The sequence below is a fragment of the Thermophilibacter sp. genome (assembly GCF_966187215.1).
In genome coordinates this window covers 1-45,879 of record NZ_CBIFYV010000006.1, presented here as the reverse complement: position 1 = coordinate 45,879, position 45,879 = coordinate 1, and the positions used below count along the sequence as shown (strand labels likewise).

General features: G+C 71.1%; 34 protein-coding genes. 16 read left to right on the top strand and 18 right to left on the bottom strand.

From position 1 onward, the window contains the following. Positions 1-2,420: transglutaminase family protein (locus ACWTSU_RS00845; RefSeq protein ID WP_455138011.1), on the top strand; the 2,420-nt coding region annotated here is incomplete at its 5' end. A 127-nt stretch (positions 2,421-2,547) separates the two neighbouring features. Here ACWTSU_RS00845 and htpG read toward each other — a convergent pair. Together htpG and ACWTSU_RS00835 are read right to left on the bottom strand one after the other, a co-directional pair. Continuing rightward, positions 2,548-4,584 carry a molecular chaperone HtpG gene (htpG, locus tag ACWTSU_RS00840; protein WP_455138010.1) on the bottom strand — a complete coding sequence of 679 codons (2,037 nt, stop codon included), beginning with the start codon at positions 4,582-4,584 and terminating at the stop codon, positions 2,548-2,550. Between the two features lie 285 nt (positions 4,585-4,869). Continuing rightward, entirely contained in the window at positions 4,870-5,730 is an 861-nt protein-coding gene (locus ACWTSU_RS00835) for a spermidine synthase (protein WP_455138009.1), read from the bottom strand. 127 nt (positions 5,731-5,857) lie between these two features. Here ACWTSU_RS00835 and yaaA point away from each other — a divergent pair, with 127 nt between their 5' ends. The 4 genes from yaaA to nox all read left to right on the top strand — a co-directional run bounded on the left by yaaA (position 5,858) and on the right by nox (position 11,098). After that, positions 5,858-6,610 carry a peroxide stress protein YaaA gene (gene yaaA, locus ACWTSU_RS00830; RefSeq protein ID WP_455138008.1) on the top strand — a complete coding sequence of 251 codons (753 nt, stop codon included), beginning with the start codon at positions 5,858-5,860 and terminating at the stop codon, positions 6,608-6,610. Between the two features lie 51 nt (positions 6,611-6,661). Next, a complete protein-coding gene (locus ACWTSU_RS00825; protein WP_455138007.1) occupies positions 6,662-8,245 on the top strand; it encodes a TerB N-terminal domain-containing protein in 1,584 nt (527 codons plus the stop codon). 78 nt (positions 8,246-8,323) lie between these two features. Further along, the gene (locus tag ACWTSU_RS00820) at positions 8,324-9,625 is read left to right on the top strand and encodes an ATP-binding protein (RefSeq protein WP_455138006.1); all 1,302 of its coding nucleotides are present in this window, start codon (positions 8,324-8,326) and stop codon (positions 9,623-9,625) included. Between the two features lie 138 nt (positions 9,626-9,763). Next, positions 9,764-11,098 (top strand): H2O-forming NADH oxidase, encoded by a 1,335-nt coding sequence (gene nox, locus ACWTSU_RS00815; protein ID WP_455138005.1) that lies wholly within the window; start codon positions 9,764-9,766, stop codon positions 11,096-11,098. An 88-nt stretch (positions 11,099-11,186) separates the two neighbouring features. Here nox and ACWTSU_RS00810 read toward each other — a convergent pair whose 3' ends face one another. Together ACWTSU_RS00810 and ACWTSU_RS00805 are read right to left on the bottom strand one after the other, a co-directional pair. Continuing rightward, the gene (locus tag ACWTSU_RS00810) at positions 11,187-12,245 is read right to left on the bottom strand and encodes a ribonucleotide-diphosphate reductase subunit beta (RefSeq protein WP_455138004.1); all 1,059 of its coding nucleotides are present in this window, start codon (positions 12,243-12,245) and stop codon (positions 11,187-11,189) included. Positions 12,246-12,282: 37 nt separating this feature from the next. Beyond that, on the bottom strand, positions 12,283-14,817 hold the full coding sequence (locus tag ACWTSU_RS00805; RefSeq protein ID WP_455138003.1) for a ribonucleoside-diphosphate reductase subunit alpha: 2,535 nt from the start codon (positions 14,815-14,817) through the stop codon (positions 12,283-12,285). A gap of 237 nt (positions 14,818-15,054) precedes the next feature. On the opposite strand from ACWTSU_RS00805, the gene ACWTSU_RS00800 reads away from it, so the two are divergent. Continuing rightward, the gene (locus ACWTSU_RS00800) at positions 15,055-17,427 is read left to right on the top strand and encodes a DEAD/DEAH box helicase (RefSeq protein ID WP_455138002.1); all 2,373 of its coding nucleotides are present in this window, start codon (positions 15,055-15,057) and stop codon (positions 17,425-17,427) included. A 143-nt stretch (positions 17,428-17,570) separates the two neighbouring features. On the opposite strand, the gene ACWTSU_RS00795 is transcribed toward ACWTSU_RS00800, so the two are convergent. The 4 genes from ACWTSU_RS00795 to ACWTSU_RS00780 all read right to left on the bottom strand — a co-directional run bounded on the left by ACWTSU_RS00795 (position 17,571) and on the right by ACWTSU_RS00780 (position 23,219). Next, the gene (locus ACWTSU_RS00795; RefSeq protein ID WP_455138012.1) at positions 17,571-18,263 is read right to left on the bottom strand and encodes an ATP-binding protein; all 693 of its coding nucleotides are present in this window, start codon (positions 18,261-18,263) and stop codon (positions 17,571-17,573) included. Positions 18,264-18,388: 125 nt separating this feature from the next. Next, positions 18,389-20,128 carry a [FeFe] hydrogenase, group A gene (locus ACWTSU_RS00790; RefSeq protein ID WP_455138001.1) on the bottom strand — a complete coding sequence of 580 codons (1,740 nt, stop codon included), beginning with the start codon at positions 20,126-20,128 and terminating at the stop codon, positions 18,389-18,391. Next, positions 20,122-21,948, bottom strand: coding sequence for an NAD(P)-binding protein (locus ACWTSU_RS00785; RefSeq protein ID WP_455138000.1), 1,827 nt, complete (start codon positions 21,946-21,948; stop codon positions 20,122-20,124). The genes ACWTSU_RS00790 and ACWTSU_RS00785 overlap by 7 nt, the downstream gene beginning before the upstream one ends. Before the next feature lie 323 nt (positions 21,949-22,271). Continuing rightward, complete coding sequence (locus ACWTSU_RS00780) at positions 22,272-23,219, bottom strand: hypothetical protein (RefSeq protein ID WP_455137999.1); 948 nt, start codon at positions 23,217-23,219, stop codon at positions 22,272-22,274. A 471-nt stretch (positions 23,220-23,690) separates the two neighbouring features. Between ACWTSU_RS00780 and ACWTSU_RS00775 the strand changes: the two genes are divergently transcribed. Then, positions 23,691-24,260 (top strand): hypothetical protein, encoded by a 570-nt coding sequence (locus ACWTSU_RS00775; protein WP_455137998.1) that lies wholly within the window; start codon positions 23,691-23,693, stop codon positions 24,258-24,260. Between the two features lie 80 nt (positions 24,261-24,340). Here ACWTSU_RS00775 and ACWTSU_RS00770 read toward each other — a convergent pair whose 3' ends face one another. The 5 genes from ACWTSU_RS00770 to ACWTSU_RS00750 form a co-directional block, all read right to left on the bottom strand. Continuing rightward, positions 24,341-26,818: a homocysteine S-methyltransferase family protein gene (locus ACWTSU_RS00770; RefSeq protein WP_455137997.1), complete on the bottom strand. Its 2,478-nt coding sequence runs from the start codon at positions 26,816-26,818 to the stop codon at positions 24,341-24,343. A gap of 64 nt (positions 26,819-26,882) precedes the next feature. Next, positions 26,883-27,599 carry a vitamin B12 dependent-methionine synthase activation domain-containing protein gene (locus ACWTSU_RS00765; protein WP_455137996.1) on the bottom strand — a complete coding sequence of 239 codons (717 nt, stop codon included), beginning with the start codon at positions 27,597-27,599 and terminating at the stop codon, positions 26,883-26,885. A 3-nt stretch (positions 27,600-27,602) separates the two neighbouring features. Beyond that, positions 27,603-28,472, bottom strand: coding sequence for a methylenetetrahydrofolate reductase (locus ACWTSU_RS00760; protein WP_455137995.1), 870 nt, complete (start codon positions 28,470-28,472; stop codon positions 27,603-27,605). Positions 28,473-28,520: 48 nt separating this feature from the next. After that, on the bottom strand, positions 28,521-29,354 hold the full coding sequence (locus ACWTSU_RS00755) for an HAD family hydrolase (protein ID WP_455137994.1): 834 nt from the start codon (positions 29,352-29,354) through the stop codon (positions 28,521-28,523). 241 nt (positions 29,355-29,595) lie between these two features. Then, a complete protein-coding gene (locus ACWTSU_RS00750) occupies positions 29,596-30,087 on the bottom strand; it encodes a prepilin peptidase (protein WP_455137993.1) in 492 nt (163 codons plus the stop codon). Between the two features lie 132 nt (positions 30,088-30,219). Here ACWTSU_RS00750 and ACWTSU_RS00745 point away from each other — a divergent pair, with 132 nt between their 5' ends. From ACWTSU_RS00745 to pth2, 3 genes are read left to right on the top strand one after another with little or no spacing between them, the layout of a single operon-like run. Then, entirely contained in the window at positions 30,220-31,344 is a 1,125-nt protein-coding gene (locus ACWTSU_RS00745) for an acyltransferase family protein (RefSeq protein ID WP_455137992.1), read from the top strand. A 56-nt stretch (positions 31,345-31,400) separates the two neighbouring features. Next, positions 31,401-32,579 (top strand): cation diffusion facilitator family transporter, encoded by a 1,179-nt coding sequence (locus ACWTSU_RS00740; protein WP_455137991.1) that lies wholly within the window; start codon positions 31,401-31,403, stop codon positions 32,577-32,579. Between the two features lie 36 nt (positions 32,580-32,615). Further along, positions 32,616-33,050, top strand: coding sequence for an aminoacyl-tRNA hydrolase (gene pth2 / locus ACWTSU_RS00735; RefSeq protein WP_455137990.1), 435 nt, complete (start codon positions 32,616-32,618; stop codon positions 33,048-33,050). Between the two features lie 81 nt (positions 33,051-33,131). On the opposite strand, the gene ACWTSU_RS00730 is transcribed toward pth2, so the two are convergent. Then, on the bottom strand, positions 33,132-34,349 hold the full coding sequence (locus ACWTSU_RS00730) for an IS30 family transposase (RefSeq protein WP_455137989.1): 1,218 nt from the start codon (positions 34,347-34,349) through the stop codon (positions 33,132-33,134). Between the two features lie 221 nt (positions 34,350-34,570). Here ACWTSU_RS00730 and cysK point away from each other — a divergent pair, with 221 nt between their 5' ends. Both cysK and epsC read left to right on the top strand, forming a co-directional pair. Beyond that, on the top strand, positions 34,571-35,494 hold the full coding sequence (cysK, locus tag ACWTSU_RS00725; protein ID WP_455137988.1) for a cysteine synthase A: 924 nt from the start codon (positions 34,571-34,573) through the stop codon (positions 35,492-35,494). Then, positions 35,491-36,117: a serine O-acetyltransferase EpsC gene (gene epsC / locus ACWTSU_RS00720; RefSeq protein WP_455137987.1), complete on the top strand. Its 627-nt coding sequence runs from the start codon at positions 35,491-35,493 to the stop codon at positions 36,115-36,117. The genes cysK and epsC overlap by 4 nt, the downstream gene beginning before the upstream one ends. Before the next feature lie 204 nt (positions 36,118-36,321). Here epsC and ACWTSU_RS00715 read toward each other — a convergent pair whose 3' ends face one another. Genes ACWTSU_RS00715 through ACWTSU_RS00705 form a run of 3 tightly spaced genes read right to left on the bottom strand, consistent with a single transcriptional unit; the run spans position 36,322 to position 39,370 of the window. Next, positions 36,322-36,798, bottom strand: coding sequence for an N-acetyltransferase family protein (locus tag ACWTSU_RS00715; RefSeq protein ID WP_455137986.1), 477 nt, complete (start codon positions 36,796-36,798; stop codon positions 36,322-36,324). Next, positions 36,731-38,020 carry an ATP-grasp domain-containing protein gene (locus ACWTSU_RS00710; RefSeq protein WP_455137985.1) on the bottom strand — a complete coding sequence of 430 codons (1,290 nt, stop codon included), beginning with the start codon at positions 38,018-38,020 and terminating at the stop codon, positions 36,731-36,733. The genes ACWTSU_RS00715 and ACWTSU_RS00710 overlap by 68 nt, the downstream gene beginning before the upstream one ends. Positions 38,021-38,029: 9 nt before the next feature. Continuing rightward, positions 38,030-39,370 (bottom strand): alpha/beta hydrolase-fold protein, encoded by a 1,341-nt coding sequence (locus tag ACWTSU_RS00705; protein ID WP_455137984.1) that lies wholly within the window; start codon positions 39,368-39,370, stop codon positions 38,030-38,032. Positions 39,371-39,571: 201 nt separating this feature from the next. On the opposite strand from ACWTSU_RS00705, the gene ACWTSU_RS00700 reads away from it, so the two are divergent. From ACWTSU_RS00700 to ACWTSU_RS00685, 4 genes are read left to right on the top strand one after another with little or no spacing between them, the layout of a single operon-like run. Beyond that, complete coding sequence (locus ACWTSU_RS00700) at positions 39,572-41,053, top strand: DUF1846 domain-containing protein (protein WP_455137983.1); 1,482 nt, start codon at positions 39,572-39,574, stop codon at positions 41,051-41,053. Positions 41,054-41,096: 43 nt separating this feature from the next. Continuing rightward, positions 41,097-41,924: an HAD hydrolase family protein gene (locus tag ACWTSU_RS00695; protein ID WP_455137982.1), complete on the top strand. Its 828-nt coding sequence runs from the start codon at positions 41,097-41,099 to the stop codon at positions 41,922-41,924. A gap of 35 nt (positions 41,925-41,959) precedes the next feature. After that, complete coding sequence (locus ACWTSU_RS00690) at positions 41,960-42,784, top strand: Cof-type HAD-IIB family hydrolase (protein ID WP_455137981.1); 825 nt, start codon at positions 41,960-41,962, stop codon at positions 42,782-42,784. After that, on the top strand, positions 42,781-43,785 hold the full coding sequence (locus ACWTSU_RS00685) for an asparaginase (RefSeq protein WP_455137980.1): 1,005 nt from the start codon (positions 42,781-42,783) through the stop codon (positions 43,783-43,785). The genes ACWTSU_RS00690 and ACWTSU_RS00685 overlap by 4 nt, the downstream gene beginning before the upstream one ends. A gap of 144 nt (positions 43,786-43,929) precedes the next feature. Here the strand turns inward: ACWTSU_RS00685 and ACWTSU_RS00680 are convergent, their stop codons facing one another. Then, entirely contained in the window at positions 43,930-45,681 is a 1,752-nt protein-coding gene (locus tag ACWTSU_RS00680; RefSeq protein WP_455137979.1) for a Tat pathway signal sequence, read from the bottom strand. Positions 45,682-45,879: the final 198 nt, after the last annotated feature.

Here is a 45,879-nt window from a genome sequence, read left to right as displayed (position 1 = left end):
TGGCCGGCCGCGCCGGCGCGGCCACGGCGGAGGAGCGTGCGCGTACGGCGCGGCGCCTGGCGGGGACGGGCACGGGACGGCGGCGCGTGGCGCTCGTCACCTGCGACGAGCGCGGATCGCTCGCGGAGGAGCTGCACCGCGGGCCGCTCGGGCGCAATCTCATGGTCGTGGGTACCGGCACCGCGGCCGGGGCCGGCCCCGCGCGCGAGGGGCGCGCGGACGACGCCGGCGCGCCGGGCGGCGAGAGGGGCCGGGAGGGCGGCGCTCGCCACGCGCGGGAGGCCGCGGGCGGGCTCGCGCGCGAGCTCGTGGCCCTTCTCGCCTGCTGCGCGCTCGCCCTGCTCGTTATGGTCCCGCTGGGGAGCATGATCCACGAGGGCGTGTGGGAGGCGCCGGTGACGGCGCTGCTGGGCGCGGGCACGGGCCTCGGCGCGCTCGCGGGCTCGCTGCTGAGGCGACGCGGGACGCGGGGCTGGGTGCGGGCGCTCGTGGCGGCGGTCCTGGCCGCCGCGCTCGTGGCCACGGGCGCCGCGCACGCGCTCTGGCTCTTTGACGAGCGCGTGGACCCGGCGTCGCCCGCCCGGGAGACCGTCGTCTGGCGCGACGGCACAGGGGCCGGCGAACTCCTCGACGCCGAGGGCTCCCCCGACGCCGCAACGGCCCTGCGCACCATCATCCAGGTGGGGTCGGCCCAGCTCGCCGGCACCGACGCAAGCGGATCCGAGCAGGCGTGGGACCTTCTCGTCATCCTCGCGGGCGCGGCGCTGGCGGCGCTTGCCTGCGCGCTCGCCTCGTCGCGGGCGGCGCGGGCGGCCGTCGCGCTCGTCCCGCTGGCGCTCAGCGCGGCCGACCAGGTCGTCATGGGACCCGCGGCCCAGCTCGACTGGGTGGGCGTCGCCGTGGCGCTGGGGCTCGCGCTCATCTGGCTCTCGGTCTGCGAGCGGCCGCGTCCGGCACGGGCGCTGGTCGTGGCCGCCCTCTCCTGCGCGCTCGGGTGGGCGGGCGGCACGCTCGCGCCCGCGGAGGGCTCCGCCGTCTGGTCCGCGCGCGGCACGCGCGTCGAGACCCTCGTGGACCTCTCGCGCGACCTGCGGCGGCGCTCGTCGGCCGTGGTCCTCACGTACCAGACCACCTCGACCGCCCCCGTCTACCTGCGCATCGGCGTGCTCGACCGCTTCGATGGGTCCACGTGGGGCTTCTCGGGGGACGCGACCGAGGGTGACTCGCCGCTCGTGCGCGCCGGGATCCCCGGGAACGCGGACGGCTGGGGCACGCTCACGACGCCGCTCGTTGCCACGACCGTATGGCCCCTTGAGGACGCCGGCCCAGACGCGCCCGTCCCGCCCGGGACCGCCATGCTCGAGGCGACCGACGACGGCGGCTGGCGCGCCACGGGCCGCTACGTCAGGCCCATCCAGGCCGCGGGGCAGACCGACTCGCTCGTCAACCTTGCCTACGAGCTGGACGGCTACGGCGGCGCCCAAAGTGTCCCGGACGACGCGACGCTCGCCGTGCCCGACGAGGTGCCCGCCGAGGTGGAGGAGGTGGTCGCCCGGGCGCGCGACGAGGGGGCCGACGCGAGCCGTGCCAACTCTGCCGGGCAAATCAAGGCCGGCCAGCTCCCGGCCGTGCGCTGGCTCGTCTCGTACTTCACCGACGGGAGCTTCACCTACTCGCTCGACGCACCGGGCGGCGACGGACAGGACAACCTCGCCGCCATCGGGGAGTTCCTCCGGACGAAAAGCGGCTACTGCACGCACTACGCCACGGCGTTCGCGCTGCTCGCGCGCGAGCTGGGGGTACCGTCGCGCGTGGTTCTGGGCTACGCGCCGGGAGGCGGGGCGGACGAGAGCGGCACCTACACGGTGACGATGCGGCAGCTCCACGCCTGGGCGGAGGTCTGGGTGGACGGCATCGGATGGGTGGGCGTGGACGTGACGCCAGCCGCGACGGACGCGGGCGAGACGAACGACGGGGACGCGACGGCCCCGGAGACCGGGGACGAGGTGACGCCCACCGACGAGGCACCGACGGCCGAGGAGCCCGCGATTCCCGACGCCGACCCGGACGCGGGCGAGACGGACGAAGATGCCGCGGGCGCGGCGGACGGCACCGACCCGACCGATGGGGAGCCTGGCGCCGGCACGGCGCCCTGGGCCGCCGCCGCAGCCGGCGTCGCGGCGGTGCTCGCGGCCGCCACGGGGCTTCTCGCCCACCGGCGACGCCCGGCCGCGAGCTGGCAGGAGCTCTGGGAGCGCGTCTGCCGCGCGGCGCGGCGCGCGCACCTGCGCTGGGGCCCCGAGCTCACCGAGGGCGAGGTGGCCGAGCTCATCTGCGCGCGACTGGGCGGCGACGAGCGGCTCGCCGGCATCGTCCGCGCCATCGCCCGCAACGCCTGCCTCGAGCGCTACGGCCGCTGACCGTCAGACGGCGCATGCGAGCGGGCCCCGCCAAGGCTCGCCGCGAGTTCTTCTCCGCACCAAAGGTGCGGAGAAGCTGTCTGAGCGCCGAGCTTTGACGGGGCCCTCCCCCATATGTGCGTTCTGGCTACATCAGCTCGCAGACCTGGGACGCGAAGGCCACGGGGTCCTCGGGCATGATGCCCTCGACGAGCAGGGCCTGGTTGTAGAGAAGCCCCGCGTAGAGGCCCACCTTGTCCTTCTCGCCGGCCTCCTGTGCGGCCTGCAGCTTCTTGAAGACCGGGTGCTGGGCGTTGACCTCGAGCACGCGCGTGGCCTTGGGGGCCTGGTCGGCACCCTCGGGGCCGGCGGCGAGCACCTGCTCCATCTCGAGCGAGACCGGGCCCTCGGAGGTGATGACGGCCGGCGCGCCATCGGCGGCCAGGCGCGTGGACACCGCGACCTTCTCGACCTTGTCGCCCAGAGCCTCCTTCATGGCGTCGAACAGGCCCTCGTTGGCCTTGGTGGCCTCCTCGGCGGCCTTCTTCTCGTCGTCGGTGGCCAGGTCGAGGTCGCCGGCGGTCACGCTCTTGAGCTCGAGCGCGCGGTCCTCGGTCTCGGGCTCGGCGCCGTCGGCCTGGGCCTTCTCGGCCGCCTCGCGCTCGGCGTCGGTGGCGTAGGCCTTGGGCAGGCCCTTGGCCGTGAACTCGCGCATGGCCTGGAAGCAGAACTCGTCCACGTCCTGCGTGCAGAGCAGCACGTCGTAGCCCTTGGCGAGAACCGCCTCGACGACCGGCATCTTGGCCAGGCGGTCGCGGTCGGGACCGGCGGCGTAGTAGATCGCCTTCTGGCCCTCGGGCATGGCCGCGGCGTACTCCTGCAGCGTGACCATCTTCTTGTCACGGGCGCTCCAGAAGAGGAGCAACCCCGCGAGCTCGTCGGCCTTCATGCCGTAGCTCTGGTAGATGCCGTACTTGAGGCCGCGGCCGAAGTTCTCGAAGAACGTCTCGTACTTCTCGCGGTCCTGGTCGCGCATGGCCTCGAGCTCGGAGGTGATCTTCTTCTCGATGCGACGTGCCATGGCCTGGAGCTGACGGGTCTGCTGCAGGGTCTCGCGCGAGATGTTGAGGCTCACGTCGGAGGAGTCGACCACGCCGCGGACGAAGTTGTAGTAGTCGGGCAGCAGGTCGGCGCACTTCTCCATGATCAGCACGTTGGAGCTGTAGAGCTCGAGGCCCTTCTCGTAGTCCTTGCTGTAGAGGTCGAAGGGGGCCTTGCCGGGGATGAACAGCAGCGCGTCGTACTCGAGCGTGCCCTCGGCGTGCAGGCTGAAGGTGCGGGCGGGGTCGGCCCAGTCGTGGAAGGTGGACTTGTAGAACTCGTTGTACTCGTCGTCGGTGACCTCGGAGGCGCGCTTCTTCCAGATCGGGGTCATCGAGTTGATGGTCTCGAGCTCGGTGTAGTCCTCCCACTCCGGCTTGTAGTCGTCACCGGCGTCGGCAGGCTTCTCCTTCTCGCGGCTCTTGGTCACGAGCATCTTGACCGGGTAGCGCACGTAGTTGCTGTAGCGCTTGATGAGCTCCTGGAGCTTGTACTCCGAGAGGAACTCGGAGTAGGAGACGCCGTCGTCGCCCTCGGTGTCGTCCTTGAGGGTGAGGACGATGTCGGTGCCGCACGCGTCGCGGTAGGCGGGGTCGTCCGCGGGGACGGGCTCGATCGTGTAGCCCTCGACGCCGTCGGAGGTCCAGCGGTTGCACTCGTCGGAGTCCCAGGCGCGCGTGATCACGCTGACCTCCTTGGCCACCATGAACGCGGAGTAGAAGCCCACGCCGAAGCGGCCGATGATGTCAACGGCGTCGCCCTGGGCGTCGGCGTTGGCGGCCTTGAACTCCTCCGAGCCGGAGTGGGCGATGGTGCCGAGGTTCTTCTCGAGCTCGTCGACCGTCATGCCGATGCCGTTGTCCGAGACCGTGATCGTGCGCGCGCCCTTGTCAAAGGCCACGTTGATGGCGAGGTTGTCCTGGTCGACCTTGACGGAGCTGTCCGTGAGGCTCTTGAGGTAGAGCTTGTCGATGGCGTCCGAGGCGTTGGAGATCAGCTCGCGCAGGAAGATCTCGCGGTTGGTGTAGATGGAGTTGATCATCAGGTCGAGCAGCTTCTTGCTCTCTGTCTTGAACTTGCGCATGCGACGCTCCCTTTCGTGCGATCCGTCAAACGTTCGCTAGTCTACCCGTTTTGAGATTATCTAAGTCAGTGGCGCTTAGATGTGCCGAACGAGTGTCGCGGATGGCGAAAGGCGGTCTCGCAACGCGCCCGTGGCCTTCGGGAAATCAGTGGTTTTTTGGGACGCCTGAAAGTAGCGGCGCTCGTCGTATTCGCAAAGCAGCAGGTCAGGAAATGGCACTTCCCAGGTGATACTTGGGGCTCACGCCAAAATCCACCGATTTCTCCCAGGCGAGGGGCACGGCCCCTACGCAGAGCCCTCGTCGAGCAGGACGTCGCCCAGAAAGTCGGTGTCGTAGCCGATGGCGCCGGGGAGCTCGAGCGGGGCGTCGGAGGCCACGACGAGGTAGTTGTCCTCGGCGGCGTGGACATCGTCGGAGCAGGGGACCACGGCCGCGTGCGAAAAGACCACGAGGGCCGTGGCCACCACGGAGCGCAGGAAGCTCACGTCCGCGCCGCCCGCGCACGAGACCACGTTCATGAGGCAGGCGCCGCCCGGCGCGAGCGCGCGGCGCACGAGGCGCAGCGCCTCCACCGTGGCGAGCCGGCGCACGGGCTCGGCGCCCACGAAGGCGTCGAGGACCACCGCGTCGTAGGCGCCCGACTCGGCGTCGCGCTCGAGGAAGGCGCGCCCGTCGGCCGTGATGACGCGCAGGTCGCCGCCATCGGCGCGGGCGCGGGCAACGGCCTCGTCGAGGAAGAACCAGCGGCGTGCGGCGTCGACGACGGGGGCCTCCAGCTCCACCACGTCGGTGCGCACGCCCGGGTGCTCGGCGGCCACGAGCTTGGGGAACGCGAAGCCGCCCCCGCCCACGACGAGCAGCCGGCGCGCGTCGGGACGCACAGAGAAGAGCAGGTCGAAGGCACGGTAGTAGGCAAAGACGGGCTCCATGCGCCGCTCGCCGAGGTAGGTGGCCGACTGGTAGACGCCGCCGGTGCGCAGCACGCGCACCCGCTCGCCCGCGGCGTCGCGCGTGTCGTAGACGAGCGCGGGGCCACCGGCACAGCGCACGAGGTGCGGCCGCGCGCGCCAGAGCGCTCCCAGCCCCGCGACGGCCGGCACCGCCAGCGCGGCCAGCGCCACGCGGATTCCTCGCCTGGCGACCATGCGCCCTCACCTCCCCGCGACCATCATAGCCGGGGGCCCGCAGGCGCGTGCTACGATTGCGCGGGCAGAAACGGGAGGGTCACATGCCGCGCCCGGGGGACCGCCGCCACGATGTGAGGAGCCGACCATGCGTCTCACCCTGATGATCTCGCCGGCCAAGAAGATGCGCGAGCTGGACGCGGAGCCCCGGCCCCGCCGGCTGCCGGAGCTCGTGGGGCGCGCCGAGCGGCTCGCGGAGGCCCTGCGCTCCCTCACCCGCGACGAGGCGCAGGCGCTCTGGCGCTGCAGCGACCGGCTCACGGACCTCAACTACGAGCGCCTGGGAGCCCTCGACCCGCGCCGCGCGCACACCGCCGCGGTCTGCGCCTACGACGGCATCCAGTACACGCACCTCGCCGCGTCGGTCATGACCGAGCGGCAGCTCTCCTGGCTCGACGACCACCTGCGCATCCTCTCGGGCCTCTACGGCGTGCTGCGCCCGCTCGACGCCGTGGTCCCCTACCGGCTGGAGATGCAGGCGCGTCTTTCCGTAGACGGCGCGCGCGACCTCTACGGGTTCTGGGGCGCCGAGCCCTACGAGCGCATCGCCGCGACCTGCGACCTCATCGTCAACGTGGCGTCGGTCGAGTACGCCCGCGCCGTGACGCCGCACGTGCGCGCGGACGGCCCGCAGGTCCTCACCTGCCTGTTCGGGACCATCCGCGACGGCCGCCTGCGCCAGGCCTCCACCGAGGCCAAGGCCGCGCGCGGCACCTTCGTGCGCTGGTGCGCCGAGCGCGAGGTGAGCGACGCGGCGGAGCTGCGCGCGTTCGCGGAGCGCGGCTACGCCCTCGACGAGGGGCGCTCCGACGACGCCACGCTCGTCTTCGTGCGGCCGTAGCGCGAGCGGCCCCCGGGCGGCTACGATAGGGTGGCGTCACGAGGGGGTGGCATGGCGGACGTCGACGCGATAATCCGGCAGATCCTGGAGGCGAGCCGCGCCAAGGGCGGGCGGGCGCTCCCCACCGAGCGCGTCTACGGCGACGAGCCCATCCTCATGCGCGGCTCGCAGATGGCGAGCTACCTGCCCGAGCCCATTCGACGGATGCGCGCGCTCGGCCGCAGCCCCCAGGCGCGCGCGTGGTCGGACGCGCATCTGTTCGTGGAGCAGGCCCGCCTCATGGCCGACTACACCGACGACTGCCCCTACCAGGGCAGCTTCATGAGCTACTTCCCCACCTACGACGCGATGAGCGACCGCCAGCTGCGCGGCTACTTCACCTGGCGCACCCGCGTGCGGCAGGGGCAGATTGAGCCCACGTCCGCCTCGTTTGCCTACGTCTACCTCTACGAGCTCATCAACGGCATCGGCGTCGAGCCCGGCGAGAAGGGATTCCGCGCCATCGAGTCGTTCTGGCAAAGCTACCGCGTCCACGAGCCCGCCATCGACCGCTACGTGCGCCCCTGGCTCGTGGACTACGTGGTCTACCACGACCTCGACCCCGCGCTCGCGACGCCCTACCTCGACCTCGCGCACGACCGCGCCGTGGGCGTGCTCGCCCGCGCCGAGGCCGAGGCGCTCGCGGCCGCGCCCGCCCGCGGCCGCAAGGCCCCGCCGCGCCCCTACGCCCGCCTCGCCGGGCGTGACGACGAGCTTCTCGCCGCCCTCGACGAGCTCTCCACCTACCGCATCCGCGGGGCCCGGCTCTACCGCGACGAGCCCGAGGCCGTGCGCTCGGTGACCGGCGCCGTCTTCGACCGCCTGGCGCGCCACAGCCGCTCGAGCCGCAAGCAGGGGTTCGTGGCCGGGCTCTTTGGCACGCGCCACGCCATGCCGCACCTGATGTTCGCCTCGGCGGTCTTCTACCCCGCCGAGCGTCACCCGGACTGCGTGGTCGAGCTCGCCGAGACGCGCCGCTACGTGTGCCGCGGCGGCATCTGGACCTGCGAGGCGCTGCACGACGGCGGCGGGCGCAGCTCGCGGCTCGGCCAGATCCTGCGCGCCGTGGACCGCCGCCTTCGCGCGGCGCTCGACTATCCCCACCCGCTCAAGGACCACGCCGACCCCAAGTATCTCGTGCAGATCATCGACCGCGAGGTGAGCGCCTATCTCGCGTGGCGCGCGGCGCACGCCCCCGTGCGCGTGGACATCGACCTCTCCAAGCTCGCGGGCATCCGCAGCGCCGCCGCCGCGACGCGCGAGGCCCTGCTCGTGGACGAGGAGCGCGCGGACGAGCCGGCGGCCGAGAGGGTCGCGGAGGTCGAGAAGGACGCCGAGGCCACGCCGGCGGCGGCGCCAAAGCCGGCCCCGACCGCCGCGACCGTCCCGGCGGTCGACCTCACGACGGAGGAGCGCGCGCTGCTCGAGGCCCTTCTCGCCGGGCGCGCGGCAGGCGACGCGGGCCCGGACCTCCTGGTGGACGCGATCAACGAGAAGTTCCTCGACCTCGTGGGCGACACGGTCCTGGAGTTCGACGAGACCGGCGCGCCCGCCCTCGTGGAGGACTACGTCGACGACGTGCGCTCGCAGCTCTGATTGGCCGATTTCGAACACGTGTTTGTACTCGTCCGGACCCTGTGCTACCATTCAAGGCCCGGACGGAGAGGAGCGCACATGGCCGAGGGCACGAGGGTCCCCAAGCGCATCGCGGCGGTCATCATCAACTCGCTCAAGGGCGGCGTGGTGCCGCGCATCGGCCTGCCCTACATCACCGTGGGCCGCGAGCGCGAGATTCAGGCCCTCCTGCACGACCTCGACCTCGTGGCGGACGGCGGCGCGAGCTTCCGCTTCCTCGTGGGGCGCTACGGCGCCGGCAAGAGCTTCCTGCTCCAGACCATCCGCACGCACGCCATGGGCAACGACTTCGTGGTGGCCGACGCCGACCTCTCGCCCGAGCGGCGCCTCCAGGGCGGCCAGGGGCAGGGACTGGCCACCTACCGCGAGCTCATCCGCAACCTCTCCACCAAGACGCGGCCGGAGGGCGGGGCGCTGCAGCTCGTGCTCGACCGCTGGGTCGCCGCCCTGCGCGAGCAGGCGGACCCCCGCTCCGCGCTGAGCGAGCAGCTCGCCCCCATCCGCGAGCTCGTCTGCGGGTTCGACTTCACCCGCGTCATCACGCTCTACTACGAGGCCACCCTCGAGGGGGACGACGAGCGGCGCGCCGGCGTGGTCAGGTGGCTGCGCGGCGAGTTCCGCACCAAGACCGAGGCCCGCGCCGAGCTGGGCGTCAACGCCTGCGTCACGGACGACACCTGGTACGAGTACCTCAAGCTCTTCGCGCAGTTCCTCGTGGGCGCCGGCTACAGGGGCCTCGTCGTGCTCATAGACGAGCTCGTGAACCTCTACAAGATCCCCAACGCCGTCTCGCGCCAGTACAACTACGAGAAGATCCTCACCATGTACAACGACACCCTCCAGGGCAAGGCGCGCCACCTCGGCATCATCATGGGCGGCACGCCGCAGTCCGTCGAGGACCGCCGCCGCGGCGTCTTCTCCTACGAGGCGCTGCGCAGCCGCCTCACGCAGGGGCGCTTCGCCAGCGCGGGGCTGTCGGACATGCTGGCGCCGGTCATCCACCTGGAGCCGCTCACCTACGAGGAGCTGCTCGTGCTCATCGAGAAGCTCGCGGACATCCACGCGGGCTACTTCGGCTACGAGCGCACGCTCACCGAGGAGCAGCTCGTGAGCTTCCTCAAGGTGGAGTTCGGCCGCGTGGGCGCCGAGACGCACCTCACGCCGCGCGAGGTGATCCGCGACTTCATCGAGCTGCTCGACATCGCGTGCCAGAACCCCGGCACCAACGTGGACGAGCTGCTGCGCTCGGACGCCTTCTCCGGCGCCGTGGCGGCGCCCGCCGAGACCCGCGCCGCCGAGGGCGGCGACGTGGACCCCGCCTTCGCCGAGTTCACGATCTAGGACCCTCGCGCGGCCGCCGCATGGGGGCTCCCGCGCGCCGCTCGCGGACGCGTGCCCCGTAAATTGCCATCGCGCATGTATCATATTGGCGGCGCGGGCCGTCCGCGCCGAGACAGGCCCCGGCCCCGAAGGAGCGACATGAACGTAGTGATCGTAGGCACCAACCACGCCGGCATCGCCGCGGCGAACACCCTGCTCGACACCTATCCGGACGTGCGCGTCACCATGATCGACCGCAACACCAACCTGAGCTACCTCGGCTGCGGCACCGCGCTGTGGGTCGGGCGCCAGATCGACTCCTACGAGAAGCTCTTCTACACGAACGCCGCCGCGTTCGAGGAGAAGGGCGCCGAGGTCCACATGGAGACCGAGGTCACGGACATCGACTTCGACGCCCGCATCGTGAGCTGCCGCGCCAAGGACGGCGGCACGTTCGAGCGCCCCTACGACAAGCTCATCCTCGCCACCGGCTCGCTGCCGATCTCGCCCAAGCTGTCCGGCGCCGACCTCGAGGGCATCAGCTTCCTCAAGCTCTTCCAGGAGGGCCAGGACGTCGACCGCCAGATCTCCGACGACCGCGTGGACACCGTCGCCGTCATCGGGGCGGGCTACATCGGCGTGGAGATCGCCGAGGCCGCGTGCCGGCGCGGCAAGCGCGTGCGCCTCTTCGACGTGGCCCCCACCTCGCTCGCGAGCTACTACGACCCCGAGTTCGCCCAGCTCATGGACGAGCGCCTGGACAAGGGCGGCATCGAGTGCCACTTCGGCGAGGCCGTCGAGGCCTACGTCGGCGACGAGGCCGGCCACGTCCGCGCCGTGCGCACCGCGCAGGACACCTACCCCGCCGACCTCGTGGTCAACGCGATCGGCTTCGTCCCCAACACGGCGCTCGGCCGCGACCACCTCGAGCTTGGTGCGAAGGGCGCCTACCGCGTGGACGCCCATCAGCGCACGAGCGACCCGGACGTCTACGCCGTGGGCGACTGCGCCACGATCTACTCCAACGCCCTGCGCCAGGAGACCTACATCGCCCTGGCCACCAACGCCGTGCGCACGGGCATCGTGGCGGCGCACAACGTCGCGGGCACCCCGCTCGAGATGATCGGCGTCCAGGGCTCCAACGCCATCTCGGTCTTTGGCCTCAACCTCTGCTCCACCGGCCTCTCGGTCGCCGCGGCCGAGCGCGCCGGCATGGACGTGCTGCACACCGACTTCTCCGACCTCCAGCGCCCCGCCTTCATGCGCGAGAACGCCGAGGTCAAGATCCGCATCGTCTACGAGCGGGACTCGCGGCGCGTGGTGGGCGCGCAGATGGCCTCCGAGTACGACGTCTCGATGGGCATCCACATGTTCTCGCTCGCCATCGAGGAGGGCGTGACGATCGACAAGCTCAAGCTGCTCGACATCTTCTTCCTCCCCCACTTCAACCAGCCGTACAACTACATCACGATGGCCGCCCTCAACGCCGAGTAGCTCCCGGCGAGAAGGACGCAAGACGGCGCCGCCGCCCCGACCCGGGACGGCGGCGCCGCTCTTCTCGCCAGGCTCTTCTCGCCGGGCGCTAGAGGTCGTCCACGAGCGCCGTGGACTTGGCGTAGGCCGTCGAGCGCGCCTCGAAGAAGTCGGTCTTGACCATGTTGGCGTTGCTGTACTGCGATACCCACGCCATGTCGGCGGGCTCGCCGGTCACGTCGGGGTAGAGCGTGCCGTAGCCGAGCGAGGACCAGCGCAGGTTGCCGAGGTAGCGGATGTAGTCGCTCACCATCTGACGGTTGAGTCCCTCGACCTCGTCGCCGATCACGTAGTGGCCCCAGGCGATCTCCTGGCGCACGCCCTCCTCGAGCATCGCGCGCAGCTCGGCGACCATCGCGTCGTCAAAGAGCTGCGGCTCCTCGCGCTGCAGCTCGAGGATGATGCTGCGGAACAGCCACAGGTGCGTGTTCTCGTCGCGGTTGATGTAGCGGATCTCCTGCGCCGAGCCCGGCATCCGGCCCATGCGGGCGAGGTTGTAGAAGAACATGAAGCCCGAGTAGAAGTACACGCCCTCGAGGATGAAGTTGGCCATGAGGACCTTGACGAGGCCGCGCGCGTCGCGGCGCTCCTGGAACTCGTTGTAGCGCTCGCCTATGAAGGTGTTGCGCGCGAGCAGGTGCTCGTCGGTGCGCCACTGGTAGAGCACGTCGTTGCGCTCGGCGGGGTCGCAGATCGTGTCGATCATGTAGGAGTAGCTCTGGCTGTGCACGCACTCCTGGAAGGTCTGGATGTGCAGGCACAGGTTCACCTCGTTGGCGGTGATGTACTCGCTGACGTTGGGGAGGTTGGCCGTCTGCAGCGAGTCCAGGAAGACGAGGAACGAGAGGATCTTGTCGTAGGCGCGGCGCTCGGCGGGCGGCAGGTTGGGGTAGTCCTTCACGTCCTGGGAGAGGTTGATCTCCTCCGGGATCCAGAAGTTGTTCATCGCCTGCCGGTACCAGCTCGACACCCACGGGTAGCGCAGGTTGTTGAAGTCGTTGAGGTTGGTGGTGTTGCCGCCGATCATGCGCCGGTCGCGCACGTCGGTGTCGCCGTCTGGGTTGAAGAGCGGCTTGCTCCGCAGGCGCTCGGTTGGCTGGACGGTCACGGGGTCTCCCTTCTTCTCGCTTTGTGCCGGCATCGGCCTAGCTGGCGCAGCTCTCGCACTCCTCCACCTCGAGCGAGCGGCTGCGCACGTAGTAGAGCGTCTTGACGCCGGAGCGCCACGCCTCGAGGTACAGGCCCAGGACCTGGCGCATCGTGTAGTCGTTGGTGATGTAGAGGTTGACCGACTGGGCCTGGTCGATGTGGCGCTGGCGCACGCCGGCGGCGCGCACGCTCCAGGTCTGGTCGATCGCGTGCGCCGGCTTGTAGTACCAGAGGGTCTCGGGCGAGAGCTCGGGCGCCACGCGCGGCAGCATCGAGCCCTTCTTCTCCTCGAGGAAGAAGCGCCGCATCACCGGGTCCACGCCGGCCGTGGTGCCCGCGATGATCGAGGTCGAGCTCGTGGGCGCCACCGCGAGCAGGTAGGCGTTGCGCATCCCCCGCTCGCGCACGCGCGCCGCGAGCTCCCGCCACGCCGGGGCGTCGTAGCCGCGCTTCTCGAAGTAGGCACCGGTCTGCCAGTCCGAGCCCTCGAAGAGCGCGTAGCTTCCGCGCTCGGCCGCCAGGTCGCACGACGCCTCGATCGCGAGGCGGTTCACGCGCTCGAACACCTCGTCGGCGAAGCGCAGGTGCTCCTCGCTCTCCCAGGTGATGCCGCGCCGGGCGAGCATGTGGTGGTAGCCCGAGACGCCCAGCCCGATCGCGCGGTAGCGGTTGCAGGTGAGCTCCGCGTAGGGCAGCGCGTAGAAGTTGAGGTCGATCACGTTGTCGAGGGCGCGCACGACGGTGCGCACGAGCGGGCGCAGCGCCTCCTCGTCCTCGACCGGCAGCCGCCCGAGCGACAGGCTCGCGAGGTTGCAGACCACGAAGTCCCCCGGGCGCGTGGTGGTGACGACCACGGTGTCGCCGTCGCGGGTCTCCACCTCGCGGGAGACCTCCTCGATCTCGCTGGTGTTCTGCGCGATCTCGGTGCAGAGGTTCGAGCAGTAGATCACGCCCGTGTGCGGGTTGGGGTTGGCGCGGTTCACGGCGTCGCGCATGAAGGCGAAGGGCGTGCCCGTCTCCACCGCGCTCTTGAGCACGAGGCGCACCACGTCCTTGACCGAGACCACGCGCTTCTCGATGCGCGGGTCGGCCACGCAGTCGAGGTAGCGGCGCTCCCACTCCTCGCCGAAGTAGTCCTCCAGCGCGTAGCCCTTCACGGTGAGGATGTCGTGCGGGCACATGAGGTGCCAGTTCTGGTCGAGGTCCTGCTCGGCCATCCGCCAGAAGAGGTCGGGGTAGCACACGGCCGGGAACACGTCGTGGGCCTTCATGCGGTCGTCGCCGTTGTTGGTGCGCAGCTGCAGGAACTCGGGCAGGTCGCGGTGCCAGGCGTCGAGGTAGACGGCCACGGCGCCCTGGCGCATGCCGAGCTGGTCGACGGCTACCGCGGTGTCGTTGATGACGCGGATCCAGCGGATCACGCCGCCCGCCACGCCCGAGAAGCCCCGGATCGAGCCTCCGGTGGCGCGCACCTTGCCGAGGTACATGCCCATGCCGCCGCCGAACTTGGAGACCTGCGCGAAGTTGTCCACGCTGCGGTAGATGCCCGTGAGCGAGTCGGGCACGGTGTCGATGAAGCAGCTCGAGAGCTGGTGGTGGGGCTTGCGCGCGTTGGAGAGGGTGGGCGTGGCCATCGTGACCTCGAGGCGCGAGAGCATGTCGTAGAAGCGGCGCACCCAGCCGAGACGGTCCGCGCGCTCGCGCAGCGCGAGGTGCAGCGCGATGCCGAGGAACATCTCCTGCGGGCTCTCGAGCGGAACGTGGTCGTGCGTGCACACCACGTAGCGCTTGACGAGAAGGTCGAGCCCCGCGTAGGTGAGCAGGTCGTCGCGGCGGTCGTCGATGAAGGTCGCCGCCTCGTCGATCTCGGCACGGGTGTAGCCCTCGAGGATGTAGCTGCCGTAGAGGCCCTCGTCGGTGAGGTGGCGCAGCTTGTCGTAGAGGGTGGCGAGGCCGCGCTCGCGCTCGGCGCGCGCGAGGGAGCGGTGGAACGAGAAGGCCAGCAGGCGCCCTGCCACGAGCTCCCAGCGCGGGGCCTCCTGGCTCGTGAGCTCGACGGCCGCCGTCGTCAGCAGGTCGAGGCGCTCGTCGGCCGCGGCGCCCCGCTTGAGGAAGGAGCGCCAGCGCGCCGCGAGCAGCGAGAGGGCGTACTCCGGCTCGGGGAAGTCCCGCTCGATGCGCGCCAGGCACGCACCGAGGCCCTCGACCCCCACGCCCTCGGCGAGGGCCTCCCGGGTCGCACGCAGCTCGGAGCGGCGGTGGCGATAGAGGATGTAGGCCTTGGCGGCGTCGAAGCAGCCCCGCTCCATGAGGGAGCGCTCCACGAGGTCCTGGATGCCCTCGACGGTCGTGACGTCCCGCGCCGCCATCGCGGCCTCCACGTCGGCGAGAAGGGCATCGAGAAGGGCGGCGTCGACCGGAGACCCCACCTCCTCGAGGGCGGCGCGCATGGCGGCCTTGATCTTGGCTCCGTCGTAGGGCTCGGTGCGGCCGTCGCGCTTGGTGATGGTTGCGGGCGTGGGTGTGCTCATGGTCGGTCCTCGTGCTCGTTGGCTGGCTGACGGTGCTCGGAGATGTCCACATGATGTGGATGCGTTTGGATTTGAACACAACATGCTGTGTCGTGGGACATATGCTATCAGACGCATGACATATTGGGAAGGGTCCACGTGCGGCTGAGGCCCGCGCCGCCGGCGGGCGGAGATTGTCGGCGGGCCACGTCCGTGGTTGCGCTATGATGGAACAGATGTTCCTTTCCGAGGAGGGCCATGTCCGTCTTTGACCGATACGCGCCGTTCGTGCAGGACTTCATCTACTCCCACGAGTGGGAGAGCCTGCGCGGCATCCAGGTCGCTGCCGGCGAGGCCCTCTTCGACACGGACGCCCACGTGCTGCTCTGCTCGTCCACGGCCTCCGGCAAGACCGAGGCGGCCTTCTTCCCCATCCTCACCGAGTTCTGGGAGAGCGCGCCCGCCTCGGTGGGCGCGCTCTACATCGGCCCCACCAAGGCGCTCATCAACGACCAGTTCTACCGCCTGACCGACCTCTGCGAGGAGGCGGGCGTGAGCGTGTGGCACTGGCACGGGGACGTCTCGGCCTCGCACAAGGCGCGCCTCATGCGCCGCCCCTCGGGCATCCTGCAGATCACGCCCGAGTCGCTCGAGGCGCTGCTCATGCGGCGCCACGCAGCCGTGGCCAAGCTCTTCTGCGACCTGCGCTACGTGGTCATCGACGAGATCCACTCGCTGCTGCGCCAGGACCGCGGCGGGCAGTGCCTCTGCCTCGTGGAGCGTCTGTCGCGCATCGCCGGCGTGGAGCCGCGGCGCGTGGGGCTCTCCGCGACCATCGGCGATCCCGAGGCCGTCGGCTCGTTTCTCGCCACCGGCACCAGCCGCGACTGCGTGATCCCGCGCGTCGAGGAGCCGCCCCGCACCTGGCGCATCTCGATGGAGCACTTCTACCAGAGCGGCCCCCAGGCCGACGAGGGTGCCGTGCCGTCCGCCGGCGGAGCGATCGAGGCCGACGTGATCTCGGTCGAGGCGGGGGCGCCGGAGCTACCTCCGTGCTCAAACAGCTTCGGCGCACAGAGCGCGCCTGCAGAACTGCGCGCGGAGGTAGCTCCGGCGCCCCTCGAGCCGGGCACTGATCTTGCCCCCGCCAACGCCGACCCCGGACTGGGATACATCTTTGAACATACAAAGGGCCACAAGTGCCTGATCTTCTCGAACTCGCGCGAGGAGGCCGAGGAGGTCTGCACCACGCTGCGCGCCTACTGCGAGTTCAACGGGGAGCCGGACCGCTTCCTCATCCACCACGGCAACCTCTCGGCCGCCATCCGCGAGGCCGCCGAGGAGCAGATGCGCGACGAGTCCTCCGACCTCTCGATCGTGGCGACCTCGACGCTCGAGCTGGGCATCGACGTCGGGCGCCTGGAGCGCGCCTTCCAGATAGACGCACCGTTCACCGTCTCGAGCTTCCTGCAGCGCATGGGGCGCACGGGCCGGCGCGAGCGCCCGCCCGAGATGTGGTTCGTCATGCGCGAGGAGCAGCCGGAGCCGCGCACCCTGCTGCCCGAGACCATACCCTGGAAGCTGCTGCAGGGCATCGCGCTCGTGCAGCTCTACCGCGAGGAGCGCTGGGTCGAGCCGCCCAACCTGGACCGTCTGCCCTACAGCCTGCTCTGCCACCAGACGCTCGCCACGCTCGCCTCCGAGGGCGAGCTCACGCCCGCGCAGCTCGCGAGCCGCGTGCTCACGCTCACCTACTTCCACCGCGTGAGCGCCGACGACTTCCGCGTCCTGCTGCGCCACCTCCTCGAGCGCGACTTCCTGGAGCGGACCGAGACGGGCGGGCTCATCGTGGGGCTCGCCGGCGAGCGCGTGACGAGCTCCTACAAGTTCTTCGCCGTCTTCCAGGAGAACGTCGAGTACACCGTGCGCGCCGGCTCCGAGGAGATCGGCACGCTCTGCGCGCCGCCCCCACCCGGCGAGAAGGTCGCCATCGCCGGGCACGTCTGGGTGGTGGACGAGGTGGACCACGAGCGCCACCTGCTCTACGTCACGCAGGTCAAGGGCAAGGTGCCCGCCTACTTCGGCGAGGTGGCCGGGGACATCAACACCCACGTGCTGGAGCGCATGCGGCGCGTCCTGGCCGAGCACGAGCCCTACCCCTACCTCATGGCCCACGCCCGCGCGCGCCTGCGCGACGCCCGCCACGTGGCGGCGGCCTCGCACCTCACGGACTCCCCGCTCGTCTGCCTGGGCGAGAACGACAAGGAGCAGACCATGTGGTGCCTGCTCCCCTGGCTCGGCAGCTACGCGTTTCTCGCCCTGGAGCGCCTGCTCAAGATCAAGTGCGCCGCCGATCTGGGCATCAAGGGGCTCGACTCCTCGCGTCCGTACTTCATGACCTTCGTCATGCGGGCCGACGAGCGCGCGTTCTTCTCGGTGGTGGCGGACGCCGCGGAGGCGCTCACGGACCCGATGGAGCTGCTCTACCCCGCCGAGGTCCCCTACTTCGAGAAGTACGACGAGATGGTGCCCGCCGAGCTGGTGCGCAAGGGCTTCGCCTGCGGGGTGCTCGACGTGGACGGCATGCGGGAGCGCGTGGCGCAGTGGTCGCGCCGGTACCTGGAGGGCTGATTCACGGCAATCGAGCGCCAGATGATCAGATTTCACGCACTCAAGGTCAGATGTCATCCGTTGACCATTGTGGCTTTTAAGCGAAAGCCGGCAGCCCCTCATCGACGTATCCTCGGGAAAACGTCACAGGAGGATGGCTCCCTTCAGGGCAGGAGCTCACCAATGGAGCGGTAGGGAACAAGCGCCCCGCGGCTCGTGCTCAGGTGCTCCCTTCCGCCGTAAACCACCGCGAGCTCGGTCGAGCCAAGCCCAAGCTCCTCGCGGCCGACCTTCTCGAGCGTGTCGAAGAAGCGCGAGTTGTACGTGGTCGAAGCCTTGCACTCGACGGCCCTCACGACGCGAGGGCCCTTCTCCACGAGCAGGTCGACCTCCCGCTTGTGAGAGTCTCGCCAGAAGGACAGCTGCGGGACGCGATGACGTGCCTGGATGCGCTTCACGAGCTCCCCAAAGACCGCCGTCTCGAAGACCTGGCCGATCATGCCGCTCGCACGAAGGTCGTCAGGGCCCTCGAGCCCGCAGAGAAAGCACATGAGACCAGCGTCCATGAGGTAGAGCTTGGGCGTCTTGACCAGACGCTTCGCCCTATTGGAGGAGTACGGTCGCAGGAGCCGAACGATGTGGCTCGCCTCGAGTATGGACACCCACTCGCGCGCCGTGTTTGCCGATATTCCGCAGTCCGACGCAAGGGAGGCCATGTTGAGCAGCTCGCCGCTGCGCAGGGCGCACAGCTGCAGAAAGTCGCGAAAGGCGGAGAGGCTGCGCACCCCAAGCTCCGCTCGGACGTCACACTCGAGATAGGTCTGGACGTAGTCGACGAAGAAGTCCTGGGGTTGGATGGATTAGCGCAACCGCTACTGATAGATTAGCGCAGTCTCTACTGATCGATTAGCGCAATCGTCCGATAGGAACGGCCCGGGTCGCGGCGCGCGACCCGGACCGATGCGTGGTCGAGGGGACGCCGTCAGCGCATGCTCCACGCGAAGTGGTCGGTGTGGAGCAGCTCCTCGGCGCGCTCGGAGAGCGGCTCGCCGAGGTAGTCGCGGTAGACGGCCTGGATGCTCGGGTTCTCGTAGGAGTTGCGCAGCTTGGATTTGCGGTCGAGCCCCCACAGCACGTCGCCGCGGACGCCCGCGAGCTCCTCGCCGTCGTGGATGGGCTGGCCACCGCCGCCCGCGCAGCCGCCCGGGCACGCCATGACCTCGACGAAGTCGTAGGAAACCTCGCCGGCAGCCAGCGCGTCGAGCAGCCGCCCGGCGTTGGCCAGGCCGCTCACCACGGCCACGCGCACCGGCGCGCCCGCCAGGTCGAACGTGGCCTCCTTCCAGCCGTCCAGGCCGCGGACCTCGCTGAACGCGTCCGGCTCGGGCGTGCGCCCGGTGACCACGTGGTAGGCCGTGCGCAGCGCCGCCTCCATCACGCCGCCGGTGGCGCCGAAGATCACGCCGGCGCCCGTGGCGGTGCCAAGCGGCTGGTCGAAGTCCTCCTCGGGCAGCGCGGCCGCGTCGATGTGCTCGGCACGGATCATGCGGTCCACCTCGCGCGTGGTGATCGAGATGTCCACGTCGGGGTCGCCGCAGGCGTCCGTCATCGTGGGGATGGCGACCTCGGCCTTCTTGGCCGTGCACGGCATGACCTCCACGCAGAAGATCCTGTGCGGATCGATGCCCATGAGCTCGGCGTAGTAGCTCTTGGCGATGGCGCCGAACATCTGGCCCGGGCTCTTGGAGGTGGAGAGCTGCGCGGTGAACTCGGGGCGCACCGCCTTGACGTAGCGCACCCAGCCCGGGCAGCAGCTCGTGAACATCGGGAACGCGGGCTTCTCGTCGTCCTGATCGCCCCGGTGGGAGAGACGCTCGAGAAGCTCGCTGCCCTCCTCCATGATCGTGAGGTCGGCCGAGAAGTCCGTGTCAAAGACGTAGTCCACGCCCATCTGGCGCAGCGCCGCCACGAGTCGGCCCACCGTGGCCTGCTCGCGCGGCAGGCCCAGGCCCTCGCCCCAGGCGGCGCGCACGGCCGGCGCGATCTGCACGATCACGACCTTCTCGGGATCTGCCAGCGCGTCAAAGACCCGCTGCGTGTCGTCGCGCTCGCGCAGGGCGCCCGTGGGGCAGTGCGTGATGCACTGGCCGCAGAGCGTGCAGTCGGCGTCCCAGATGCTCCCGCCGCCGCGCACGTTCACGGACGTGTGCGTGGCGCGGTTGGCGAGGTCCCACACACCGAGCCCCTGGATCTTCTCGCACACCTGGATGCAGCGCAGGCAGTTGACGCACTTGTCGTTGTTGCGGATGAGCGGGAAGGACTTGTCCCACGGGTCGTGCATGAGGCGCTTCTCGTAGGGCAGCTCGGCGATGCCGAGGTCGTTGGCGAGCGTCTGCAGCGTGCAGTTGCCCGAGCGCACGCAGCTCGTGCACTCAGAGTCATGGCAGGCGAGGAGAAGCTCCATGTTCTGCCGGCGCGCCGCGCGGACCTTGGGGCTGTTGGTGCGTACGACCATGCCCTCGAGCACCGTGTTGTTGCAGGCGGCCACGAGCTGGTCGATGCCCTCGACCTCCACCACGCAGATGCGGCAGGCGCCGATCTCGTTGAGCTCGCGCAGGTAGCAAAGCGTGGGGATCCTGATGCCCGCGGCGGCCGCGGCGTCGAGGATGGACGTGCCCTCGGCCACGCTGACCGCGCGGCCGTCGATGGTGAGGTTTACCACTGCTCGATCCTCCCCCCGCGGAACGCGCCGAAGCCGAAGTGGTCGCAGCGGAGGCACCGCGATGCCTCCTGGTGCGCCTCCTCGTCGGTGAGGCCGTTCTCGACGATGTCGAAGTCATGGATGCGCTCGGCCGCCTCGCGCTCGCGCATCTCGCAGCGCGCGCAGGAGATCTTGCCCTTGAACTGCACGGGCGGCAGCTCGACGTCGAGCTCAATCTTGTGGTTGTAGCCGAGGTGGTTGTCGATGTTGCCGGCCGCGACCTTGCCCGCGTTGATGGCGCGGATGACGGTGGCCGGGCCGCTCTGGCAGTCGCCGCCCGAGAAGAGGCCGGGCTGGCCGGGCACGGCGCCGTCCGGGTCGGTGACGATGCGGCCCCACTTGCAGGGCACGCCGACCCCCTCGAACGTGGCCGAGTCGATGTCCTGGCCGATGGCCACGATCACGCGGTCGCACGGGACCACCACGTCGCCGCCCTCGGCCGGGCGCGGCGCGGGGCGCCCGCGCTTGAGCCCGCCGATGATCTGCGGCGTGACCTTGAGGCCGGCCACGCGGCCCTTCTCGTCCACCACGACCTCCTTGGGCGCGTGCAGGTCCATGACCTCGCAGCCCTCGGCCTCGGCGCCGGCGATCTCCTCGTCCTGCGCCGTCATGTCTGCCACGCGGCGGCGGTACGCGATGATGACCTTCTTGGCGCCCAGGCGCACCGAGGTGCGGGCCACGTCCATGGCCACGTTGCCGCCGCCCACCACGGCCACTGTGAGGCCGGCGAAGTCGGGCGGGTTGTCGTCGCCCATGTCGCGCAGGAGCTGGACCGCGGACATGACGCCCTCGGCGTCCTCGCCGGGCAGGCCGAGCTTCTTGTCCGCGTGGGCGCCGATGGCCAGGTAGACGGCATCGTAGTCCGCGCGCAGGCGCTCGAGCTCGGCGCCGTCGACCGCGTGGTCCACGTGCGCCTCGATGCCGCAGTCGAGAATCCACTGGATCTCCGAGTCGAGCTGCTCGCGCGGCAGGCGGTAGTTGGGGATGCCGTAGCGCAGCATGCCGCCGAGGTGGTGGCGCTGCTCGTAAATCGTGACGTCGTGGCCCATGAGCGTGAGGTAGTACGCGCAGCTCAGACCGGCCGGGCCGCCGCCGATGACGGCGATGCGCCTGCCGGTCGCGGGCTTGATGTTGGGCTGGTAGTCGCCCGCGTGCTCCACGGCGTAGCGCTTGAGGCCGCGGATGTTCATCGGGTCGTCCACCATGCCGCGGCGGCAGTGCATCTCGCAGGGGTGCTCGCAGACCAGGCCGCAGACGAGCGGCAGCGGGTTGTCCTTGCGGATGAGGCGCACGGCCTCGGTGTAGCGTCCTGCCTCCACGAGCGCGATGTATCCGGGGATGTCCACGCCGGCCGGGCAGCCCGAGACGCACGGCACGGTCTGGTGCTGCGAGAAGCCGCAGGCGTGCTTGGTGACGTGGTGCTCGAAGTCGTCGCGGAAGCCCCGGATGGCCATGAGCGCCACCTCTCCGGCCTCGTAGCCGATGGCGCAGTCGCTCGACAGGTAGACCGTGCGCGCCGTGGACTCTATGAGGTCGAGCGTCTCTGTGGTGGCGCGGTTGTTGAGGACGTCGTTGAACAGGTGGCGGAGCATGCGCAGGCCGTTTCTGCACGGCGTGCACTTGCCGCAGCTCTGCGTGGCGCACATCGCCACGTAGGACGCGGTGAACTCCACCGGACACGGGGCGAGCGAGCTCACGGACAGGCGCTTCTCGAGCATCTCGTGCATGCTCGACATGATGGCCTGCGACTCGCTCTGCTCCATGACGTGCATTCTCGCCATAGGCCTCTCCTCGCACTCTGGAGTCTTCGCCGCGGCCCCCCAGCCGCGGCATAGGGGAGTAGCTTAGCGCCCGCACGGACCGCGCCCGGCGGCGCATCGGCGTGCGGCTGCGGGTAGTGCGTGGATGGACGTCGGACGAGCCCGCCCGAGGCCACTCGGGAGGCGACGGCGCGACGACTATGTACACCGCGACCCCGGCGAGTTCTTCTCGGCACCCTCTCCCACCTGCGGCGCTATAGAGGGTGTCCCCGTGTGGGGTGTACATAGTCGGCAGGGGTGTACATAACCGTCGGGATGCTGGGCCTGGATGGGATCCGGACGCGTCAGGCACGCAGGAGCTCGCGGACCAGGTCGGCCTGAAGCCGGTCGAACGCGGGGCCCTCCGGCAGACGGCGGCCAAAGCGCTCCATCACGCGACCGACCAGGTGGCGGCGCATGGCGTCGTTCCTGAGGATGCCGGCGGTGACCGAGCGCACCATCCACCCGATGTCGCGCAGGCCCTCGTTGCGACTGCTGTCGGCATCCACGGCGGACGGCGTCGTGTGCCAGCGGTAGCTGTCGTATTCCAGGATGATGCGCTGCTCGTACCAGCACAGGTCGACCACCACGTAGGGCTTGCCGAGCGCGGCCTGCAGGTCGGGCGGAATGTCGATGCGGACGTTGAGCCGCGGCGCGGGAAGGCCGCAGCCGCCCAGCTCCTCCGGCAGCGTGAAGAGCAGGACCACGACGGTCTCCATGGGCGAGCGCGACCCCGGCACCACGCGCGCGAGGGCGGCCCGCGCCCGCTTGGCGCCGTACCCGTGGTTGTCGGCGAGGTCCCTGAGCAGCTCGGCCGGGTTGGCCAGGGGCGCGCGGCGACGGAATCCGTCCTCGGTGCCCGGGACACGCGCATAGAAGCCGCACACCTCCATGCCGATGACCGTCCCCTCGACCAGGTCGCGACGCGCCGCCATGCCCTGCAGGCAGAAGCCCGGCGAGGCGAGGAGCACGCGGGGCGTCAGCTGGTAGAGCGCACCCGGCGGAAGCGGCACCGACCAGACGTGGCAGACGACGCGCGCCGAGCGGATGCGGTGCGCGGCGGAGTCCACCAGGACGTGGAGGGGACGGGCGTCGGTCGCCTCGAGGCGCGAGGCCCTGAGGACCTGCTCGTTGAGCACGTCCTCGGAGGCGGTCGACCACCCCCAGGGTTCGGCCGCGGGCGCGCCCAAAAGCCGGATGACGCCGGGCTCTCCCCATATGACCAGCGCTGATCTGTCGGTTACGGAAATCATGGTGGTGCCGACTATAGGCAGACGCCCGAGCGCGTGCCTGACGCCCAGCTTCCCGCTGTCTGACGCGCGGACGCGTCGGACCAGCTCAGCGATGTTGCAGAGGCCCCGCCGGCGCGGGGCCGGCAATCCGCCGGCGGGGCCGTCCGGGTCGTGGGCGGTGGCGCGGGGCCCGGGCGGCGGCATCGGGGGCGGAAACCCGTTCGAGAGCGACACATTTCGGCACCTTTTGGACAAAGTCAGGACGACTATGTACACCCGTGCCGACTATGTACACCCCACGCGAAGACACCATCTACAGCGCCGCAGGTAGGAGCGGGTACCGAGAAGAACTGTCCGGGGTTGCGGTGTACATAGTCGGCAGGGGTGTACATAGTCGGCGCCGGAGCGCCCGCCCACCGAAACCTTACGACTCGCTGAAGGAAATCTGGGAAACTTTCGGGCAGCCCGTTCGTGCCTGACGAAAGGATCCCCATGAAGAAGCGCAGCCTGAGAGCGCTCGTCTGCTCGCTCGTCGCCGTCCTCGCCGTGGCGTGCGGCCTCGCCGTCACGGCGTGCTCCCCCGGGCAGAGCGACGAGGACGCCATCAAGCAGGACCTCGCCGCCAACCTCGACGAGATCAAGAACGCCGACGAGGACGCCGTCCAGGACCTTCTCGCCAACGAGGACACCTCGATGTTCGAGCAGCTGGGCGTCGACCCCACCGAGTTCTTCTCGGCCATGCTCGACGGCTTTGACTACACGATCGACTCGGTGACCGTCGACGGCGACACCGCCACGGCCTCGGTCAGCGTCACCTGCAAGTCCATGTCCACCATGCAGTCCGACGCCATGAGCGCGGTTTACGCGCTCATGGACGACCCGACCGAGATCGCGGGCATGAGCGAGGACGAGATCATGCAGCTCGCCGGCCAGACCATGATGGAGGCCATCAAGGGCTCCGAGACGCACGAGTCCGCCTACGAGTTCACCTACGAGAAGGTCGACGGCACCTGGACCATCCAGGACAGCGGCGACGAGTTCATGAGCGCCGTGTTCGCGTAGACGCGAGCCACGGGGCGGGACCGGGGGCGTCGGCCGCGGCCGGCGCCCCTTTTGTGCCACGCCCGTCGGCCGGCGCGACCCTAGCCCAGCACCTCGCCGGCGATCCGCACGGTCTCCATAGCGTCGCGCGCGTAGAAGTCGGCACCCACCATCTGCGCGTACTCGGGCGTGAGCACGGCGCCGCCGACCACGACCCTGCACCACGGCGCCCGCGCGCGCAGCAGCTCGATCGTCTCGGCCATCGCCGGGACCGTGGTGGTCATGAGCGCCGAGAGCCCCACGAGCGGCGCGCGGCGCTCCTCCACCGCGGCGACCACCGTCTCGGGCGCCACGTCGCGTCCCAGGTCGACGACGTCGTAGCCGTAGTTCTCGAGCAGCATCCGCACGATGTTCTTGCCGATGTCGTGGATGTCGCCGCGCACGGTGCAGAGCACCACGCAGCCCTTGGCGGCCATGCCTGCCTCGCCGGCGGGCGTCGCCGCGCGGATGACCTCGAAGCCCGCCTTGGCCGCCTCGGCCGAGGCCATGAGCTGCGGCAGGAAGAACGTCCCCGCCTCGAAGCGCCGCCCGACCTCGTCCAGGGCGGGCACGAGCCCCTCGTTGATAGCAAAGAGCGCGTCGTGGGCGAGAAGGACCTCGGACACGGCATCGGCCGCCGCCTGCGCGCGCCCGTCGATCACGAGCGCACGAACGCGCTCGATGGGGTCGGCCGCCGCCTCGGCGCCCGCGCCGGCCCCCGCGGGCGCGCCGGCAGCCGCCCCGGGTCTCTCGCCACCCGCGCCCGACGGCGCGGCCGCCGCGTCGTCCGTGCGCCCCGCGTAGTGCTCCACGTAGAAGCGCGCCGACTCGTCCTCGCCGGAGAGCACGCGCCAGGAGTCCACCACGTCCATCATCCGACGCGAGCCGGGATTGATGATCGCCAGGTCGAGCCCCGCGCCCAGCGCCGCCGCGAGGAACGTCGCGTTGACGAGCGGGCGCAGCGGCAGCCCGAAGCTGATGTTGGAGACGCCGAGCACCGTGCGCACGCCGGGCAGCTCGGCCTTCACGGCGCGGATGGCGTCGAGGATGGCGCGCGGCGCGCGCTGGTCGGTCGAGGCGGCCATGGCCAGGCAGTCGACGACCACGTCATGGCGCGGGATGCCGGCGGCGTCGGTCGCGGCCACGATACGGCGCGCCAGCTCGAGGCGCCCGGCGGCGGTCTCGGGAATGCCGCGCTCGTCGAGCGTGAGCGCCACCACCGCGCAGCCGTAGCGCGCCACGATGGGCAGCACCGCCGCCAGCGAGTCGGCCCGCGCGCTCACGGAGTTGACGAGGGGCTTGCCGGGGTAGCTGCGCACCGCCGCCTCGATGACGGACGGGTCGGACGAGTCGATCTGCAGCGGGAGCGTGGTCACGCCCAGAAGCTCCGGGACGAGCCGGCCCATCACGGCACGCTCGTCGATCTCGGGCAGGCCCACGTTGACGTCCAGGATCTGGGCCCCGGCGCGCTCCTGAGCCAGCGCCTCGGCAAGCGGGCGGTCGTGGTTGCCGCTGCGCAGGGCCTCCTTCATGCGGGGCTTGCCCGTGGGGTTGATCCGCTCGCCGATGACGCCGACCTCCCCGGGGGCCAGCGCCACCAGGCGCTGCGGGCCGCACACGGCAAAGACGTCGCGCGCGGCGCGGGGCTCGGGTGGCCGCCGGGCATCGAGAAGGGCACGCTCGGCCGCCGTGTGCGCGGGCGTGGTGCCGCAGCAGCCGCCCACGATGGTGACGCCCGCGTCGAGCATGCGCGCCACCGCGGCGGCGTACTCGTCGGGCCCGATGTCGTAGCGCGTGACGCCGTCCTCCACGCGCGGCAGGCCGGCGTTGGCCTGCACGACCACCGGGCGGCCCGCCCACGCGAGCACGCGCTCGGCGAGCGGCGCCACCTCGTCGGGGCCGAGCGAGCAGTTGATGCCCACCGCATCGGCCCCCAGCGAGCCGAGCGTGAGCGCGGCCACCTCGGGCGTGGTGCCCAGGAAGGTGCGCCCGTCCTCCTCGAAGGTCATGGTCACGAGCGCCGGCAGCGCCGAGTTCTCGCGCACGGCGAGCAGCGCCGCCTTGGCCTCGGCGAGGTCGGTCATGGTCTCGATGACAAAGAGGTCCGCGCCCGCCGCCACCGCCGCGCGCACCTGCCGCGCAAAGAGCTCGTAGGCGTCGTCGAAGGAGAGCGGCCCCATGGGCTCCAGGAGCTGGCCGGTGGGCCCGAGGTCAGCCGCCACGTAGCGCGGGCGCGCGGCGCGTGCGCAGGCCACGGCCGCCGAGAAGACCTCCTCCACGGAGGCCGCGTCGCCGAGCTTGGTTGCGTTGGCACCGAAGGTGTTGGTGGTCACCACGTCCGCGCCGGCAGCCACGTAGGCGGCGTGCACGGCCGTGACCTCGTCGGGGTCGGTGAGGCAGAGCAGCTCGGGCAGCTCACCGGCGGCCAGGCCGCGCTCCTGGAGCTGCGTGCCCATCGCGCCGTCGATCAGCAGGTAGCCCTCCCCCGCCAGCGCGGCGGCGAGAAGGTCGGACGTGGCGGCGGAACGTGCGTCGGTCATGGGTGCTCCCTCCCTGGGCTTCTCGGCACCCCATGCTAGCGCTTGCGGGGCGCGCCGCGGCCCCTCAGCGCGCGCCGCGGCAGCGCCGGCCGGACGCGCGCAGGGCGCACCCGTCGCGGCGGGCGCACGCGTCGCAGGGGTCGAGCGCCGGCGGCACCGCGCCCGGCCCAAAGAGCCCCACCACGGCCGTCACGCTCTTGACGGGCGTCATGAGCAGCGAGTCCGACAGCGTGATGCCCAGGCGCCGCTGCGCGTCGAGCGTCGCGAGCAGCGTGGGCTGCGTGGCCAGCGGCAGGTCTCCGTAGCCCGGCGAGAAGCGCGGGCCGGCAACGAGCCCGCGCGCGGCGGCGTCCCGCGCGAGGTCCGCCTCGGCCTCGTCGGCCGCGCGCTCCACGAGCGCCGAGCCCGCCGCGTCGAGCAGCACCTCGCCCACGCGGTCCGTGAGCGAGAGCCGCCTGAGCTCGGCGTCGAGCGCAAGCCCCGTGGTCACCGCGAGCACGCCCACCGCCACGGCCCCGTCCAGGTGCCGCGCGATCGAGCGGCCCTCCAGCTCGAGCGCGCACCCGTCCAGGCGAACCACGGGCACGCCGTCCCGCTCGTCCCGCCCGGCCACGTCGAAGACGCGCGCGCAGCCGCTCGGCCGCGCCACGGCCAGGCAGCGCGCCACCATCTGGTCCACGCGGGCGTCGAGCTCCGGAGAGAGCGGCTGGCCCGCGTAGCCCAGGTAGCGCAGGACCTCGCCGCGGTCGAGCGCGCGGATGTCGTAGCGCCGCGCCGCCACGGGCTAGGCCCCCAGGTAGCCGCAGGCGAGAAGGGCCTCGTGGGCGGCGTGCGCCACGGCCGGCTTGTTCATGCTGTAGACGTGCAGCCCGTCCACGCCGTTGACCGCGAGGTCGCGCAGCTGCTCGCAGGCGTACTCCACGCCGGCGCGCGCCTGGTCGGCCGGGTCGTCGCCGGCCTGCACGAGCCGCTTGACCACGCGCGCCGGGATCGAGGCGCCGCAGTTGAAGGCCATGCGCTGGATCTGGCTGACGCTCGTGAACGGCATGATGCCCGCCACGATGGGCAGGCGCACGCGGTGGCGCAGGCACCGCTCGCGGAACCGGTAGAAGTCCTCGTTGTCAAAGAAGAGCTGCGAGACCAGGTAGTCGGCGCCCGCCTCCTGCTTGGCGTAGAGCCCCGCGAAGTCCGCCTCCTCGCTCGGCGACTCCACGTGGCCCTCGGGGTAGCACGCGGCGCCGATGCAGAGGTCGGCACCCGAGGCGCGCAGGTGCTCGATCAGGTCGGAGGCGTGGGCGAAGTCGCGCTCCTCGCGGCCGGGCCGGCGGTCGCCGCGCAGCGCGAGCACGTTGCGGACGCCCGCCGCCGCGAGCTCGGCCACGTAGGCGTCCACGTCGGCGCGGGTGGAGCCCAGGCAGGTGAGGTGCGCGAGCGCCGTCACGCCCAGGTCGCGCTCGATCGACGCGGCGATGGGCACGGTGTTGGCGGAGTTGCCCGAACCGCCCGCCGAGTAGGTGACCGAGATCCAGTCCGGCCGGTCGACCGCCATCTCGCCGGCGATCTCATAGGCCTTCTCGAGCGGCAGCTCGCCCTTGGGCGGGAAGATCTCGAGCGAGAACGTCTGGCGCGCGGCCAGCTTGTCGGTGATGCGCATGGGCTCCCCTCTCTCAGGTCCCCACATCTTAGCGCGGCCCGCTGCGCCCTAGGCGAGAAACGCGGGCAGCCGACCCGCGCGCGTGGCCTCCGCGATCTCAAGCAGGGCGCGGGCGACGGAGTCCTCGCGCGCGGGCCCGATGTGGTGGCGCGCGCAGGCCCGCACGGCGGGCACGGCGTTGGCCACCGCCACGGAGCGCTCGTAGTGGCGCAGCACCGCGAGGTCGTTCTCGGCGTCGCCGAAGCAGCAGACCTCGTCGGGCGCGATGCCCAGGCGCTCCACGAGCACGTCGCCGCCATGGTCCTTGCCAAAGCCGCGCGGCGTGAGGTCAATGTGGGGCGTGCCGGGCATGGGGCAGACGAAGTCGAGCTCGGCGCAGGAGCGCGCCAGCGCCGCGGCCACCTCGCGGGCGCGGTCGTAGCTGCCCACCACGCGCACGTTGGCCTTGTAGCAGGCCTCGTCGGGCGCCTCGGGCACGGCGCGGCGCACGCTCCAGAAGTTGTCAGGGTGCGCCAGCACGAAGTCCAGGTCGGCGGCAACCGCGACCTTCTCGCCGCCGTACTCCACCACGAGGTAGGCGTCGGCCACGGCGTCGAGCTCGGCGCGCACCGCGCACAGCGCCGCGTGGTCGATCTCCACGCTGTCCACGAGCTCGCCGTCGAGGTAGGTGAGCTGGCCGTTGCTGGTGACGGCCGTGGCGCAGGCCGTCGCGTCGCCGGCGAACATGGCCGGCAGGTCGCGGTAGATGCGCCCGGTGCACGGGGCAAAGTGGACGCCGGCGTCCTGCAGGGCGTGCACGGCGTCCAGCGCGAAGGGCGATATGACGTGGTCCTCCCGCCAGATGAGCGTCGAGTCCAGGTCAGAGAGCACGAGCTTGATCACGGGGTCCCCCAAACAGGCGAGTCGCGCACGGGCTGGCCGGGGCGCAGGCGCCCCACGTCCGACCCCGCACGCGACCCGCCGGGAACATGCAGGCGCGACGGTCGGGGGCCGTCGCGCCCTCACACGTCGCAGCCGGGTGTTGGGGGATCCGACATGCGACATTTTAGATATACCCGCCCGTATGCGCCACGGGGCCAAGAATGCCGCGGACGGTAGTCCTCGCGCCGCGGGGGTGCCGCGTTCACGGGAGCGCCACAACGCGTGCGGCGAGGACCAGCGCCGTGGCCAGCGCGACGGCCGGCGCGAGCGGCATCGCGCGCCCCACGCGCCGGCGGCGCAGGAGGGCTAGAAGGGCCGCGGCGCCCCAGCCCAGAAGGCCGAGCGCGCACGAGAGGGCCACCGTGGCGAGCCCGCCCACCGGCCCGGTCCACGCCGCGACCGCGGAGAGCAGCTTGACGTCGCCGCCGCCCACCCCAGCCCGGCCGCCCCCGCGCGCCGAGAGGCGCGCCGCGAGCAGCATGACCGCGAGCACCGCGGCCGAACCCGCGAGCGAGCGGAGCGCGGCGCCCGGCAGCGGGCCCGCGGCGACGGCCGCAACGACCCCGGAGGCCCAGGCGAGAAGCGCGCAGGCGTTGGGCACCACGCGCCGGCGCAGGTCCGTGACGGACGCCGTCACCAGAGCCGCTACAAGCGCGACCGCGCACGCCACCTCGAGAGACGTCCCCGCGCCCACAGCTCCCCCTCTCCTCGCGTGGCCGGATTCTAGGTCGCGCGGGGGCCGCGCGCAACGGACGCGGGCGAGAGGAGCGGCGGGCGGCGGGGCGGCGCGCCGTATACTTGGGGGAAACGGGACGAGGGGGGTCTCATGGACCAGGCCATCAGCAGGCGCGCCGACGCGCGGCACGCTCGGCGCAACCCGCGCCTCGAGGCCCTGCGCCTCGCGGCGATCGCGGGCATCGCCGTGTTCCACGCCTTCCAGGACGCCTTCGCCGCAGCCACGGACGGGACGCTCGCGCTGGGCCCCGCCGCCCTGTCGGCGCTGGGGTGCGTTGACCTGCTCGGCACCTTCGGCAACCACGTCTTCTTCGTCGTCTCAGGCCTCTTCCTCGTGCCGCGTGCCGCGGGGGCCGCGCGCGGGGAGGGCTACTGGGGCGCGCAGCTGCGCGCCACGGTCCGCCGCGCGGTGCCGGTCCTGGCGACCATGGCGTTCTACGCGCTGGTCGCGCTCGCCGCGGACGCGTGGGTCGGCCCGCTGGGCGACACCCCCCTCGTCACTCCCTCCAGCCTCGTGGGTGGCCTCCAGTTCATATGGGTCTACCTGGCTGTTGTGTGCGTCACGCCCCTCATCGGCTGGGTCTGGGCGCGCCTGCGCCGCCCCCGGGCGCTCGTCTGCGCGCTCACGGCCCTCGTCGTCCTGGTCAATCTCTACATAGCCTTCGTGTCGCCCGGGTCCGACGAGCGCGGGCTCCTCGAGTGGCGCAAGCTCATGAGCGCGGCGAGCTACCTCGACTCCTTCCTGGTCGGTGGCTCCCTGGCGGGCGGGACCTCGCGCGTCTGGCCCCGACGGGCGCTGGTCGCGAGCGTCGCCCTCGCGGTGGCGAGCGAGACAGGGGCCGCGCTCGCGGGCGACCTGCGTCTGCTCGGGGCGCTCTCGTTCAAGTCCACCTCGCCCGTCTCCCTCGCCCTCGCGGTGTCGCTCGTCGCCCTGGTGGCCCGCGCCCCCTGGGACCCGGGGCGCGCCGAGGGCGGCGTCGGGAGGGCCTGCTGCGCGCTCGCCCGCTCGATCCTGGGGTTCTACGTCGCCCAGTCGATCCTCTGGCCGCTCTGGCACCCGGCCGCCGACGCGGCCCTCGGCGCCGCGCTCGCCGCGGGCGGCGAGGGGGCCCTGCTCGCGGCCGGCGCGCTGGTGGGGCTTGCCCTTCTCGCCGTCCTTCTCGCCGCGGACCAGCTCGTCCGGATCAACCTGATGCGCCTCCTGCGCCTCGCGTGAGAGCGGGTATACTTCCCCTTGCCGCGCGAGAGGTGCGCGGCAAGGGGAGGGGTCTCATGACCGACTTGATCGTGCGTCTGTTCGTTCCGCACGCCGACGACATTGCCGACGCCGCCGTGCGCACCCGCTACGGGCTGGTGGCGGGCGTCACCGGCATCGTCTGCAACGTCCTGCTCTGCGTGGCGAAGGGGGCGGTGGGGCTTCTCGCCGGGTCGGTCTCGATCGTGGCCGACGCCGTGAACAACCTCTCGGACGCCGCGAGCAACGTGGTGAGCCTGCTCGGCTTCAAGCTGGCGAGCAAGCCCGCCGACGCCAACCACCCCTACGGCCACGGGCGCTTCGAGTACCTGGCCGGCCTGGTGGTGGCCGCGCTCGTGCTGGCCATCGGCCTCAACCTGGCCTGGTCGTCCGTCCAGAAGATCGTCGCGCCCGAGCCGGTCGAGTTCTCCTGGGCGCTCGTGGTGGTGCTCGCGCTGTCCATCCTGGTGAAGCTGTGGATGGCCGCCTTCAACCGCACGCTCGGGCGGCGCATCTCGTCGGACACCCTCGAGGCCACGTCCGTGGACTCCCGAAACGACGTGATCTCCACCGCCGCCGTGCTCTCCTGCGCCGTGGTCTCCCAGGTCACGGGGCTCCAGCTCGACGGCTGGGCGGGCCTTGCCGTCGGCGTCTTCATCGTGTGGAGCGGCGTGGGGCTGGTGCGCGACACCGTGAGCCCGCTCTTGGGCCAGGCGCCGAGCCCGGAGCTGGTGGAGCACATCCGCAAGCGGATCATGAGCTACCCGGGCGTGCTCGGCACGCACGACCTCATGGTGCACGACTACGGCCCGGGCCGTCAGTTCGCGAGCGCGCACGTGGAGATGGCCGCCGAGGCCGACCCCATGGAGAGCCACGACCTCATCGACAACATCGAGCAGGACTTCAAGGACGAGGACGGGCTCATCGTCACGCTGCACTACGACCCCATCGTGACCGACGACCCGCAGGTCAACGACATGCGCAACTGGATCAACCAGGCGGTCAAGCAGATCGACGCGCGCCTGACGATTCACGACCTGCGCACCGTGCCCGGGCCCACCCACACCAACGTGATCTTTGACTGCGTGCGCCCGCACGACCTCGCGCTCGACAACGACGAGCTGCGACGCCGCGTCTCCGAGCTGGTGCGCGAGCGCTACCCGCGCTGCATCTGCAAGATCACTATCGACGACAGCTACGTCTCGTCCCGCCAGTGACGACGGGGCACGCCGCCTCGCCCGAAAGGATTCCCCATGCCCGTGAGCAGCTACAAGGCCAAGCAGATGATCGTCATGCGCCGCGACCTCAAGATGCGCAAGGGCAAGATCGCCGCGCAGGCCGGCCACGCGTGCGTGGAGGCCGTGCTCATGGCGCTCGCGCGCGAGGGGCGCGGCGCCGACGTGCGCGCCACCGACGGCTGGGCCTGGGTCGAGCACGCCGAGGACGACCGCTCGCCGCTCACCGACTGGTTCGACGCCGGCGTGGCCAAGGTCTGCGTCTACGTGGACTCCGAGGAGGAGCTGCTCGACCTCGCCGCGCGCGGGCGCGAGCGGAGGCTCGTGGTGGCGCTCGTGCGCGACGCGGGCCTCACCGAGTTCCACGGCGAGGCCACCTACACCTGCCTCGCCTTCGAGCCGCTGCCGGCCGAGACGATCGACCCGCTGACCGGCGACCTGCCGCTGTACTAGCGCCCGACCGCGCCGGGCTTCTCGATACTCACGACAATACGAACGAACGAGGCGCTGGAACGTTCGAATACCAATGCAAATTCACACAGTGATTGCACCACTCTCCGCTAACGCTCGCGCCATCCCCTCCGCCGGCGTCGACCAGCCGAGGGTCTTGCGCGGCCTGCCGTTGAGCTGGTCCTGCGCATCCCGCACCGCCTCGTCCGTCACCAGCGAGAAGTCCGTGCCCTTGGGGAAGTACTGCCTGAGCAGGCCGTTGGTGTTCTCGTTGGTGCCGCGCTGCCAGGGGCTGCTCGGGTCGCAGAAGTAGACCTCGAAGCCCGTGGCGTCGGCGAAGTCCCCCCAGCGGGCCATCTCGACGCCCTGGTCCCAGGTCAGGGTTCGCCTGAGGGCCCCCGGCAGGCCCGCCACCATCTCGGCGAGGCGGCCCGCCACGGTCTGGGCGGTGTGCTCGCAGAGCCTGGAGGCCAGCAGGAAGCGCGTCGAGCGCTCCACGAGCGTCACCAGGCAGGTCGCGCCGTCGGCGCCGACCACGAGGTCGCCCTCCCAGTGCCCGGGGACGGCCCGGCCGTCGGCCTCGGGCGGCCTGCGCGAGATCTCGGCGCCCTCGACCCAGGTCCTGCCGCCGCGGGGCTCGGGCGGCAGGGATCGGCGCCTCCTCGAGCGCCTGCCGCTCCTCAGCACCAGCTCGACGGCGAGCTCCTCGCGCAGCGACCCGCGGCCCTGCACGTAGAGCGCCCGGTATATGGTCTCGTGGCTCACCCGCATCGCCCCCTCCCCGGGGAAGTCGCGCCTGAGGCTCGCCGAGACCTGCTCCGGCGACCACCTGAGCGCCAGCCTCCGCGCGACCTCGGCCCTCAGGCGCGGGTCGCGCTCGAGCCTGCCGGCCCTCGGCCTCGAGGCGCGCTCGGCGGCCCTCCTGCCGGCGTAGCCGGCGTCGTAGCGCCCGTCCGGGCGCGCGTTGCGGGCGAGCTCGCGCGACACGGTCGAGTGGGACACGCCCAGCTCGCGGGCGATCTCCCTCACGCCGCGCCCGGCGCGCAGCCGGTCGGCGATCAGCGCCCTGCGCTCGGCGTCCAGCCTCGCCCTCGGCGAGCTCCTCGGCGGCAGCGGCGCTGCCTCCACGACCGGCCTCCTCACCGGGCCCCCGACGCGGCCGTGGCGGAGGCGGAGGCCCGCCGCCCCGCACCACTCGACGACCGCCGTCTTGCCGCACCCCAGCTCGCGCGCGGCCCCGCCCGCGCTCGCCCCGGACGCGACGAGGGCGACGGCCCTCTCCCTGAACTCACGACTGTACACGGTCGCCACCCTCTCCGGGTGGTGCAATCTAATCTGGAATTCGCCCAAGGACTAAGCGAGAAGCTCCTACGTATCCGAACGGAATCAGGCCAAAAGCGTTCGGATGGACAGGAGGTTCCGGCTCTCCGCCGCACCGTGTTACCGCCACGTAATTCCTACTTGCTTGGTGGGTTTATCAGTGCCACCCTAGGGGCGCCGAGAAGAACGACAAGGGAGGCACCATGCGCGTCGCACGCTCCGTCGAGGACCTCATCGGTTCGACCCCGCTCGTCGACCTGACCAGCTTGGCTGGCGAGCGATGCGCGGCGACCGTGCTGGGCAAGCTCGAGTCCGCCAACCCGGGCGGCTCGGCAAAGGACCGCGTTGCCCGCGCGATGGTCGACGACGCCGAGCGCGCCGGCCGCCTCTCCCCCGGCGGCACGATCATCGAGCCCACGAGCGGCAACACGGGCGTGGGCCTGGCCATGGTCGCCGCCGCGCGCGGCTACCGGCTCATCCTCACGATGCCCGACACCATGAGCGTTGAGCGCCGCCAGCTCGCCGCCGCCTACGGCGCGCAGGTGGAGCTCACGCCGGGCGCCGACGGCATGGCCGGCGCCGTGGCGCGCGCCGAGGAGCTGCACGCCGCCACCCCCAACTCGATCATCGCGGGGCAGTTTGACAACCCCGCCAACCCGCGGGCGCACTACGAGACCACCGGCCCCGAGATCTGGTCCGCCACCGACGGCGCCGTCGACGCGCTCGTGGCCGGCGTGGGCACGGGCGGCACCATCTCGGGCTGCGCACGCTACCTCAAGGAGCGCAGGCCCGACCTTCTCGCCGTGGCGGTGGAGCCGGCCGAGTCGCAGGTGCTGGCCGGCAGGCCCGCGGGCCCGCACCAGATCCAGGGCATCGGCGCCAACTTCGTGCCGGACAACTTCGACCATGCGCTGGTGGACGAGATCATGCCCGTGGCGTCGGCGCGCGCCGTCGAGGTCAAGCGGCGCCTCGCGCGCGAGCTGGGACTGCTCGTGGGCATCTCGTCGGGCGCGGCCGTGGCGGCGGCGCTCGACGTTGCCGCGCGGCCCAAGATGGCCGACCGCACGATCGTGGCCGTGCTGCCCGACACCGGCGAGCGCTACCTCTCGACAGAGGCCGCGGAGTGAGGCGCGCGGACGGCGGTAGACGCGACGGCGAGCCCACGCTGCGCCAGCTCATCCGCGAGGACGACGAGGCCGCCTTCGCGCGCGACCCGTCCGCCGGCTCGGTCGCCGACGTCCGGCGCTTCTCGGTGGGTGCGCGCGTGGTGCGGGCGTACCGCCGTCAGCACTGGCTCTACGAGCGCGGCCACCGCACGCTGGCGCTGTGGCTCGCCAAGCGCTCGCGCATCAGGTACGGCGCCGACATCCACCCCGCCGCGCGCATCGGCCGGCGCCTGGTCATCGACCACGGCATCGGCGTGGTCATCGGCGGCACGGCCATCATCGGCGACGACTGCCTCATCTACCAGGGCGTCACGCTCGGCATGACCGGCAAACACGGCGGCAAGCGCCACCCCACGGTGGGCAGCAACGTGATGCTGGGCGCAGGCTCGATCGTGCTCGGCGCCATCACCGTGGGCGACGGCGCGCACGTGGGCGCCGGCTCGGTGGTGGTGCGCGACGTCCCCGCCCACACCACCGTGGTGGGCAACCCCGCGCAGGTGGTCAACACGCGCCCCTGCCCGCTCGTGGGCGACGTGGTCTGCCTCACCGACCGCTCCGGCGAGACCTGGATCGAGGAAGGCTAGGGCAGGCGCGCACGGCCTGTTACGTACACTCTCGTTCGATGCGTACACTATTGCAAAGTTGATAAGGTACCGAGCAATCGAGAATTCCCAGCTCAGCGCCCTGTTCTTCTCGATATCAAACCCACAACAGTGTACGTAACCCGCGCCATGGTACGTACCCAACACCGAGAAGGCCGTCGGGCCCAAAAGCGGACAGGCCGCGCGCTAGTCGAGCACCTGCTCCAGGCAGGTCTTCTGCACGCTCATCCCCATCGCGTCGTAGAACGCGCGCGCCCCGGGGTTGCACGCCCACACGTTGAGCGTCACGTTGTGGCAGCCCAGGTCGCGCGCGTGGTCGAGCACGCGGTGGTAGAGCGCCGTGGCGATGCCGCGGCCGCGCCGGGCCTCGTCCACGCAGATGTCGTCGATGTAGAGGGCGACGATCGGCTGCATGTTGTTGGAGCCGCGAAAATCCTGCACCTCGCAGAACGCGTGGCCCATGACCTCGCCCGTCTCGTCGTCCACCGCCACGAAGACCGGGCGCGCGTCGTCAGCGAAAATGCCGAGAAGCTCCTTGTCGGTGTACTTGCGCGTGCCGGAGCGGAACAGGTCGGGACGCCCGGCCGCGTGCACCTCAAGCACCTGGCTCAGCAGCCGGTGCACCCCCGCCAGGTCCCTCTCGCAGGCCCTCCTGATCGTCATCGCCATCCCGCTCACGCTCCCTCATCTGCACGTATGCCACGAACTCGTCGGCCTGCGCCTCGTCGTCGAGGCGCGCCGTGTACTGATAGTTGCCCATGTCGTCGGAGAGCGCGTCGGGCACGCGCCCGTGCGCCACGATCGCGCTCCCCCACCGCGCGAGGACGTCCTCGTGCGCGTGGGCGTAGCGGTGCGCGTCGCGCCGGCTCGCGTAGACGCAGCAGCCGCTCGGCCCGCCCGGCTCGCAGCGCCGCTCGTCGAAGCAGACCATGTCGGCCCAGATCTGGTAGACGTTGGTGGCGTGCGCGTAGTTGAGCATCTCCGGCGTGGTGCCGCCCGGCGGCCGGACGTTGACCTCCAGCCCCACGTAGTCGCCCGCCGCGCCGAGGCCGGGGTGGTCGCGCGTCAGGCGGAAGAACTCCATGTGCACGAAGCGGCTCCGCAGGTCGAAGGCGCGCGCCGTGGCGCGCCCCAGCCGCGCGAGCTCGGGGTCCACCGCGGGCAGCGAGCGGTAGGACAGGTCGAGCCCGCCGTGCACCACGTCGGCCATCGACGGCGGGAACTCCTCCTGGTTCTCGAAGAGCGGCTCGCCGCGGCTGTCCAGAATCGCGTCCCACGAGCAGATCCGCCCCTCCACGAGCTGCTCGATCACGTAGGGGACGGGCTCGGCGCCCTCGGGGCCGTGCTCGGCGAGAAGGGCGCGCAGGTCGTCGTCGGTGCGCAGGACGCGCGTGCCGGCCGCCCCGCAGCCGACCTCGGGCTTGGCGAAGACCGGGTAGTGGCCCATCTCGCCGATGAACCAGCGCGTCTCGTCAAAGGTCGTGAGGCGCGTCTGGCGCGCGGTGGGCACGCCCGCGGCCGCGTAGAGCGGTTTCTGGGCGGCCTTGCTCTGCCAGCGGGCCACCTGCTCGGGGCGCGGGCCGTTGGCCACGTTGAAGTCCTCGCGCAGGCGCGCGTCGGAGGCGAGCCAGTGCTCGTTGTTCGACTCGACCCAGCTGACGCGCCCCCAGCGGTACGAGAAGTACGCGAGGGCGCGCCAGACCTGGTCGTAGTCCTCGAGGTCGCTCACCCAGTAGTACTCGTCGAGCGCGTCGCGCACCTGCGGGGCGAGCTGGTCGTAGGGCGTGTCGCCCACGCCGAGCGCCCGGGCGCCGTCGCGCCTGAGCGCGGCGCAGAACTGCCAGTAGGCGTCCGGGAACTGCGGCGAGACGAAGACGACGTTCATGGGCGGGCGCTACTTGGCGCTGGTGCCCTTCTTGGCGGCCGGCTTGGTCGCGGCCTTGGTCGCCGCCGTCTTCTTGGCCGCGGGAGCGGCCTTGGCGGCAGCCTTGGACGTGGCCGGCTTCTTCGCGGCGGCGGCCTTCGGCGCGACCTTGGCGGCAGCGGGCTTCTTGGCCGCTGCCGGCTTGGCGGCGGGCTTGGGCTCAACCTTGGCGGGCGCGGCGGGCTTGACGGCCTTGGCCGGCACCTCGGCCTTGACGGCCTTCGCGGGCACCTCCGCCTTCACGGCCTTGGCGGGAGCGGCGGCCTTCGCGGCCTTGGCGATCGGCGCGGCAGCGGGCGCGGCCGGCTTCTTGGCAGGCTCGGCCTTCTTCGCGGCCGGCTTGGGCTCGGCGGCCTTCTTCGCGGCGGCGGTCGTCGCCGGCTTGGCGGCAGGCTTCTTGGCAGCGGGCTTCTCGGCGGCCTTGGTCGCAGCGGCGGCCGGGGCCTTGGCGGCGGTCGCCTTGGCCGCGGCCGGCTTCTTGGCCGACGTCGTCTTGACGGCCGTCTTCTTGGCGGCCGGCTTGCGCGTCGCGCGCCTCTTGGCGGGCTTCTCGGCTGCCGTGGTCTTCTCGACGTCGTCGAGCACGATCGGCATGAAGTAGCGCAGCTGCTTCTTCCACCAGTACCAGGTGTGCGTCACGTCACCGCCCCAGTAGTCGCACCACACGTCGACGCCCAGGCGCGCAAGCTGCTCGCCCATCACACGCGTGGAGCGGAGGCTGTCGGCCTCGGAGGCGTCCTGGCCGGTGCAGAACAGCAGCTGACGCTGGTTGTAGACGGGCACGTAGGGGTGGTCGGCGTCCATGTTGGGCAGGAAGGCGCAGGGGGTGTTGTCGTAGAGCGTCGCGTCCATCCAGTCGCCGAAGTAGCGGCGCGCGTCATAGCAGCCCGACAGGCACACGCAGCCCTGGAAGAGGTCCGGGCGGCGCAGCGCGACGATGGAAGCCTGCGTGGCGCCCGTGTCGCAGCCCAGGGCCAGCGGGCGGGCGTCGGTGCCGTTCACCTTGTGGACCAGGGGCACCAGCTCGTCGACGACGAAGTGGTAGTAGGTCTCCTGGCGCTGTGCGCGCTCCTCGTTGTCGGCGTCCGACCCCCAGCTCTCGGCGTCGATCGTCTCGGTGCAGAAGAGCTGGACGACCCCGGAGTCAACGTAGTCGGCGAGCTCGTCGACCATGCCGACCTCCTCGAGGCTCTCGGGCGCCATGCCCATCGTGGGGAACACCACGATCGGCAGGCCCTTCTCGCCGTGGACGACCACGTGCATCTCGCGGCCGAGAATGGCGCTCTTGCAGACGACGTTCTTCTTGCCCATGTCTCCCCCAAAGAAATTGGTCACATGTCGCCATATCCCCGATACGGCATAAGCCATCATACCGCTCACGGCCTGTGCGTGTGTATTCTCCGTGTAAGCGTGACACAGACCGGAAACCTCGCGCGTCGCTCGGGCCCGGGCGGGGGCCCGCTCATGCTACGCTGTTCAGCTGGCCGTGCCGCGAGACGAGGAGAGGACACCATGCGCACCGGATTCGACAACGACCGCTACATCGCGCTCCAGGCCGAGCACATCCGCGAGCGCATAGGGCAGTTCGGCGGCAAGCTCTACCTGGAGTTCGGCGGCAAGCTCTTTGACGACTACCACGCGAGCCGCGTGCTGCCGGGCTTCGCGCCGGACGCCAAGATCCGCATGCTCGAGAGCCTCGCTGACGACGTCGAGGCCATCATCGTCATCAACGCCGACAACATCGAGAACGCCAAGCGCCGCTCCGACATCGGCATCACCTACGAGGAGGACGCGCTGCGGCTGCTCGACGCGTTCCGCGCGCGCGGGCTCATGGTGGGCGGCATCTGCGTCACGCACTTCACCGGCCAGCCGCACGCCGAGGCGTTCTGCCGCCGGCTCGACCAGATGGGCGTGCGCTGGTGGCGCCACTACCTCATCGACGGCTACCCCTCCGACGTTGACCGCATCGTGAGCGAGGAGGGCTTCGGCAAGAACGACTACATCGAGACGAGCCGCCCGCTCGTGGTGGTGACCGCGCCCGGCCCCGGCTCGGGCAAGCTCGCCACCTGCCTCAGCCAGCTCTACCACGAGCACAAGCGCGGCGTGAGCGCGGGCTACGCCAAGTACGAGACGTTCCCGGTGTGGAACCTGCCGCTCAAGCACCCCGTCAACATCGCCTACGAGGCGGCCACCGCCGACCTGGACGACCGCAACATCATCGACCCCTGGCACCTGGACGCCTACGGCGAGGTCACGGTCAACTACAACCGCGACGTGGAGACCTTCCCGGTGCTGCGCGCCATGATGGAGCGCATCGCCGGCGAGAGCCCGTACCAGTCCCCCACCGACATGGGCGTCAACATGGTGGGGCTGTGCATCTCGGACGACGAGGCCTGCCGCGACGCCGCGCGCCACGAGATCGTGCGCCGCTACTTCGCCGCGGCCGAGGAGCTGCGCCGCACCGGCGAGGGGGCCGAGGCGCTTGCCAAGATCGAGCTGCTCATGGGCCAGGCTGACGTCACGGCCGACCTCTCGCCCGCGCACCGCGCCGCGCTCGACAAGCAGGAGTCCACCGGCGCGCCCGCCGCGGCGATGGAGCTGCCCGACGGGAGCGTGGTGACCGGCAAGACCTCGGAGCTCTTGGGCGCCGCGTCGTCGCTTCTGCTCAACGCGGCCAAGCGCGTGGCCGGCATCCCCAAGGACACCTACGTGGTGAGCGACGAGGCCCTCGAGCCCATCTGCCGCCTCAAGACCGACCACCTGCGCAGCAGGAACCCCCGCCTGCACTCCGACGAGACGCTCATCGCGCTGTCGCTCTCCTCGGCCACCAACCCCGAGGCCGCGACCGTGATCGACGCGCTCGACCAGCTGGCCGGCTGCGACGCGTACTTCTCGGTCATCATCTCCGAGGCCGACCGCCGCACCTACCGCAACCTGGGCATCAACGTCTGCTGCGAGCCCGTCTACGAGCGCCTGGGCTACTACCACGGCTGATCGTCGCCGCACGCCGCGCCCGCGGAGGCGAGAAGGGAGACACGTGCGCTACCAGCTCATAGTCTTTGACATGGACGGGACGCTGCTCGACGGCGCCAAGCGGGTGCTGCCGTCGTCGGTCGACGCCATCGGGCGCGCTCTGGCAGCGGGCCGCGAGGTCGCCATCGGCTCGGGGCGCTGCCCGGGCATGGTCGAGCACCACCGCGCGGAGCTGCCGGGCGTGCGCTACGCCATCTGCAGCAGCGGCGCCACCCTCTACGACCTGGCCGAGCGCCGCGTGCTCGCGCGTCACAGCATCGAGCCCGCCCTGATCGCGCGCCTGCGCGAGCTCTCCGCCGGCACGGACTTCTCGCCGGACGCGTTCTCGGGCCGCGAGTTCTACTACCCGTCCGCCGACCTCGAGGAGCTCGGCGGCTACGGCACCGGCGCCTACGTGGAGCTCTTCCGCGAGGCCGGCATCGGCGTGGACGACGTCTGGGAGACCATCCTCGGACCCGGCGTGGCGATCGAGAAGATCGACCTGCACTTCTCGAACCTCGCCGACCGCGACGTGGTGCGCGATCGCATCCAAGCGGAGCACCTGGCGCTCGAGCTGGCCTACTCCGACTCCACGACGCTCGAGGTCTCGCCGGGCGGCGTGAACAAGGGCACCGGCCTGGCGGCGCTCGCCGAGCTTCTCGGCGTGCCGATGGGGGCCACGGTCGCCGTGGGCGACTCCAACAACGACCTGCCGATGCTCGCCGTGGCCGGGCTCGCCGTGGGCATGGGCAACGCCAATGCGCGCGTGCGGGAGGCCGCCGGCGTCCTGGTGGCCGACAACGACCACGACGGCTGCGCCGAGGCCATCGATAGCTACCTGTTGGCAGACTAGGACGCCGCGCGCGGGCGCGCGGACCGGGGGGACGCATGGACTACCGGCTCATCGCCTTTGACATGGACGGCACGCTGCTGAGCTCCCGCAAGGAGGTGCTGCCGTCCTCGCGCGCGTCCATCGCCGAGCTCGCCGACGCGGGCGTCTCCGTCGCCATCTGCTCGGGGCGCGCGCCGATCATGGTGGAAGCCTACGGCGCCGAGCTCGCGCGCGTGCGCTACGCCATCTGCGCCTGCGGCGCGATCCTCTACGACCTGGCCGAGCGGCGCGTCATGAGCCGCCGCCCCATCGACGCGGGCCTCGTGCGGCGCGTGGCCGAGGTGTGCCGGCGCTACGACGTCACGCTCGACGCCTTCGCCGGCGGGGGCTTCTACTACAGCGCGTGCCTGCTCGAGCGCGCGGCCGACTACGGCATGCGGGACTACGTCCCGATGTTCGACCGTCTCGGCACGCCCGCCGACGACGTCTGGGCGCCTCTGGTCGCGGGCGAGCCCACCGAGAAGGTCGACGTCTTCTTCGCCGACCCCGCCGACCGCGACCGCGCCCGCGCGGAGCTCGCCGACCTGCCGCTCGTGACGGCCTACTCGGAGCGCTCGAGCCTCGAGTTCTCGCCGCTGGGCGTGGACAAGGGCGTGGGGCTCGGCGAGCTCGCGGGGCTTCTCGGCGTTCCGATGGGGGCCACCGTGGCGGTGGGCGACGCCGACAACGACCTGCCCATGCTGCGCGCGGCCGGCCTCGCCGTGGCGATGGGCAACGCCAACGAGCGCGCCCGCGCGCTGGCCGACGTGGTGGTGGCCGACAACGACCACGACGGCTGCGCCGAGGCCGCGCGCCTCGCGCTGGCGGGCAGCGTGCGATGAGCCGCGTGCTCCTGATCGCCACCGGCGGCACGATCGCCTCCACCGGCGGGACGGACGGCCTTGCCCCCACGCTCACGGGCCGCGAGCTGGCCGAGCGCGTGCCGCTGCTCGACACCCTCTGCGAGCTGGACTTCACCCAGCCCATGAACATCGACAGTACCAGCATGCGCCCGTCCGACTGGACGGCTCTGGCCGGCGTCGTCGCCGACGCCTACGACGACTACGACGGCTTCGTGGTCCTGCACGGCACCGACACGATGGCCTACACCGCCGCGGCGCTCTCGTACCTGATCCAGGACAGCGAGAAGCCCATCGTGCTCACCGGCTCGCAGCAGCCGATGGCGAGCCCGTTCACCGACGCCAAGCTCAACCTCTACCAGAGCGTCCTCTACGCCTGCGACGAGGGCAGCCGCGACGTGAGCGTGGTCTTTGGCGGCAAGGTCATCTGCGGCACGCGCGCCCGCAAGCAGCGCACGATGAGCTTCAACGCCTTCACGAGCATGAACTACCCCTCGCTCGCCTACGTCCGCGGCGAGCGGGTCGTGCGACCTGCGGGTCCCGCTGCCGCGCCGCGCACGGGCGCCGCGCCGCGCGTCTACCGCTCGCTCGACGAGCGCGTGGCCGTGCTCAAGCTCACGCCGGGGCTGCGCGCGTCGGTGCTGGGGCCGCTGGCCGAGGCGTGCGACGCGCTCGTGCTGGAGACCTTCGGCATCGGCGGCATCCCCGCCTACGACGACTCGTGGCGCGAGGCGATCTTCGGCTGGGTGGACGCGGGCCGCACGGTCGTGCTGACCACGCAGGTTCCCGAGGAGGGCCTGGACCTCGGCGTCTACGAGGTCGGCCGGCCCTACGCCGACAAGCCCGGCATCCTGCGCGGCGACGACATGACCACGGAGGCGCTCGTGGCCAAGACTATGTGGGCGCTCGGCCAGACCCGCGACCCCGACGAGGTGGCGCGTCTCTTCTACCGGCCGGTCAACCACGACCGCACGGTGCGCTAGCCCGTGGCCCCACGTCCTTCTCGCCACCCCTCCATTAACCCGCAAAAAATGATTTCATATTCATATAATCGCAGGATTAAGGTTTATAGATGTCAGATTTTGCGTGTTAATTGAGAAGGACCGGGCGCCCGGCACGCCCCACGCCTACAGCAGCTCGGTCACGGGGACGGCGCCGCTCTCGGCGGGCTCGTCGGCGCAGCGCAGCGCGATCGCGTCGCCCGGTCGGTACGTCACGATCTCGAGCAGCCCCGGCAGCGCGCAGTCGTAGATCGTCTCGTCTCCCTCGAGCGTCACGTAGAAGTGCGAGTTGCCGTCGACCACCGCCTGCGCGATCGTGGCGACCGTGCCGCTGACGTCGCGCGTGCCCGAGGCCTCGGCGGCCTCCTCGTCCGAGAGCAGCCCGTCGGCGGCCAGGAGCGCCAGGTAGCTCTCCTGGCACTCCTCCACCGTCGAGCCCGTGGCCACGCTCTGGTACTGCTCGATGTTGATCATCGCGAACATCTTGACCAGGCCCGCGTCGTCCTTGAGGCTCACGAAGTAGGTGGGCTGGCCCGCCACGTTGAGCAGGATCGGATAGGTGGCCTGGTAGCGCAGGTTCTGCAGCTGGCCCTCGGCGCTCGCCATGGCCGAGGCCTCGGTGGCGCCCGCCACCGGGTAGAAGTGCGACTCGCCGGTGCGCTGGTTCACGAGGATGAAGCCCACGCTCGAGTCATCCGCGGTCACCGACGTCACGCCCGTGTAGAGGTAGATGTCGTCGCCCTGCGCGAGGTAGTTGTAGCCCAGCTGGCCGTTGGTGCCCGGCGTGGTGCTCCCCACACCCCCCCGGCCAAGCCACGAGTTTAGCCAGCCGCCCGCGTACATGCCGCTCCAGTTGTACTGCTCGATGAGCAGGTCGGAGGGGTAGGCGCGGTCGACCCAGGTGGGCACGTCCTCCACGGCGTAGTCGGCCGTCTCGCCGGTGCAGGCGTTCACCAGCACCACGCGCGCCACCGTGGTACCGCCGAACAGGCCGATCGTCTTGCGCTGCACGGGGTAGACCCACCAGGGCGTGCCCTCCTCGTCCAGCTCGAAGGACTTCTGGTCGAACATGTAGCTCGGGTAGCTCAGCTGCACATGGCGGTCCACGTTGCGCGCGAGCGGCTCGGAGTCGGAGTAGAGGATCGGCTGGTCCAGGCGCACGACCGTGGCCTCCTGCGTGACCATGTCCACGAGTACGTACGCCGGTATGCCCGCGTCGCGGTTGGCCCACCACTTGAACGCGTCGGCGTAGACGAGCGGGCTCACGCGCACGGGCCGCCCCTGGTAGTTGATCTGGCTGTAGGTGTCGGCGATCTCGAACTGGCTCACGTACTCGGGGATCGAGCCCATCGCGCGGTTGCCCAGAAGGATGGCCGAGTCACGGTCGATGACGGGGACCTCGGCGTAGTCGACCTCCTCGATGTCCTCGTCAAAGACGCCGTCGGTGGTGGTGAGCACGCGCGCGTAGCGCTCCGCGTTGCCCGGGAAGAACGGCTGGCTCATCACGAGGCCCAGGAGCAGGCACACGAGCGGCGCCGCGGGCAGCACCATGAGCCGGCGGTAGAGCCGGCCGCGCAGGGGGCCGTGCGCCGCGGCCACGCCCAGGACGAGAAGGACGACCACGCAGATGCCCGCGATCCAGGTCCACACCTGGATGCTCCCCAGGTTGATGGCCGGATGGAACCACCAGTAGCACGCCGCGAGCGCGAGCGCGGCCACGACGAGAAGCGCCACGAGGACGCGACGGCCGCCGCGGGCCAGGCGCTCGGCCAGCGACGGGCCGGACGCAGGGGCGGCCTTGGTCTTGGCACCGGCGCCGGCGGACGCCTGACGGCGCAGGTGCTCGAACAGGTCCCTCAGGTCGGGTCCGTTTGCCATCAGGTCTCCGTTCCCTCTCGCCAGCAAAACGCGTGCAGCGATGATACCAGAGCGGGCCCGCAGCCCCCGAGCCCCCAACGGCATCTCGGCGGGCGGCGTCGGGCCAAAAAACGGCTCTTCGGAACTTTTGGTGGGTAGCACATCGGCGCGACCGTGACCCCGACGCCGCCCGGCGGTACCATCTCACCGACGGACGGC

Coding starts and splice junctions, on each gene's coding strand:
- ACWTSU_RS00690 (WP_455137981.1), top strand. CDS start 41,960: ATGGACTACCGGCTCATCGCCTTTGACATGGACGGCACGCTGCTGAGC.
- ACWTSU_RS00780 (WP_455137999.1), bottom strand. CDS start 23,219: ATGATTTCCGTAACCGACAGATCAGCGCTGGTCATATGGGGAGAGCCC.
- ACWTSU_RS00715 (WP_455137986.1), bottom strand. CDS start 36,798: ATGACGATCAGGAGGGCCTGCGAGAGGGACCTGGCGGGGGTGCACCGG.
- ACWTSU_RS00785 (WP_455138000.1), bottom strand. CDS start 21,948: ATGGCGAGAATGCACGTCATGGAGCAGAGCGAGTCGCAGGCCATCATG.
- ACWTSU_RS00685 (WP_455137980.1), top strand. CDS start 42,781: ATGAGCCGCGTGCTCCTGATCGCCACCGGCGGCACGATCGCCTCCACC.
- ACWTSU_RS00770 (WP_455137997.1), bottom strand. CDS start 26,818: ATGACCGACGCACGTTCCGCCGCCACGTCCGACCTTCTCGCCGCCGCG.
- ACWTSU_RS00740 (WP_455137991.1), top strand. CDS start 31,401: ATGACCGACTTGATCGTGCGTCTGTTCGTTCCGCACGCCGACGACATT.
- ACWTSU_RS00705 (WP_455137984.1), bottom strand. CDS start 39,370: ATGGGCAAGAAGAACGTCGTCTGCAAGAGCGCCATTCTCGGCCGCGAG.
- ACWTSU_RS00700 (WP_455137983.1), top strand. CDS start 39,572: ATGCGCACCGGATTCGACAACGACCGCTACATCGCGCTCCAGGCCGAG.
- ACWTSU_RS00805 (WP_455138003.1), bottom strand. CDS start 14,817: ATGAGCACACCCACGCCCGCAACCATCACCAAGCGCGACGGCCGCACC.
- ACWTSU_RS00745 (WP_455137992.1), top strand. CDS start 30,220: ATGGACCAGGCCATCAGCAGGCGCGCCGACGCGCGGCACGCTCGGCGC.
- ACWTSU_RS00800 (WP_455138002.1), top strand. CDS start 15,055: ATGTCCGTCTTTGACCGATACGCGCCGTTCGTGCAGGACTTCATCTAC.
- ACWTSU_RS00710 (WP_455137985.1), bottom strand. CDS start 38,020: ATGAACGTCGTCTTCGTCTCGCCGCAGTTCCCGGACGCCTACTGGCAG.
- ACWTSU_RS00835 (WP_455138009.1), bottom strand. CDS start 5,730: ATGGTCGCCAGGCGAGGAATCCGCGTGGCGCTGGCCGCGCTGGCGGTG.
- pth2 (WP_455137990.1), top strand. CDS start 32,616: ATGCCCGTGAGCAGCTACAAGGCCAAGCAGATGATCGTCATGCGCCGC.
- yaaA (WP_455138008.1), top strand. CDS start 5,858: ATGCGTCTCACCCTGATGATCTCGCCGGCCAAGAAGATGCGCGAGCTG.
- nox (WP_455138005.1), top strand. CDS start 9,764: ATGAACGTAGTGATCGTAGGCACCAACCACGCCGGCATCGCCGCGGCG.
- ACWTSU_RS00825 (WP_455138007.1), top strand. CDS start 6,662: ATGGCGGACGTCGACGCGATAATCCGGCAGATCCTGGAGGCGAGCCGC.
- ACWTSU_RS00760 (WP_455137995.1), bottom strand. CDS start 28,472: ATGCGCATCACCGACAAGCTGGCCGCGCGCCAGACGTTCTCGCTCGAG.
- ACWTSU_RS00775 (WP_455137998.1), top strand. CDS start 23,691: ATGAAGAAGCGCAGCCTGAGAGCGCTCGTCTGCTCGCTCGTCGCCGTC.
- ACWTSU_RS00680 (WP_455137979.1), bottom strand. CDS start 45,681: ATGGCAAACGGACCCGACCTGAGGGACCTGTTCGAGCACCTGCGCCGT.
- ACWTSU_RS00820 (WP_455138006.1), top strand. CDS start 8,324: ATGGCCGAGGGCACGAGGGTCCCCAAGCGCATCGCGGCGGTCATCATC.
- cysK (WP_455137988.1), top strand. CDS start 34,571: ATGCGCGTCGCACGCTCCGTCGAGGACCTCATCGGTTCGACCCCGCTC.
- htpG (WP_455138010.1), bottom strand. CDS start 4,584: ATGCGCAAGTTCAAGACAGAGAGCAAGAAGCTGCTCGACCTGATGATC.